We start from the raw sequence: 56,285 nt of genomic DNA, 5'->3' as shown, positions 1-56,285 counted from the left end.
ACTATTTTTCCAAGGCAAATAAGAAGGCCGACATAAAAATTAAACATAATGGAAAAGAGATTGAATTTGATGCATCCCCATACATTGAAAATGGGAGAACGATGGTTCCTCTCAGAGGGATTGCCTTCTTATTCGGTGCAACCTCTTCATGGGATGAACGGTCTAAGAAGGCAACCATTCAAAAGGACGGCGTTGTCATTTCCAGTACCGTGGGAGAAAAAAAGGCAAACGTGAACGGAAAGCCGGTAACCATTGATGCTCCTGTAAAAATCGTGAATGGAAGAGTTGTGATTCCGTAGCGCTTTATAGCGGAAAGTTTATCGATTAAAACTGATTGGGACAGCTCATCTAAGACGATTACTCTGAAGGGAAAATAGGAATATTCCTAGTGTTATAGTGTTTGAAAATTGTGTAGAGTTTTTTTATTTCAGGTTTTCGCGTGGGGGCGCGAGTAAGTGAATTGAAAAAAGATAGAAACTATTAAAAAAAGCGGGCATGTACTGAGCTTCCATCCCAGTCATGCCCGCTTTTTCTGTTCTTTTTCATTGCTTGAGAGATAAATAACGAAAATGAACTGCAATAGCAGTTGACGGACATTTTTAATGTATGATAGTATTAAAGAACTTTCAAAATACTTTAGTGTGGTAGAGTGATAATGTAATAAAGCAAAAAGAATGGAGAGAGCGAAAATGCGTACTGCAGCAAATCAGCGGGAAACCGCGGAAACAAAGATTGAACTGGAGTGCCGGCTTGATGATCCGGCAGTGGTGGAGATTGAGACGGGAGTCGGCTTTTTCGACCATATGCTGACCGCCTTTGCCCGTCATGGGCGAATCGGGCTTTCGGTCAAAACGGAGGGCGATCTTCATATCGACAGCCATCATACGGTTGAGGATACAGGAATTGTGCTTGGGAAAGCGTTGAAAGAAGCGCTTGGTGATAAGGCGGGGATTGTCCGCTATGGTTCTTCCTATGTGCCGATGGACGAAGCATTGGCGTTGGTGGCGGTTGATATTAGCGGCCGTCCTTTCCTCCATTTTGAAGGGGAGTTCAGCAATCCGTCACTCGGGAACTTCGACACCGAGCTTGTGAAAGAATTTTTCCGGGCTTTTGCCTTCCAGGCGGGATTGACACTGCATGCCCGGGTCTTGTACGGAGAAAACACCCATCATATGATTGAAGCGCTTTTCAAAGCGCTCGGCCGTGCGATGGCGGAAGCAGTCCGAATTGACCCTACAATCAAGGGTGTCATTTCCACGAAGGGGATGCTGGAGTAACGTTACATAAACGCATAAGGAGAGGATGAGGGCTGTGAGGATTTTGCCGGCAATGGATTTGATTGATGGGAAATGTGTCAGATTGTATCAAGGGGATTTTGCCCAAACAGAACGGGTAGGAGAAGACCCGGAGACGCAGCTGCACAGGTTTATCCGCGACGGAGCGGAAATTGTGCATATTGTCGACTTGGACGGAGCCCGCTCGGGAAAACCCGAACAGATCGAGCTGATTTCCAAGCTTAGCGGCCTGTCAACCGTACCAATCCAGGTGGGAGGCGGCATCCGCACGCTTGAGACGATCCGTGCTTATGTGGAAGCGGGAGTCGCAAGGGTGGTACTTGGTACGGCTGCCTTGGATGATGAAGAGATGCTGAAAGAGGCGCTTGACCAATACGCCGATCATATCGTCATTGGAATTGATGCGAAGAACGGAAAAGTGGCGACACAGGGATGGCTGACTGAAACAGAGGTGGACTATATCGAGTTCGCCAAGAAGATGGAAAGCCTGGGCGTAAAACGAATCGTATTCACCGACATTTCAAAAGACGGGACGATGCAAGGACCGAATCTGGAACAACTGCAGAAAATCCATGAAGCGGTCGGCTGCTCGATCGTTGCTTCAGGCGGTATCCGCAATCATGAAGATCTCGGTAAGATTGCCGAGCTTGGTATTGAAGAGGCGATTGTGGGTAAAGCGATGTATGAAGGAAAAATACAACTGGGAGTGGGTTCACGATGACAGCAAAGAAAATTATTCCATGCCTTGATATTAAAGACGGAAAAGTAGTGAAAGGCGTTCATTTTGAAGGCATCCGTGAAATGGGAGACCCAATCGAGCTTGCAAAGGAATATTCGGAAGGCGGAGCAGATGAACTTGTCTTGCTCGACATCACGGCAACAACCGAAGGTCGCAAAACATTCACAGATCTGATTAAAAATGTAAAAAAAGTGATTTCAGTTCCGCTGACGGTGGGAGGCGGAATCGGTTCAATTGAGGATATCTACCGTGTTCTTGAGGCAGGCGCGGATAAAGTCGGCATCAATTCGGCTGCTGTCAAAGAACCGCTGCTGATCAAAGAGGCAGCTGAGGAATTCGGCTCAGGAAAAATTGTTGCGGCCATCGATGCCAAGAAAGTCGGGGATGAATGGCATGTCATGGTCCGTGGCGGCCTGCAGGATGCCAATATCGAAGCAATATCATGGGCAAAGCAAACAGAGACGCTTGGTGCCGGCTCGATTTTGCTGACAAGTGTGGACAAAGACGGAGTGCGTGACGGCTATGATCTGGAATTGACAAAAGCGGTCGCAGATGCGGTCCATATTCCGGTCATCGCTTCAGGCGGATGCGGGAATGCGGAGCATATCGCTGAGGTCCTGAATGAAACAGGTGCAGCTTCTGCATTGGCGGCTTCGATTTTCCACAATAAAATGTTTACGGTCGGAGAAGTAAAGGAAGTCTGTAAAAACCGGGGAGTGAGTTTTCTTGAAGCCTGATTTCAGCAAGGGTCTCATCCCGGCGACTGTAACGGATGCAAGCACAGGCGAAGTCCTCATGCTTGCCTACATGGACGAGACCGCATTAGAAAAAACAATCGAAACAGGAGAAACATGGTTCTATTCCCGTTCGCGTGAAGAGTATTGGAACAAGGGGGCAACGTCCGGAAATAAGCAGAAGATCGTAAGCATCCGCCTCGACTGCGATGGGGATGCGTTGTTGATCGAAGTCGACCCGCTCGGTCCCGCATGCCACACGGGGGAGCGTTCCTGTTTTTACAACAACCTGCACGGCGAACCTTCCGGCGGCTCCATCTACCGGAGCCTGATGGAAGAAATCAGCGAACGGAAAACAGCACCCGCCGAAGGTTCATACACCCATTACTTATTTGAAAAAGGCACAGACAAAATCGCAAAAAAACTGATCGAGGAAGCGGGCGAAGTCGTCATCGCCGCCAAAAACAAAGACGAGAATGAAATCATCAATGAATGTGCCGATCTCTTCTACCATGCCTTCGTCCTCCTTGCCGACCAAGGAGTTCCGCTTGAAAAGGTTGAAGAGGAACTGAAGCGCCGCTCTGCAAAAAAATGCAATCAGAAGGAAGAGCGGAAGGAAATTAAAAACTGGTAAAATGCGCAGCGGGAGGACATTTGTACATGTCCTCCCGCTGCGTGTTTTATTTCGTTTTTGCAATCGTCCATCCCGTATACCCATACAAAATATTAAATAATGGCACAAGGAAGGCGAAGAATGCATAAGGAATAAATTCATGTGCGCTGACGCCGAGGACGCCTGCGGCAAACACGGCATTGATGCTCCAAGGCACAAGATTGATGCCGACGGTCCCGGCTGCTTCTACCGCACGGGACAGGTTTTTCGTATCGATTCCCATCCGCTGATAAGTGCTCACAAAAGTCCGGGCGGGGAGGATGATCGATAGGAACTGCTCGCCGCTCGCAAACGCCACGACGAATGTGGATGCAATCGTAGTCGTAATCAGGGAACCGGTTGAACGGACACGGTCGATGATTTTTTGGAGAAGGACCTTGAAAGCGCCCGTTTCTTCTAAAATTCCCCCTAGTGCAGTGGCGATCATCAGGATTGTGATCGTGCTTAACATCGACAGAATGCCACCGCGGTTCAGAAGCGAATCGACCGCTTCAACGCCTGAATTGCTCACATACCCATTCGTCATCGTCTGTACCATGGCGGTGATCGACTCACCCTGCACAAATACGGCGAGCAGGCCGCCAAGCAAAGCGACACCCAGCAATGTCGGCAGAGCGGGGAGCCGCTTGGCCATCATGACAATTGTTAATATCGGCATAAGCAGCAGGAGCGGGTGGATCAGGAAGGAATGTTGAAGCCCGTTCATGATTGTTTCAATCGCTTCTGTATCCGTTGCTCCTGCTCCTGAGGTGCTGCCAAAATAGGCATACAAACCGATCGCGAGCAAAAAGGCGGGAATCGTATCCCAGAGCATATGCTTTACATGGCTGAATAAATCCGTCTCCGCCATCGCGGCCGCAATATTTGTTGTATCGGAAAGCGGAGACAGCTTGTCCCCGAAATAAGCTCCCGAGATGACTGCCCCAGCGATAAGGCCGGGCGGAAAACCAAGCCCTTCGCCGATGACCATGAAGGCAAGGCCGACAGTCGCAATCGACGTAAAGGACGTTCCGAGTGTAATCGAAACAATACCGGTAATGATGGCAACAGCCGGAACAAAAAACGATGGCCGCATAATCGAAAAGCCGTAATAAATCATGGAAGGAATGACCCCGCTCGCAATCCATGTGCCGATGATGATGCCGATCACAAGCAGAATGAAAATTGCCGGCAATGCCCGAGAAACTCCGCTGACCATCATTTTTTGCACTTCTTCCCAAGACCATCCTGAGATGATCGCCGTGATGGAAGCGATACTTACACCAATCAGAAGCGGGATGTGCATTCCTGCATCCCAGATAAAGATGGAACTTGCAGCTGAGGCGATCAAGGCAACAATCGGGATGATCGCCAAAAAAGGTGAAATTTGTTTTTTCATTGTTGTACCCCCAGGTTGCAAATGTATTAAGCGCGAGAGAAACACAAAAAAGCCCCCATCCCAAAAGGGACGGAAGCTCCGCGGTACCACCCTCGTTAGCAGCCTAAAGCTGCCCACTCGATTTGAATAACGGCCAATAGCCGGACCTTGTCAGCTCACTGCCTGTAATTCACCGTTCACCCAGTCTGATTTTCACCAACCATCAGCTCTCTAGTATTCTCTGATAATGAACAAGCTACTTTAGCAGATCAACGCTTTTATGCTTTTACGCGTTAAAATATGTACTGCTATTGTAAACAGACAATGGCAAGATGTCAATGAAAGAAAAATCAGCTGAGCCAAAAGGCTGCAGCTGAGGGAGATAGATTATGGTTTCAAAACGACCTTGATGCAGTCATCTTCGTGCTCATTAAAAACGTCATAGCCATGAGCAGCTTCAGAGAGAGGGAGTTTATGCGTGATGATTTCAGTTGGATCAAATTCTTTGTTGACGATTTTTTGGTACAGCTCCGGCATATAGTGGACTACAGGTGCCTGGCCCATTTTCAAGGTGACATTGCGGGAGAAGAAGTCGCCGAGCGGGAATAAATTGTAATTCAGACCATACACACCGGTGAGTTGGAGAGTACCGAATTTGCGAACAGCCTTTGTTGCCATTTGGATCGCGCTTAATGTTCCGCCCTGCAATTTCAGCTTCTGTTCGATCTTTTCAATCACCGATTTTTTTCCGTCCATCCCGACGCAGTCGATGACGACATCTGCGCCGCCTTTTGTGATTTCTTTCAAGTAGTCGCCCATATCGTTATGCTCGGTGAAGTCATATACTTCCACTTTGTTGATTGCTTTTGCCCGTTTAAGACGGTATGGCAAATAATCGACCGCAATCACGCGCTTAGCGCCTTTCATCCAGGCGAATTTCTGCGTCATCAGGCCGACTGGACCACAGCCGAGCACAACGACGGTATCGCCTTTTTTTACGCCGGAATTTTCTACGCTCCAATAGGCAGTTGGGAGTACATCGGATAAGAAGAGCAGCGATTCATCCTCCAATTCACAGCTTTCCGGGACAACGAAGGGCAAATAATTGGCGAAAGGTACTTTTAAAAACTCTGCTTGTCCGCCTGGATGGTCCCCATAAAGTTCAGTATAGCCGAAATAGCCGCCCGTATCGGCAAACTCATTGGCATTGTCGCACTGGCTCTCCATATCATGCTGGCAGTAGAAGCAAGACCCGCACGCAACGTTAAAAGGGATGACAACCCTGTCGCCTTTTTTCACCCTTGTCACTTCAGGCCCGACCTCTTCCACAATTCCCATCGGTTCATGGCCGATAATATAGCCTTCCCGGAGCTTCATGTTCCCCTGATAAAGGTGAAGGTCCGATCCGCAAATTGCTGTTGAGGTAATGCGGACAATGATGTCATCTTTCTTCTGGAGCTTTGGATCATCAACGTTTTTCACTTCCACTTTCTTCGGTCCTTGATACGTCACCGCTTTCATCATTCACACTCCCTTGGTCAATAATATTCTCCCATATCATGCCCTGTTTCTTACGGCAGAAAACCGGCTGTGCGATTCATCTGCGCTTTTCCTATAAGAAAACAAATAAAATAGTACAGATGACTCGGGTTTGGAAAAAAGACGGGGTCGCTTGCTGCCCGTGATATAATTACCGGGTAGAGGAGGAAATGAAGTGAAGAAAAAAGTCTTATTTCTATTTGTCATTTTACAAAGTTTATTTATGATCCAAGCAGCGGCAGCTGAGCCGTTCACGGACTTGAAAGGCGTACCGTGGGCGAAAGAAAGCATTTATTTTCTCCATGACCGCGGGTCGATTGCAGGGACGAGCAAGACCGCATTCAGCCCGAATACAAATATCAGCAGGGCACAGGCAGTTGCCATTCTAGTACGCGAGCTATATGGAGAGCAGAAGCCTATGCATCCTCCTCAGTTTAAAGATGTGACGAAGAAACATTATTTTTATAAAGAGATTTCCATCGCAACAGAGCAAGGCCTGATCGCAGGCTTTCCGGATGGCACCTTCAGGCCCGACGCCAATCTGACCCGCGCCGAAACGGTTTCCATTTTGGAGCGCGCCTATGGGATCAAAAAGGGCACATCGGCTTATTCATTCCGGGATTTGGACAAGGCGAAATGGGCGCTGCCGTCTATCGATGCGCTCGCGTCTAATCAGTTGATCGGCGGATATGAAGATAAAACCTTCCGGCCGAACAACAAGGTGACCCGGGCGGAATTCGCCGTATTCCTCACAAGGGTCATCCGGTTTGATCCGAAGACCGTCGAAGCGACCGTCTCCAGCTTTGAAAAGAAGGACGGAGGTGAACTGTTTGTTTCCTTGAATGGGGGAAAGGAGCGCCTATCCCTTGCTGGAGTGAAGAGCAATGCTGGATCCAGCGTATTGCTGGACAAGTTAGTAGGGAAAAAAGTGCTGGTTGAGCCGGAAGCTGCGGCAGGGGAGAATGCTGCCTATCTGTGGTATGGCGGTGAACTGGTCAACGAAGAGCTGATCAGGCACGGCTGTGCCGAGTTTGACGGAGCATCCAGCATGAAATATGCCGGCAAACTGGAAGCGGCAGCGGCCAGGGGTGGCAACTGTTCAGGAAAGGGACTTTCAGTAGAGGCTTTGCTGAAGAAGATGACGCTCGAGGAAAAAGTCGGCCAGCTGCTCTTACCGATGCTCTACAATTCAAATGGCGTCTCCTCGACAATCATCAATGATAAAACGATCCAAATGATCAAGAAAAACCATGTCGGCGGCGTCATTCTTTTTGAAAAAGATATGGTCTCCGCCGAACAAATAACGAAATTGACGAACGAGATGCAAAAAGAGTCTGGAAAAATCCCGCTTCTGATTGGGACAGACCAGGAAGGCGGTTCGGTCAAGCGAATACCAGGCGGTGCCAACATGCCCGGGAATATGGCGCTCGGTGCGACAAAGAAACCGGCACTTGCCTATGATGCCGGCAAGGCGATGGGGGAGGAGCTGGATTCCCTTGGCATCAACGTCAACTTTGCCCCTTCACTCGACATCAATGTCAATCCGGACAATCCGATTATCGGCATCCGGTCATTCAGCGAAGATCCGCAAGTGGTGAGTGACTTTGGCGCGGAATTAATTCGCGGTCTGCAGGCAGCCGATGTAATGGCATCAGCCAAGCATTTCCCGGGCCACGGCGATACGGTCATAGATACCCATCTCGGTTTGCCGGAGCTTCCCTACGGATTAGAGCGTCTGGAAGCTGTTGAATTAAAACCATTCCGGAAGGCGATCGATCAGGGAGTCGACATGGTCATGACCGCCCATATCACCTTCCCGGCGATCGACCCGGCAACCGTCCGCTCAAAAAAAGACGGCACACAGATTCACCTGCCAGCCACGCTATCGAAAAAAGTGCTGACCGGCCTTTTGCGTGAAAAAATGGGCTTCAATGGCGTCTTTGTCACGGATGCCTTCACGATGAAAGCCATTACCGACAACTTCGGCGAACAGGAAGCAGCCATCTTGGCCCTGCAGGCGGGAGCGGATATTATTTTGATGCCGCAGGAAGTCGATAAAACAGCAGCCGCTATTCTGGCCGCTGTGGATAACGGCCAGCTGACTAAAGAGCGAATTGATGAATCAGTCAGCAGAATTCTACAATTGAAACTGAAATACGGCTTATTCGATCGGCGCGATTGGCTGAAAAACGAGCTTGAAACGATGAAGCAAACTGTTGGAAACGAAGATCACAGGAGGATTGAGCAGACAATCGCAGAACAGGCTGTCACCGTTACAAAAGGCGGCAATGCGAAGTCGATAAAGGGCGCGAAACAAATCGCCGTCACTGCTCCGCTGCCTGAGCAAATCAGCCTGCTTGCAGCCGAAGCAAAAAAAGCATTCCCCGGGGCAACGGTGAAAACATACTCGTACCCCGAACTGCAGCATTCGAAAAATATGGCAGCCAGTGACTACTTGATCCTCGGAAGCTATTTCCACCGTAACAAAGTCGCTGCAACGAAGCTGGGCGAACTGCAAAACCTTGTCAATGCGGCGAATGCAGGAGGAAAAGGCTATGCAGTCCTGTCAATGGGCGACCCTTATGAACTTAGAAGCTTGAAAAATGTTCAGATGTACATGGCGGTTTACGGAGACAACGAACCGAATGTGACAGCTGGGATTGAACGATTGAAGACGGAGTGACAGGACAAAGGGTTTCTACTTATACAGACAAACAGAAAGAGCCTTCCGATTAGGAGGCTCTTTCATTTACTCAGGTATAGCTGTTTCCTTTGGTATCAGATGACTTCGCCGATACACGCTGAGGACGAGCCCGATAACAATCGCGCTGATCATGGTTGGGGTTGTGCCATACGACAGGAACGGAAGGTAGAAGCCGCTGAGGGGCAGCAAGCCGAATACCATGGCAATGTTGTACACAAATGGTACGGCGAACAGGGTGGTTCCTCCAATGATCAAAAGCTGGCCAAACGGATCATAGGTCTCTTTTGCAATCCAAACCATCCGGACAGCAAGGTAGGCAAGGAGCAAGAACAGAACAACCGCTGCAATCCAGCCATAGGTTGATAAAATATTGACGAAAGCATAGTCTGTATGTGCTTCTGGGAGATGGGGAAGCTGTGTGTCGCCATTTGAACCGATGAAAGAAGCATTGGCAATGTATTTTCGGATAAGCAAAGGGATATATCCTGATCCTTGGGCATGGGCTTCCGGATTAAGAAAGCCGAGCAGTCTCTCCTTTTGATAGACAGCTCCTGTTTTGAGTAATAGAGTGATGAAGCTGGCAATCCCAGCAACAACTGTGAAAATGGACCCTACAAGCAATTTTTTCTTCCTGCGGATACTCCATAGATACATCGAAAATACAAGGAAACAATAGATAAATAATATGGATAGATCGCCATAGTTGCTGTATATAAAGAATGTCACGATAAACACTCCGAGAAGTATCAGCAGGCGATGTGAGTATTTACGGAATAATACTGCCCATGCGAGATACAACAACGGGATGAGCAGGATCGTTCGCAGTGTAAAAGGTCCTATTCGAAAAACAAGACTCCCGTTGATAGAACCGTTTCCCATTAGATAAAAAAACAGAAGCCCTGCGCCGGCCAGGGAAGGGAAGAGCCATGCAGACCGTTCCAGCTTCCTGTAATCGAATAGCATCAATGCTGTGATGATGACTGTTGCCACTCCTATATCGATGGTCTTCCTTAGGATCAGATGCGAGACGGAAAAGCTTTCGACCAGATGGAAAAGTGGCAGAACCCCCGCAATCAGCAGTAAAATCGCTGCACCCCACAAACTCCAGTCAACCCGCGGCCTGTGTAGCTTGCCCATTTTCACACCGAGCGTTTCCGCGCTGCCCATTTTTTCGGTCGCAATCCGTTCAGCCTCATCGCGCTCCATTCCTGAAGAGCACAGTGACTGGATGGACGCTTCCAAATGATTGTCCAGCTCCTGTTTGACGAATTCACGCGCTTCCTTCGATTTGATTTGTTGGCTAACACGTTCCAAGTATTGGTTCTTATTCATATTGAAGCTCTCCTTTGATCAAAGATCTTACCGGCTGCTTCTCCTTCGAAGAAAGCACCTTTCGCCCTTTATCGGCAAGGATGTAAAACTTTTGCTGCTTTCCATCCCACTCTGAGACGATCCATTTTTTCCGTTCCAATTGGTGAAGCAGGATGTATAACGCACCTTCCTGCTGGCAGAATTTGCGGATTCCCCGGTTTTCGAGCGACAACATCAGTTCATAGCCGGTTTTCTTTGTTTCCAAAAGCTTCAAAATGATAAAGGAAAGCTCTTCATCCGGCATGCTTTGTTCCTGCAGCGCCTTGTAGATTTTCGTGCGGTTTTTTTCGGTAAATTGCAGTGTCGGAGAAAGCTGTTTGTTTTTCAGTTTCCGTAATCTCTCTTCCACGATTTTCACCCTTTCAGTTGGTCTTTCAGCAATTCCTTCGCCCGGCGCAGCCGCGTTTTTAATGTGCCTTGCTTCACGCCTGTGAGGGTTTCAATCTCTTTTACTGTCAAGTCTTGAAAATAATGCAGGTACACGGGCTCGCGGTATTTAAGAGGCAGCGCCATTACAGCTTTGATCAGTTCAGCATCTTCTTCATGCCGAATGACGGTCTGCTCTACCTGGTCACTGACAGAGTTTAGATAAGGCTCTATTTCGGCAATCCTTACGTTCCGGTGATGCCAGCTTTTAAGATAATCTTTGCAATGATTGATGGCAATCCGCCATAGCCATGTTTTTGCATTCGCCCGCCGTTCAAAAGCAGGAAGCGCCTGATAGCACTTCACAAAAATCTCCTGGGTTAAATCCTCTGCAATTGCATGATTCCGAACGTATGAGTATGTAAGCTGCAGGATATCCTGCCCGTAATCCGTCATGATTTGATCAAAAAATTCCTCGGCCGTTGCCGCTTGTACCGGATTGGCAACCAATTCATCCACTGGGCAATCCCCCTTTCCTACAATATTAGACGAAGCATAAGATGAATGGGATTTATTTTTTTACAGTTAAAAGAGGAGTTCGCATTGGTGTAGAAGAAACAGGAGACGAGGGGGGAGTGTATGATCTTCATCGGAGTAAGTATTATTGCGTTTTGCTGCTCTACTTTCATAGCAGTTTGGCTGATACAAAGGGGGCGTCGGCTAGCCGCGGTTTCGGCATTTTTGGTCAATTTGATCATTATGGGTGCCACTGGTGCTTTTTTGTATGTTTACAATCCGGTCACGCACCATAAGGAATCAAGCAGCATGGGGATCGTCTCCTATCTCGCTATGATCCCAATTATCACATGGCTCAATCTTCTATTTCTTGAAATTAGAACAAAGAAATAGGGCAGGGATCTGATTCCCCGCCCTTCTGTTTACATGTCGATTGTAATTGGCCCCTGTCCCTTTTTGTTCATCAATCTTATTTCCTCCGGCTCTACTTTCAAGATGATCATCTCCGGGTCTTCCGGTCCGTCGAAATACATCGCAAGCTGTTCATTCCAAATTTTTTCCTTCAACCCTTCGCTGTCATCCTCGCTCACTTTGCCCGCAACTTCGACATATTCATCTCCAAAACCTTCTCCTTCATAGCCAAGCAAGATATGGGTATATGGATTTTTCTGCAGTTCTTCGGTTTTATGCGTCTTTTTGCTCGTAGCCGAGTAGAGCGTGAATCCGTCGTTGAAAAATGTCATATAACGAGAATTCGGTTTCCCGTTTTCAACGGTAGCCATCGTTCCGATATGGCTTTCCTGCAAAATCTTCTCAACTGTTTCTTTTGCTTTCTGCTTGTCCACAATTACCAGCTCCCTTTTGTAGTTTTTCCTCTTCATTACTATTCCTTTCTTGGATGAAAATAAACGAATCCAGCGGAAGTGCGTCTTCAAATTGCCGCACTGTTCTCTCTATGGGTAAAATAGATATGAATAAACCGTTTTCGACAGATGAGGGGGAGAAGACCATATGGAAAATCCGAAACTAACAAGACTACAAGAACAATGGCTCATCGAAGCGACAATTGATGAGATGCAGGAAAAACTGTCAGCAGGGGAACTGACTTCCGTCGATCTCGTCCTTATGTATATGGACCGCATTGCAAAATACGATCCGCATATCAAGTCCATTCTTGAAATCAACCCGGATGCCTTGCAGATTGCGGCGACACTTGATTCAGAAAGGCAGGGCGGCGGTTCAAGGGGGCCGCTGCATGGCATTCCGGTTTTGCTTAAGGATAATCTGGATACAGGAGATAAAATGCACACCTCTGCCGGGTCGCTTGCACTTGCATCCCACAAAGCAGAAAAAGATTCGTTCGTGGCGCAAAAACTCCGCGAGGCGGGAGCCATTCTGCTTGGTAAGACGAATATGACGGAATGGGCCAATTTCATGACATTCGGAATGCCTTCGGGATACAGTTCCCGTGGCGGGCAGACGCTGAATCCGTACGGGTGGGAGGATGTCGGCGGCTCCAGTTCAGGCTCTGGTGCAGCTATTGCAGCAAATTTTGCTGCTGCTGCGATCGGGACGGAGACATCGGGCTCGATTTTGAATCCGTCACGAGAAAATGCGCTTGTCGGCATCAAGCCGACTGTCGGCCTTGTAAGCCGTAGCGGGGTCATACCGATTGCCCACACCCAGGACACTCCGGGACCGATGGCAAGGACAGTAAAGGACGCTGCTTATCTATTGAGCGCAATCGCTGGAAGGGATGACAATGACCCTGCTACCGGCCAAATGCCCGGACAAGTCAAAATCAATTACGCTTCAACACTCCAGGATACCGATCTGAAGGGAATCAAAATTGGAATTGCCGGCGGCTATTACCTAAACCGGCTCCATAAAGAAAAAATCTCCATCGTAAATGGAGCGGTAGCGGCTTTAAAAGAGATTGGTGCAGAGGTTGTTGAAAATGTGGCCATCCCTTCAGCCGAGACTGATTGGGGATTCGATATTTTGACATATGAATTCAAGCCCGATCTCAATGCCTATCTGCAAGGAACACCTCCAACAAACGCAATCCGTTCGCTGTCCGATGTGATTGCTTTTAACAATCGCAATCCTGAGAAGATGCTCAAATACGGACAGACCTTGCTGGCGGAGTCGGAAAAAACGAGCGGAACGCTAAAGGAGGCAGAGTATGTCCGTGCCCTTGAACGGGATCATTATCTATCCCGGGAACAGGGGATTGATCATGCTCTCAAGGAGAATGGACTTGATGCCATCCTTTTCCCGGGAGACAGGGGTTCAGTCATCGCTGCAAAAGCAGGATATCCATCTGTGATTGTACCGGCAGGATTTCTTTCAAACGGCCGGGCATACGGTGTCATGTTCACAGGCACTGCATTCAGCGAGGATCGATTGATCAAGATCGCTTATGCATTCGAACAGGCGACGTTAAAACGAGTGCCGCCTAATTTGGAAAAAATGGGAAAATGAGTGTGGAGGGCAGGGGGAATCCCTGCCTTTTTTATTGCCGCCATGTCTCCCCAAGTGCCAAAATCCGCAGCCGTTCTTCCGTTAGGTTCTCTTTCTTCCAGGCGGCTTGCAGCCTGTCCAGCGCTTCTTTTGGTGTATCATCGGCAAGGCGGAAAGCTCCATAATGCATTGGAATCATTGTTTTAGCTTTCGTGTCAAGAAACGCTTTGACTGCCTCTTCCGGAGATACATGCTGTGTGGCCATGAACCATTCTGGCTCATAGGCGCCAATCGGCATGAGGCAGTAATCAATCGAAAAGCGGCTGCCGATTTCCTTGAACGCCGTGCAATAACCGCTGTCACCGGCAAAATAGACGGTCGGAGAATCAACAGCTCGTAAAACCCAGCCGCCCCAATGAGAGCGGTTTGTATCCGTCAGTGTCCGTTTCGTCCAATGCTGGGCGGGTACGAAGGTGATATTTATGCCATCCAGCTTCGTCTCATCCCACCAATTGCATTCGATCACTTTGTTAAAGCCCCGCCTTTTAAACCAGCGTCCAAGTCCAACAGGAACAAAAAATGTCGGATTGCCCGGCAAGCGCTTAATCGACCCGCTGTGCAAGTGATCGTAATGGCTATGCGAAATCAGGACGATATCAATCGATGGCAGTGAGTGAATCGGCAGTCCCGGATCGGTCAGCCTTCTGTCCGTTCCCATCTGCCTGGCCCAAACCGGATCTGTCACGATGTTCTTCCCATTCAATTGCAGGAGAAATGTCGAATGACCAATCCATGTGATCGTGGGTGTATCTCGGTTTTCGGCCAAGAAATCAATTTCTTTGTTTTTTGCCTGCGGGACCTTAAATGAGAGATCCTTCTTTTTCGCGCGTCTCTCCTTCCGCCATTGAAGCAGCTCCTGAAACGTATTTGTCGCGGCTGCTTTGTCCATGTTTTCATAGCGAATCTGCTTCATTGTATTGACTCCTCGTTTTCTTTTTAATCAGATGTTCTTAGTATATCCTCAGTCGGTTATTTTTTCATTTTATAGAAAAAATAATTGGAAAATACAATGAAAACACCGTAAATGTAAGTTGAAGGCAAGCGATAAATGTCATTTTATGCCGATATACCCAGCGCGTTTTGAAGATAGGGAAATCTGTAGTATGATGAGAGGAACATTTCCTTTTTAGGACAGTGAGGAGAAAAGAATGAGCGATCAATCAAACATAATAGAAAATTTGCAGCCCGCTGTGCAAAAGATTTGGCGTGAATCGGGCTTTGACCAACCAACATCCATTCAAGAAAAAGCGATTCCGCTTATCCTGGAGGGCAAGGATGTAATAGCCCAGTCGCCGACAGGCACGGGCAAAACCGTGGCCTATTTGTTGCCGATCCTGGAAAAAATCGATCCAGCCGTAAGAAACGCCCAAGCAATCATACTTGCGCCTTCCAGGGAACTGGTCATGCAGATATTCCAAGAGGTCCAAAAATGGTCTGCAGGAACAGAAGTGAAAGCAGCTTCGCTCGTCGGCGGCGCGAATATTAAACGCCAGCTTGACAAACTGAAAGAAAAACCGCAAATTATCGTCGGTACGCCGGGTAGAATCATGGAAATTCTGGCATTGAAAAAGCTGAAAATGCATGAAGTGAAAAGCATCGTCCTCGACGAAGGGGATCAGCTGCTTGCAGAGGAGCATTTGAAGGATGTGCGCTCGATCGTCAAGTCATCATTGAACGATCGCCAGCTTTTGCTGTTTTCGGCAACGAGACTGAAGGATACCGACCAGATTAAGGCAATAACCGGACGTGATCCTGAATTCCTAACGATTGACACAAACGCTGAAGGAAAAGAATCTGCTGTCAATCACTTTTACTTATTGGCGGAGCCGCGCGACAGAGCAAAGCTCGTGCAAAAAATTGCCGCCATGCCAGGTGTCAAGGCGCTTGTCTTTGTCCGTGACATCGGCAACATGACCGTGCTTTCTGAAAAGCTTGCCTATGAAAAGGTGCCACTTGAGTCCTTGCACGGCGAGATGAAAAAACAGGAAAGAGAAAAAGCAATCAAGAAACTGAAGGACGGGAAGGTCAAGCTTCTGCTGGCAACGGATATCGCCGCCCGCGGACTGGACATCGATGGGCTGACACATGTCATCCATTATGATTTCCCCTCAGAAATCGATCAATATGTCCATCGCTCTGGCCGGACAGGGAGGATGGGAGCGTCCGGCACGGTCGTCTCCTTCGTCAACCAAAGGGAACAGCGGGAAATCCGCAAATATGGCCGCACACTCGGCGTGCCTGTTCAAGAGCGGCGGATTTTCAAAGGTCAATTTACGGAGCCAAAACCGAAAAAATAATCAGCTTGCACCATGGCCTGCCATTGTACAAAAGAGGCCATGGTGCTTTTCTATGTCACCTTCAGAAGTGCATAATTTCTTAGATTCAGATAAAATGTAGAAAACGATACTTGTGGAGGGTGCTTCAATGACTTCGCTTGAAATTATGAAAAACGTAAAAAGTGCCTCTTTTTCCTGGGATATGGATCGGGGAATAATGAAATTTGAACAGGAGCCGGTTGTCCTTTTTTGGGTGGATACGGCGTTGAAAACCTTTTTGGATACAGTTGAGGAAGTGGCCGGACCTGAAAGCGTCAAGGTTGTCCTTGAAGCGGCGGGCTACCGAACCGGGCTGACGGTAAGTGAATTTTATGCGAGCCGAACTGAATCCCTATGTGAAATGATTGAACTGCTGCCGGATATTTACCGGGCTGCCGGCTGGGGATCTATGAATATTATTAACTTTGACTTTGATAAAAAAGAAGCAAGGATACAAGTGAAAGATGATTGGGAAGACCGAATTAACCTGTTAAACAAAAAAGAAGAGCCTGGAACGTTTCTTGCGGCACACTGGGCTGGCGTTCTGACAGGGCTGCTTTCCGAAAACATCTGGTTTGACATCATCAAACACCCAACATTTGGCGATGAATATTCCGAGTTTGTTTATGCTCCCTCCAAAATCACGCCTGCGGAGAACATCCGGTCGCTATTGAATGAACAGGAGAAAATGGAAATTGCCCGCCTGGAGGCACAAGTAGAAGACAGGACTAGGGAACTGCAGAGTCTGATCAAAGATCTGTCCTCACCGATCATCCCTGTCCTGGAAAATATCGTCGTCATTCCGATGATGGGCCAATTTGATGAAACACGAGCAAATGAACTAATGGAAAAAACTCTGAACGGGGTCGCCTCCTCCCAGTCAAATATCATCATTTTTGATGTTACCGGAATGAACGAACTGGAGGGCTATACGATCACAATGCTTGAGAACATTACTCAGGCGGTTACTCTGATCGGTGCAATCCCAGTCGTCGCCGGAATGTCCCCGGATTTGAGCATGAAGCTTGTATCAAACGGAGTATACTTACACAATTTGAAATGCTTCCAAACTCTTAAACATGCGATCCACTACGCGCTCGCTTTGGAAGGCATGGAACTTGTGCAGAAAAAATGAAAGGACTGGCCCGAGTGGGGGCCAGTCCTTTTGCTGATATGCAGGTACTCATAGGTTCTAGAGCCTGCTTAGAGGGAGTTACATGTTCTTCCGGAGTCAAAAAGTTTCTTAGATACCGGAAGAAACGTAGTTTGGAATTTTTCCGGTGTCAAAAGGATACTTAGATACCGGAAGAAAAGAGATTACGATTTTTCCGGTATCAAAAGGTCACATTGACACTTGAAGAAAAGAAGTTTGCAATTCTTCCGGTATCAAACTCCCCCTAGACACCTTACCTGTTCTACCTATACATCGATACCGGAAACAAAGTGATTGCTCTAACCTTGTTTCCGGTATCTTTTGGGTCAAAGCACCTTTGTCGTCCAAGATTCACAGTTCCAAATGTCAGTTGCAATGCTTTGGTAGAAATCTGGCTCGTGGCTGATAAGCAGGATGGAGCCTTTATAGTCTGCAAGCGCACGTTTTAATTCTTCTTTCGCATCTACATCCAGATGGTTTGTCGGCTCGTCGAGCACAAGCAGGTTCGTTTCGTTATTGATCAGCTTGCAGAGGCGGACCTTTGCTTTCTCGCCGCCGCTCAACACCTCGACCTTGCTTTCGATATGCTTCGTCGTCAGGCCGCATTTGGCAAGGGCTGCCCGGACTTCGTATTGAGTGAAGGAAGGGAATTCATTCCATACTTCCTCAATGCACGTATTGGAATTTTTGTTTTTCATTTCTTGTTCAAAATAGCCGATATGCAAATAGTCCCCGAGCTGTGCTTCACCGGATACTGGCTTGATTTCGCCGAGGATACTGCGGAGCAGCGTCGTTTTTCCGATTCCGTTTGCACCGGTCAGCGCGATCTTCTGGCCTCTTTCCATTTTCAAATTGAGCGGCCTGGACAGCGGTTCGTCGTAGCCGATGACTAGATCCTTCGTTTCAAATACCATTTTTCCGGAAGTTCTAGCTTCACGAAAACGAAATTCGGGCTTCGGTTTTTCTCCGGCCAATTCGATAATGTCCATTTTCTCCAGCTTCTTTTGCCTGGACATTGCCATATTACGGGTAGAGACCCGGGCTTTGTTTCGGGCAACAAAGTCCTTCAGCTCGGAAATCTCCTGTTGCTGCCGCTTATAAGCCGATTCAAGCTGCTGCTTTTTCATTTCGTATACTTTTTGGAAGTCATCATAATCTCCGGAATACCGGTTCAGCTCTTGGTTTTCCATATGATAGATCAAGTTGATGACGCTATTTAAAAAGGGAATGTCATGTGAAATGAGAATGAACGCATTTTCATATTCCTGCAAATACCGCTGAAGCCAGGTGATGTGCACCTCATCCAAGTAGTTCGTCGGCTCGTCAAGAAGCATAATATCCGGCTTTTCAAGCAACAATTTGGCCAAAAGAACCTTGGTACGCTGGCCACCGGAAAGATCATGCACGTCACGTTCGAGGCCAATCTCATCCAGTCCAAGACCGTGGGCGATTTCATCGACTTTCGCATCGATCAGGTAAAAGTCATTGTTTGTCAGGATGTCCTGGATGCGGCCGGTCTCTTCAAGATACTTCTCCATTTCCTCAGGAGTGGCTTCACCCAGAATGGCATAAATGTCATTCATCTCTTGCTCAAGATCAAACATATATTGAAAGGCAGTCTTCAGCACATCTCGAATCGTCATGCCGGGCTGGAGGGCCGCATGCTGGTCAAGATACCCGACCCTCACTTTTTTCGCCCATTCTACTTTTCCTTCATCCGGCTGCAGTTTGCCAGTGATAATGTTCATGAATGTCGACTTGCCTTCGCCATTTGCGCCGATCAAGCCGATGTGCTCGCCTTTCAAGAGCCGGAACGAGACATCATTAAAAATCGCCCGGTCTCCAAAACCGTGGCTTAAGTGACTGACTGATAAAATACTCATTTATTCTCCACCTATTTTCCTTCTGCTTTTTCGATTTATATAATTGCTGATTGTACCAAGCTCGCGGTTCAACAGCATTTCCATTTCTTCAAGATGAGTCCGTCCGACGACGGCGTCCTCCTTGGACCAGAACACCGTATAGATAAAATAGTATTGACCGATTTGACGAAAAATCACATCACAATGGGGAAATTCATCAAAGCGGGCCTTGATATTATACTTTTTTGTATAAGACCATTTCGTCAGCTGCATCCTTCACCCGTCCTCTCTCTTCTATTATAAAACGATTCTCCTTTCTTGGAAACAGCTTCCGGAGTTGATAAAACAAATTTTCGGAGGGTATGATAGGGAGGATAATATATAAAAAAACAGAGGTGGACTATGGGGAAATTTAAGATTGGCATTATCGGACTAGGGGCAGTCGGTGAACGCCTTCTGAAACAGTTTATCGAGCATCCGCAAACAGATGTGGCCCATATCAGTGACGTAAATGAAAGCCGGCTGCAAGAAATGAAGAACAAACTTCCAGAGGTGGAAGCGACAGTAGATTATAAACAACTATTGGATAAACAGGAGCTTGATCTTGTTTATGTTGCCGTTCCGCCGAAGTTTCACCATCAAATCGTTCTTGATGTGATCCGTGCAGGCAAACCGGTTTTTTGTGAAAAGCCACTCGCCAATTCGCTTGCAGAGGCAAAAGAAATGATGGAAGCGGCAAATGAAGCAGGGGTCATCAACGCCATCAACTTTCCACTGCCGTACAGCCAGCCGGTTCAGGTGCTCGGCGAGAAGTTGAAAGAGGGGTACATCGGCAAGCTGCAGCGAATTGAGTTGAAGATGCATTTTCCCAAATGGCCGCGTGCATGGCAGCAAAATCCTTGGATCGGCGGCCGGGAGCAGGGAGGGTTCATCCGCGAAATCACTCCTCACTATATTCAGGTTCTGCTCGATTTGTTTGGCGGAGTGAAAAAGGTAAATACATACATTGATTATCCTGAAGATACCGCATTGTGTGAAAAGGGTGTAATCGCGAGAATGGAACTGGAGAATGGAGTTCCCATTCTTATAAACGGATTGAGCGATATTGGACAGACTGAAGAAATCTCATTCCGTGTATATGGGGATGAAGGTGTATTGGCATTAAACAATTGGAGCGTTCTGACAGGGACAAACAGGCTTCTGTCGGATACGGTGGAGCTTGAGCGGGAGAGCAGCGGACCGGGACTGATTGATGAACTCGTAAAGGCATTAAATGGAGAGCCGGCCCATCTGGTAACGTTCACAGAGGGCTTTGCTGTCCAGGAAGTGCTGGAACAACTGCTTGGACAAGTAGACTGAGCATGAGTGCCGGGTTCCGTCCGGTTGTTTGATATACTATAGGAAATAAAGAATGCGGGGTGAAGAGATGAAATTCGGGTATTATCTTGATGGGAAATATGCAGAAGCAAAAAACAGTTATGAAGTTGTCAACCCTTACAATAATGAAAAAATCGCCATCGTCGCCGATTGTTCCGAAGAAGAGATGGAAAAAGCGATCGCTTCCGCCGACAAGGCTTTTGGCACAATCAAAAAGCTGACTGCCGCTGAACGAGCTGAGATTTTGTATAAAGCGGCTTCTTTGCTGAAGGAGAAGCGCGAAGAATTTGCCAGGCTGATCGCAGCAGAAGCAGGCAAGCCGATAACAGCGGCAAGGGGAGAGGTGGACCGTTCGATCGGCACCTTGCAATTTGCCGGCGAAGAAGCAAAGCAGATCAGCGGTGAATACATTCCGCTTGGGGCAGCACCGGGCGGAGGAGGCAGAGATGCATACACGGTTTATGAACCGCTCGGAATTGTCGGTGCAGTAACGCCATTCAATTTTCCGCTTAATTTGACGGTCCATAAAGTGGGACCGGCAATTGCTGCCGGAAATACGATTATCGTGAAACCGGCGGAAAAAACACCGCTCACAGCTTTAAAACTGGCGGAACTGCTGACAAAAGCCGGACTGCCTGATGGCGTTCTGAATGTCATGCCAGGCGAAGGGCCAAAGCTTGTTCCCGTATTACTCGAAGACGAGCGTGTGAAAAAAATCTCCTTCACAGGAAGCCCCGCGGTCGGAAAAGAAATTAAAAACAAGGCGGGCCTGAAACGGGTGACGCTCGAACTCGGAAGCAATTCGGCCCTTTATGTAGACCGGTCGGTGTCGGAAAACCTTGACGCGGCCGTAGAGAAAGCGGTCGGCGGGGCATTTGCCTACAATGGCCAAGTATGTATCCATACCCAGCGTATATATGTGCGTGAAGAGATTGCCGACGATTTCCTCGAGAAATTTGTCGCGAAAACAAAGGAGCTCCCTTTTGGAGACCCTCTCGATGACAAGACGGTTGTCACTGGCATGATCAACAAAAAAGCGCAAGAACGGGTTCTCGCCTGGATTGAAGAAGCAGTCAAAGGCGGAGCCAAGCTGCTCGCCGGCGGTACAGTCAAAGAAAACGGAATCGAACCAGCTGTATTGGCACAAGCGAAGGCGACAGACAAGGTTGTCTGCGAAGAAATCTTCGGACCGGTCGTAGTGATCAACCGTGTTTCTTCCGCAAAAGAAGCTTTGGATGCTATGAACGACAGCCAGTATGGTCTTAATGCCGGGGTATTTACAAATAACCTGAAGCAGGCGCTTCAGTTTGCCCATCAGTTAGAAGTCGGCCAGGTGCTGATCAATGATGTGCCGACGTTGCGTTTCGACAATATGCCTTATGGTGGTGTGAAATCGTCAGGATATGGACATGAAGGGGTTAAATACGCCATCAAAGAAATGACCAGAATGAAAATGATCAGCTTGAACTATGAATTTTAACCAAACAAAGCCGCCAGCAGGACCTATACCTGCTGGCGGCTTTTACTATAGATTTTCAGTTTTCGATGAATCGTTCTGCCGAGGAAGTTCATCCACGACCGAGGCGTCATCGAAATTCAGCGCGCTCCTGATAAAATAAACGAGAATCAAAGCAATGGCGGCAACGACTACAACCAATCCTAAAAGAATCGATAAATCCATCCATTGTACCTCCTTATCGCTAAAATAAGCCGTGGCGTACTTGGAGTATCTTCGTTTGTCCAATTCCCTTTCATATGAAAAGTTAAACGGAAATCTGCTTGCTCCAGTATATGATCTGGAGGAGAAGGAAAGTACCGGATACATAGGCGGGACCTATCGCTTTTTTTTCTTTGCTTGTTTCAGTAAAATGATAGGATATACAGAAAGGAAGGGTGAAGAAAATGTCCCGTTTAAAGGAGATCATGGAATTCAACAAGAACTTTATCGAGGAAAAAAAATACGAAGAATACGTAACAACCAAGTTTCCCGATAAGAAAATGGTTATTCTGACATGCATGGATACAAGGCTTGTCGAGCTTTTGCATAAGGCGATGAACTTGAAAAACGGCGATGCGAAAATCATTAAAAATGCTGGAGCAATGGTTTCACATCCATTTGGAAGCATCATGCGGAGCCTGCTGATCGCAGTATATGAACTGCAAGCGGATGAAGTGTTTGTAATCGGGCATCATGACTGCGGCATGAGCGTCATTGACAGCGGAAAGTTGCTCAACACGATGAAGGAGCGGGGCATTTCTCAAGAAACAATCGACGTAGTCACCCATTCTGGCATCGACCTTGACAAGTGGCTTGAAGGGTTTGACAGCGTGGAAGAGAGCGTCGCCCACAGCGTTGAAATGATTCGCAGCCATCCTCTAATGTCAAAGAACATCCCAGTCTACGGTCTCGTCATAGATCCGGATACAGGCAAGCTTGATCTTGTGGTGGACAGCGAAATAAAGGCCTAATAAAAATTAAGAATCAGCCCTTTCGAGATAAACGGATTGCGTTTTTCACGAAAGGGCTGATTTGCATAAGCAGCAAAAAAGGACTGTCTCTTATGTTAGACAGTCCTTCGGCTTATTGCTGCAAATGATTTTCCGGTACTTCATCAATACGTTCTGTATCTTCACCATTCAAAGCCGAGCCAACAAAGTGCATCAGGAAAACGGCGATCACTCCCACAACACCTACGAATCCCAAGGTTACCCATAACTGCATGCGGTCCACCCCCCTCTGAAACCACCCGTTTTGCCTGCAGGAAAAACTTTTTCCTGTCCAATTTCAAGTATAGCGAACTTTATGCTTTTATTCAAAGGAAGTATGTATTATAATAATAAAGGTGATTTTAATCTGGCTCCATAGCTCAGAGGATAGAGCGTCGGTTTCCTAAACCGTGCGTCGCAGGTTCGATTCCTGCTGGGGCCGCTATAGTAGGAATAGTAATAGCAAGGGTTGCAGCGTTTTGCATCCTTGCTATTTTTATTGCGAAAAACCGGATTGGTCACCTTTAGTGCGCTAAAATGATATTTTGCTGTCCATATCCAGCAAAATATCATCCGATTTTTGAGCTGCTGCCTCCTGCATATTCGAGAACATATGTGAGTATGTGTCGAGTGTCATCTGGACTGTGGAATGGCCTAATCGCTCCTGGACAATTTTTGGATGCACGTTTTGTTTGAAAAGCAGGGAGGCATGTGTATGTCTAAGATCATGAAAGCGTATCTTCTTAATCTCCATATTTTTAATGAGCAAACAAAACGCACGACCAATATTAGTAGGAAGGACAAATATGCCCGATCCAGTTGTTACACAAATCCTTGGTAGCTTGAATCGTTTTTTAAATCTTTTAATTCATAACCTCCGTCTATTCGCTTGATAGCTCGATGGACATGGATTGTCTTGGTATCGAAATCAACTGCATCCCATTTAAGCCCCAGTATTTCCCCTTGTCGCATACCGGTGAAGATTCCCAGATAGTAATGCTTAGGTTTATTTTATCGGTGTTAGCGAATTAATGGTGACCTTGACCTGCTTAAAATTTGTTAAATCCCCTTTTCCGGCAGTTTCAAATTTGGTTATGATCATACCATTTTCAGGTTTTTTTCCATTTAATTTTGATACCAGTTCAGTTGTACCAAGCTCTTTACCATTACCATCAAGATAAGTTAAAGTAATGTTCCCTTCATAGTATCCATCAACTTCCAAACTAATATAACCTTTCACGACCGAAAAGCCATTATCTTTACGAACTTGTATTCCTCCTATACCGACTTGACCTGTTGGATCATAATTTTCAAAATCAGGCGGTGTAGGCAAAGTTCTTGGTTGAGGAAATTCATGTGCTAGCATAACATATTCATAATTCGATAGATTATCATTTGATTTTACTTCAAAACCAATAATCTGTTCACCGCCAGCTACTGCTTCTTCGCTAACAAATGCTTCTCCTAAATAATGTCCTTCCCCATCAAAAAATAGTAAATTGCCACCTACATCTAGTTTAACTCCGGGATTTACATCCCCACCTGGATTAGAAGGGCCTTTTACAAATTTATCCCATAAATCATTCCCAACATACAGCTTTCCTTTAACAGTTGAACCCGTTTTATTAGGCTCTACATGTAAATGTCCAACTTTAATTCCATTCTTATTAAGGTCAAATTTATTTTCTATACCGATTAGTTTTGTTTTACTATCATATGTAACAAAAGAATCTAAGCTCTCAGCAATGAATCTGATTGGAACGTAAGTGCGACCATCTACATTAAGTGTATGATATCCCTTTGGTAACTCAACTTTTTCACCGTTAATTTCATACTTTGCCGGGAATAACAAAGCCTTAATGCTTTCACTCGCATAAACTGCGGAACCACTAGCTATGATTACACCACTTACTAAACCTAAAACGAATTTTTTCAATCTTACTCACTCCTTGTCTAAGATTAACTAATATTCGATTTAAATGCCTACCAGTATATGAATAACATTAACATAATTTACCTAAAAACATTAATTATAACACTATAAGGTTGATATATGTTTGTTTAGTAATTTATAGGAAATCCGATTTTTTTTTAAACTCTTCTGCTATGTAAATGTATGTGCATTTGTTCATAACCTTTATTTTAACGGATATTAGGGGATATTTTACATTAGACCTCGTAGAATACATCTTATTATTTTTGGTTTGATGGCTTTGTTGAAGAATTACTATGGGGATGTGCTGCTGATCGATTATGGCAGCGTGGTGGAAGTGGAGTTTGAAAGTTAGGATTAAGCAGTGAAAAATAAGGCCCGGCACATAGCCGAGTCTTATTTTTTTTGTAAATTGGTCACACGGTCACGTATTTGGTCACGAATGTGACCAACAGAGTCATGTCGCAATAAAAAAGGGTTGCTTCAAAAGCCTGATTTAAAAGGGTTTCGGACGGAGTGAAACAATACAATGTGTAAAAAGCCATTAGTGGGGCTCCTAAACCGTGCGTCGCAGGTTCGATTCCTGCTAGGGCCGCTATTATAGATCTAAGAAGGACGCGGGTTACAGTAATTTGTAACCCGCGTCCTATTTCTGTTTTTCATTCAACTGGCACGAAATTGGCACGAATGTTTTTTACTTGTTCTGCAGTGCATTATATTCAAGAAAACCAGCTAATTAGTAGTTTTCCTATCCATATAGCTATAGCGATCCAAACAATGATAAAAAGCGCGCCTACAAACCAGTTTTTCGGTTTCCCGTTCTTTTTCATTTCTTCAGCTCTAACCCTGTTTTCTTCGATAATTTGTGAGGGTATCAATCGAAGTGCTATTGAGATTCCGAGAGGGACGATAATAAGGTCGTCTAGATATCCCAAAACAGGTATAAAGTCAGGGATTAAATCTATTGGACTGAAAGCGTAGGCTACAACACATATTGCGAATATCTTGGCGAATACAGGAGTTCGCGAATCCTTGTAGGATAGATATAGAACAACTAAATCATTTTTTAGTTTCCGGGCAATCTTTTTAAGGTTATTTACTATGTCCATTGTTATCCTCCATATTCAATTATATTAAATCAGGAACATTGAGGTAAACAAATGAATTTTCTGCGTAGCGCGAAGGTAAAGGCATACGTTTAGTCAGCTGCAGCCAATCACGTCAGGAATAAGTTTTAATGGATGAAATGGTTCTTATAAGGTACCGAAGAGTATTTTCGGTAACATCTACAGAACAAGGGGTACGGGGATTTAGGAGGGGCAAAGACAGTGTGACCTGTCAGTAGGTAAATTTTACAGCATGCGCTCCATGATAAAAAAGGTTGCCTTTGCGTTGTATTTTGTCAAGGTGTCCAATATGTCAGTCGTGTAGACAGGATGGGGACCATCATAGAAAGTGATGGCCATGATCTTCTCGTCTGTATTTACCTCCCAGATGACATTGCCGTATTTTTTCTAGTGTCTCCTTGTTTTTGTCTCTTTATTTGCATATTGTCCGCCTGCTGCCAGGCAGCACAAAATATAATTAGCAGCTTTTTCATCTGTTTGCTCTCCCATCTGCGGCGTTTCTACTGGATAGTCTTTTACCTCTAGTGCCAGGTGATTTCCAAAGAAAACGGCAGTAAGCAAGGAAATGTTTTATTTCATCAGATAGTTTATCCAAGCAGACATGCGGTTTTTTTATATATTAAAGTAAGTCGGCCGGCTTAAACAATTGCAAAAGGGGAGAAGATCATGAGCTTTTTTTTCGAAGATGATTTTTTTGTTGGCGGCGAGGAAGACGAAAGAAGAAACAGGCGGCGCAGGAGATTGATCTGTGAGTGTCGTGAAGTGAGAGGCGAGAGGGACGACGACCACGATTGTGACCGCGATCGTGACCGCGACCGTGAGCGAAATCGATTCGTCTGCCGTTGCAGGGAGAGAGAGCGGGATCGGTATTAATCCCGGTCGGCCGATAAGGGAGGTTTAGCCACTTGCAATAGTAGCCCAAGCCCGGCTTGATCTCTGATTGGCAAAAGGAGCTGTCCGGAAAGTCAGTGCAAACTGATTTTTCTTGGCAGCTCCATCTTTGTTTTATTATATACAAATGCAATATGGTCAATCGCCAAGTTGTTAGGATCGGATGATTTGTAACCGCATTTGTTTCATTACGAATTGTAAAGCATTTTTAAAGTCTAGGAAACAGTCCAGTTCTTTAGTGAAAGGAAGGCTTGCAGACACTAGCTCCTGTGTTAGCTGTGGTCCAAGACCCACTGCGAGAACCTTTGCCCCCATCAATTGGAGAGCTGAAGTGACATTCTCTATATATTGGGCCATTGTATTCAGACTGATCGTTTCCCGAAGAGATATGGCGGTAAAATCAAGAATGACCCACTCGGATTCGTTTTCCGCGACATGGGAGAGAATTCGCGGAATGATCATATTAAAGCGTTCAGGATATAAATCTCCGACAATAGGAATGAGAACTGTATTCGGCATAATGGATGGGATGACCGGAACCGAGATGCTTTGAATTTGTTCTTCCAACTCCTCAACTTTTGAGGACAATTCCTGTATTTGCTGTTGCATCAATTCTCTTTCTGATTTATTGGTGTCCATGGCAACCTCACAGTTTTATTGTATTTAATTTGACCACAATCTATTCTACATGAAAATCGTCAGAGGGGGTACTTCTATCCCTCCAATAACTAATATTCTATTGACTGGCCAGAACATTTACAGTACGATTGAGTTATATTACATAACCCGCTTGGGAGAGGTTCATAGCGATAAACCCTCTATAAAAAACTATGGATGATGCATGAAAAGCCATATCCGATCGCGATATGGCTTTTTTCATTTTTTTATTCATGGGCCTCCCCTGGTTATTGTAAAAAAACAAAATAGACTGGGAGGTTTTTTTCCATGGCAGGAAGAAAAGAAGAATCACTTGAAGATCTGACACTATTAGGTAATCAACATACTGTGTATAAGGACAACTATGACCCCGCGTTGTTGGAGGCAATCGAGAATTTGCATCCTGACCGGGACTATTTCGTAAAATTCAATTGTCCTGAATTCACATCGCTTTGCCCGCAAACAGGTCAGCCCGACTTTGCCACCATGTACATCAGCTACATACCTGACAAAAAAATTGTTGAAAGCAAATCACTCAAGCTATATTTGTTTAGCTTTCGCAATCATGGGGATTTCCACGAGGACTGTGTTAACATCATCATGGATGATCTTGTTAAGCTGCTGCAGCCTCGCTATGCAGAAGTATGGGGAAAGTTCACTCCCCGCGGCGGATTGTCGATTGATCCCTATTGCAACTATGGAAAACCAGGGACGAAATATGAAGAGATGGCGTCTTATCGGATGATGAATCACGATCTGTATCCTGAAAAGGTCGACAACCGATGAGGAGGGCGGGCTCATGCTACTTTATTTAAATGGAGCTTTTACAGGCCTCCTTATCCTCTCCAATGTCCTGGCGGTAAAATTGTTCGGTATCGGCAACTGGGTCGTACTTCCGGCTGCCGTTATCGTTTATGTGTTCACCTATCCAATCCTCGACACAATTACGGAAGTGTATGGGAAAGAAATGGCGAGAAAAACTGTCATTGCCGGTTTGGTGACTCAGCTGGCTGCAGTCGTGTTCATTTATACGACAATCAAGTTGCCGCCCGCGCCTTTCTTTAGTATACAGAGCGAGTATGAAGTAATTTTCACTGCAGGTTTTAGGGTAACGGTTGCAAGCTTTGTCTCGTTTATAATCAGCCAGAATTTGGACGTGTACGTCTTCGATCGCCTAAAGAAAAGGCATGGGGACAAAAAGCTCTGGATCCGGAATAATGCTTCGACTATGCTCTCCCAGCTTGTCGACACAACGATCTTCATCTCGATCGCTTTTCTAGGGACGATGCCGTTCACAGCGCTTTTACTGATGATTGGTTCTCAGTATGCTGTGAAATTCCTGATTGCTATTCTAGATACGCCTTTTGTCTATTTGCTCGTTCGCATTTGCAGGCGGGCAGATCGGAAAACGATTCAACATCATGCCGCCTGATTAAGGCGGCTATTTGTCTGAAACGGGTAGTTTGAGGTACAGAGATACGATATAATGATGGAAGATTCCGTAAAGTTTTTTCAAAAAGAACCCAAAATCGTGAATCTTTTTCCATTTTCCAATCGTATATAAGACAAAGAGATACAGAGGGAGGGGTGCCAATCTTGAGCAAGCAATCCAAAACATAGTAAGGGAATGATGGAGATGACATTGTTTGGCTATCCGATAGAGACAATTTATCTCGGGCTGCTCATCGTATCCGGTTTGGGAACACTGCTTTATGTGTTTTTCGGCGATGTAATGGAAGGAATAGGCGAAGCTGCCGATTTTCTGAGCCCTGTGCTCATCCTGGCCTTTATCACTTTTTTTTCGGCGGGCGGCTATATTCTTGAGAAAGTTACTTCGTTCAATGTTTTTTTGATCATGGGGATAGCTGCAATCGCTGCAGCCTTGCTGGATCTTCTCCTTAATGTGTTCGTTCTTATACCGATGAAGTCCGCCGAGCAGTCGCTCAGCTATACGGAAAAATCACTTGAGGGCAGAATGGGAAAAGTGATCATTCCGATTCCAAAACAAGGTTTTGGCGAAGTTGTCATCGAGAGCTACAGCGGCATGATTTCAAAGCCGGCTTCAAGCCATGATGATGAGCCGATTGCGGAAGGCGAGGAAATTCTCGTGATAGATGTTAAGGATGGCATTCTTCATGTAATGCCTTATGAGAAACAATTTCAGTAAAAGGGAGGAATAGAGAATATGGGCAATGAAACGATTGGTTTGTTAGTAGTTATTGGAATTGTCGCATTTATCCTGATTGCGCTGATTAGCGTTTTTATCACAAAATACCGTACGGCTGGACCTGATGAGGCTCTAATCGTGACGGGAAGCTATCTAGGCGGAAAGAACGTCCACGTCGATGAGGCAGGCAATAAAATTAAGATCATCCGCGGCGGAGGTACCTTCGTTCTGCCGGTCTTCCAGCAAGCAGAGCCGCTCAGCCTCCTGTCGAGTAAGCTTGAGGTAACGACTCCTGAAGTTTATACGGAACAAGGTGTTCCGGTGATGGCGGACGGAACAGCCATCATTAAAATTGGCGGTTCGATTGGCGAGATTGCGACGGCAGCCGAGCAATTTCTAGGCAAAACAAAGGGAGACCGAGAAATCGAAGCGAAAGAAGTACTCGAAGGACATCTTCGTTCCATCCTTGGATCAATGACGGTTGAAGAAATCTACAAAAACCGTGATAAGTTTTCTCAGGAAGTGCAGCGTGTCGCTTCTCAGGACTTGGCGAAAATGGGACTTGTGATTGTTTCATTCACGATCAAGGAAGTCCGCGATAAAAATGGCTACCTTGATTCTCTCGGTAAACCACGGATCGCCCAGGTAAAACGTGATGCCGATATCGCAACGGCTGAAGCTGATAAAGAAACGCGGATCAAGCGTGCCGAGGCAGCGAAGGAAGCGAAGAAAGCAGAACTGGAAAGAGCAACTGAGATTGCGGAGGCCGAAAAGGTCAACCAGCTGAAGATGGCGGAATACCGACGCGAGCAGGACATCGCTCGTGCGAATGCCGACCAAGCGTATGATCTGGAAACAGCCCGCGCCAAACAGGATGTTACAGAGCACGAAATGCAGATCAAGATCATCGAGCGTCAAAAGCAGATTGAATTGGAAGAAAAAGAGATTCTCCGTCGTGAGCGTCAGTATGATTCAGAAGTGAAGAAGAAAGCTGATGCCGACCGCTACTCGGTGGAGCAGGCGGCTACAGCTGAAAAGATGAAACAAATGGCCGAAGCGGACGCCCATCAGTATCGGGTGGAGGCAATGGCGAAAGCCGAAGCGGAAAGAGTCCGTCTCGATGGTGTCGCAAAAGCCGATGCACAGCGGGCACAAGGGGAAACAGAAGCCGAGGTCATCCGTCTGAAAGGGATTGCGGAAGCGGAAGCGAAACGGAAAGTGGCAGAGGCATTCGAACAGTTCGGTCAAGCCGCTATTCTCGACATGGTTCTCAAAATGTTGCCTGAATATGCGAAGCAAGTGGCTGCTCCGCTTGGCAATATTGATAAAATTACTGTTGTCGATACTGGCGGTTCAGGCGAAGGCGGCGCCAACAAAGTATCCGGCTACGCCACAAACCTGATGGCAACAATGCAGGAAACACTTAAAGCTTCTTCAGGCATTGATGTTAAAGAAATGCTCGAAAACCTCTCAGGCAAACATAACATCCGAGGAAGCATCGATGCACTCGCATACGAAATGCGCGAATCGAACAAAACAGAATCGGGAGAAAAGCAAGCGGAAGAAGAATTGGTATAAATGGAAAGGGACAATCCGCCAAAACGGATTGTCCCTTTCTTATGTTCGATTGAGTGGAGAAAACGGTAAAGAAGGTCGAGGGGGAGACAGAGATGATATTTGAATTAAAGGAGTCTGAATTTTTTAAGTGTAGGGGGTTGCTGAGTGAACGAGGGCAATTAGAGGCCATGGCCATTGTCGAAAATATCAATCCAGGCCGTATCTTTGTAGATGATATTCGTACTCCTAGCTGTGGGCTTATTTGGTTAGGGAATAATGATGGGTTTATATTTTTTGGAAGTGAACAAAACGAGGATTTCAACAATGAGTTAAACGGTTTTATTGACGATGTCATCATGCCGGAAGCAAAAAAAGTCCAACTTGAATGGTTTGAAGGAGTTGGCAATCATGAAAAATGGAACAGCGTTATTGAAAGGGTTTTTGAGCATCGTCAAGTAAAGAGCTGGAATCAAAAGGTGTATACGTTACAGAAGTTTGATTATCAAAGCAAGTATATACCTGAAATTGAAAAGGGGTATCAGGTGGTAAAAATTAATCATGCGCTCTTTGAGAATAGGGACAACTCAATAACAAACATAGACTTTTTACAATCGAAAATAGCAGAGTTCTGGTCCACACCTGAGCAGTTCTTTGCGAATGGGCTCGGGTATTGTGTTGTTCATAAAAATGAAATTGTCAGTGCTTGTTTTTCAGGATTTGTCGTTGGGGAAGTACACTGCATTGATATTGAAACAATAGAGTCCCATCAGGGTAAACAATTGGCTCAAATGGTCGCCCACAGTTTTGTGAAAGAGTGTTTGGAGAATGATCAGGTTCCGTATTGGGATTGCATGGAGATGAATAAGCCCTCTGTTGCAGTTGCAGAGAAGATTGGATTCAAGAATGTATTTAATTACGCAGGCTATTATTTTTCACTACATAACGATTCAGTTAATGGTTGAAAAACATAATTACGCCCGTTTGTTTATATGCAAAGGAAAGAGGGTGGCGATCCCGCCACCCTCTTTCCTTTTTTTAGCTAAGTGTTTTATCTTATTGTTACTTTGCTGCTTTCTGCAAATGGTTGATAAATTTGAGCGAGCGGCCGGTACCGATGGCAACAGCTTCCAATGGACTTGGCGCAAGATGAACAGGCACGATGATTTCTTTCGACAGCCATTCCTGCATGCCGTTCAGCAGTGAACCGCCGCCTGTCAGTACAACACCCCGGTCGACAATGTCGCCGCTCAGTTCTGCAGGAGAGTTTTCCAGTGTCGCACGAATCGCTTCGAGGATATGAAGGAGCGATTCTCTGAGGGCATCTTGAATCTCATGCGAGCTGAGAGTGACGGTCCTTGGCAAACCTGTGACCAAATCACGGCCTCTCACGTCTAATGTTTTTTTCGGGTGATCGATCAGTGCGTACCCGATTTCGATTTTAATTTGTTCGGCAGTCCGCTCACCAATCAGCAGATTATAATGTTTGCGGACATGCTGGATGATGTTCTCATCAAAAAGATCGCCGCCGATTCGCACGGTATTGCAAGTAACAACCCCGCCATAGGAAATGATTGCCACCTCGGTTGTACCGCCGCCGATATCCACAATTACATTCGCTACAGGTTCTTCAACCGGCAGATCAGCACCGATGGCAGCTGCGACCGGTTCCTCAATCAAATGGACATTCTTCGCTCCGCAAGATTTGACCGCATCCTGGATCGCTCTCCGTTCGACAGATGTGGCGCCTGAAGGGGTACAGACAACGACATCCGGCTTGCGGAGTGCAAAGCCTAGTGTTTTTCCGGCTTTTTTCATGATTTCTTTCAGCATTTGGCTTGTGATGTCAAAATCCGCAATCACGCCATCCTTCAATGGCCGCACCGCCACAATATTGCCCGGTGTTTTGCCGATCATATTTTTCGCTTCCATTCCGACGGCAAGCACGTTGCCAGTCACCGTGTTCAAAGCGACTACTGAAGGCTCATTCAGTATGATCCCTTTTGTTTTTGTATAGACGAGGACATTGGCTGTCCCTAAATCAATACCAATTTCCGTATTTGAAAACATACGACTCACCTAGCCTTTTATAATAATATGTACAAGTCTATCAATCTCACAATTTCATCTTTATACCGTTCGATCGACAAGCGCCCTTCATGGGGGTCGCCGCGGCATTAGCCGGACACACTTTGTCTACCTAGTATAGTCAAACTTTCAGCTTTTTTCCCGTTACAAAATATGACAAATGAGAAGTGTTACAAATAGTAAAATAGCAAAATGCCTTGAACCTTCGCAGTCAAAGGGATTGGAATAAAGAGGAATCCTGCGCTGTTAACAAATTTTAATCTTGCTGTAAAAAAGCAAAAAAATAAAAACAGCCGGCAATGAACCTGCAATCCCAATTGGATGATAGTTCCTAACAATTGGGTGCAGTTCACTTTTCGACTGTTTTTCATCAATTATTGTCCATGTAATTTGTAAAAAAATTGGCAAGATCCTTGCTTTCCTGCTTCCGTAATTTCCTGTGCGAAGCCCGCTTTGCAGCTGTCTGGTTCAGCCAAATTTCCTCTTCCGATTCAGGGATCACCTCTGGAACAGGAGAAGGCCTACCATCATCATCAAGTGCGACAAAGGTCAGGAAGGAAAGAGCGGCTACGGTCTGCTTGCCGGACATCAGATTTTCCGATGTGATTTTTACGAATACCTCCATGGAACTTCTGCCTGTCCATGTAACCATCGCACTCAGGGTTACGGCATCCCCAACTTTGATCGGAGCGATAAAGTCTACAGAATCAGTAGAAGCCGTGACGACACTTTTGCGGGCGCAGCGGATGGCAGCTATTGAAGCTACATCATCTATGTACGACATCAGCTTTCCGCCAAACAGTGTACCCAAGTGGTTCGTATCGGGGGGAAGAACGATGCTCGTTTTGATTGTCAGTGTATCTCTCATGCGCTTTTTCTCTGGCATACATTTACCTCCAAGCATGTACTCATTCTTGGTTATTATAGCATTAATGGAAGGATTATGACCAAGCCCTGTTCAATTGCCGATGGGAGAAAATGTTCATAAATCATGTTTGCTTTTGTGTAGAACGGGTAAAGGAAGTCAAAAGGGGCGGCGTTCAGCCTATGGGTGATTTCTACATTCTTTTATGGGGGGATGGCACTTATGGACAAGCTGACGAAGAGAATCCGCTGCAATCCAGATGGTTCCATGCTCATTAAGCGCTGGGATGACGTTGTTGTTCAGTCGAATATGCAGGCGGCCTTTACACAGACAGAAGAGGAAAGCAGCTTGCTGAAACCGCCGGGAAGCATGACAATGGCTGATTTGGAGGAATACAGTGCTGGCTGGGAGACGGAAATAGAATATTAATGCATAATGCCCGGCATCTCGGCCGGGTTTTCTTCGTCAAAGCAGTTCTTTCCAAAAAAACAATGCTATTCATTAGATTGTGCTGTTCTACGTTAAAAACAACTGCTTTCTTTGAGATTGATCATAAAAACAACCCGCCAAAAATCTTGGCGGGTTGTTTTCTTAAAATGCCCAGTCGCCGTTTCTGAAGACCGGTTCTGCTTTTCCATCTTTTGTAATGCCGTCGATGTTCATTTCAGCGGAGCCGACCATGAAATCGACATGAGTCAGGCTCGAGTTCAGGCCATGTTCGGCAAGCTCTTCCTGAGTCATCGTCTTCCCGCCCTCCAGACAGAAAGCATAGGCGCTGCCGATTGCAAGGTGGTTGGAGGCATTTTCATCGAATAATGTATTATAGAAGAGAATGTTCGATTGTGAAATCGGCGAGTTGAACGGCACAAGTGCCACTTCGCCCAAATAATGCGAGCCTTCATCCGTTTCAACGAGGTGTTTTAAAATATCCTCGCCTTGCTTCGCTTTAACATCGATTATCCGGCCTTTTTCGAATGTGATCGTAAATTCATCGATGATGTTTCCGCCATAGCTTAAAGGCTTCGTGCTGGAAACGATCCCGTCCACCCCATATTTATGTGGGACAGTAAACACTTCTTCTGTCGGCATGTTGGCCATGAACGTATGTCCTTTTTCATTGATGCTGCCGGCTCCTGCCCATAGATGGCCTTCCGGAAGTTCAATCGTTAAGTCTGTACCGGGCGCAGTGTAGTGGAGTTTATGATATTTCTTTTCATTTAAGTAGGCCACTTTTTCATGCAGCGTCGCGTCATGTTCTTTCCACAGCTGAACTGGATCTTCGAGATCGCTCCTGGTTGCTTTGAAAATCGCATCCCATAACAGCATGACTTGCTCATCAGGTGATGCATCCGGGAATACTTTTGCAGCCCACTCTTTTGAAGGCGCAGCGATAACCGTCCAGCTCACTTTGTCAGCTTGCATGTATTGGCGATACTTGGAAAGTGCAGTTCCTGCGGCTTTCTGGTAATTGGCGATCCTTTCGGAAGGAATCCCTTTCAAAAGATCGGGGCTGGAGGAGACGATCGACATAAAGGCTGCTCCTTCTTCCGCCAATTCCTCGACTTCCTTTGCTCGCCATTTCGGATATTCAGTGAATGCTTCATCTGGCGCCAGCTCATATTTCAGGCGGGATACCGCATCGTCCGCCCAGTTAACGATCACATTTTTAGCTCCTGCATCGTATGCATTTTTCACAACGAGACGGACAAATTCAGGATTGTCGGTGCTCGTGTTGATGACAAGCGTTTGCCCCGGCTGAATATTGACGCCGACCTTTACGACGAGGGACGCGTATTTTTCAAGCTTTGCATGTAAAGAGTTCATGGTCATTCTCCTTTGTTTTTCAGAATCTTCCTCTTTATTTTACCAATGAGCGGCAGCAATGCCAATCTTGAATGTTTGAGCTAAGAAAAGCGCAAGGCGCCCGCCTAACGGCGACAAGCATAAGACAAGAGCTGACAGAAGGCGCTGTTTGCCTTCAGAAGCGATTGACTTATGACTCGAGCCGATGGCGCCTGGAGCTAGACACCGAAAAAAAGACCGCTGAACATGCGGTCTTTGCCAGTTATACGTGGACCGGCTCGGTATCCATTCCAAAAAGGGTCCGATATGCTTCTGGGTTTCTGACAATGTCGGCGATTGTATATTGGTCGAGTACGGCCAGGTACGCCTCTAACGCTTGGCGAAGAACATGCTTTAATCCGCACACCGGGGAAATGGTGCATGCACCCCCATCCTCGCCGAAGCAAGGAACAAGCTTGAAGTCATCCTCTGTTTCGCGGACGATGCTGCCAATATTGATCTCATTTGGAGGAAGTGCAAGGCGGATGCCGCCGCCCCTGCCTCGGATTGTCTGAAGGATGCCCATTTTGCCGAGATCGTGGATTACTTTCATCAGATGGTTCTTAGAAATGCCGTAAGCTTCGGCAATTTCACTTATATTGGAAAGTTCATCTTGTCTTTTTGCGGCAAGATAAATAAGTACGCGCAAAGAATAATCGGTATAGATGGTCAGTTTCATTTTCATCACCTATATGACATTATACTGCAAGTAGTACCGTCATAACAGAGGGATGGCCGGAATTGAATAAGGTGTGAAGGGAAATGTGTCTGTTTTTTTAAACATGTATTTTAAATATTGCTTAAGCGGACGGGCAGGAATAAGATAAACATGTATTTAAAATAGATCTTTTAAAAGGAGTCATATATATGCTCTCACAAAAAACAATCGATATCGTAAAATCAACTGTACCTGTGTTGGAACAGCACGGAGTCGCAATCACTACTACTTTTTATCGAAACATGTTTGCGGCACATCCGGAATTGCTGAATATTTTTAACCACGTAAATCAATCCCAAGGACGTCAACAGACAGCACTGGCGAATATGGTACTGGCTGCTGCCAAGCATATTGACGAGCTTGACGTGATTGTTCCTGCTGTTGTTCAAGTGGCGCACAAACACCGCGGTCTGCAGGTGCAGCCTGAACACTATCCGATCGTCGGCAAGTTCTTGCTTGAAGCGATCAAAGAAGTGCTTGGCGATGCGGCAACCGATGATATCATCAATGCATGGGCGGAAGCATACGGTGTAATTGCACAAGCCTTCATTGATGTGGAACAGAACATGTATAATGAAGCTGAAAAAGAAGCTGGCTGGAAGGACTTCAAAGATTTTGAAGTTGTCCGGAAAGAACAGGAAAGCGACGTTATTACTTCTTTTTATCTTAAAGCGAAAGACGGCATGAAAACACCGAAGCATCTGCCAGGCCAGTATATCACTGTAAGAATTAACATCCCTGGAGAGGAATATGCATTGAACCGCCAGTACAGCTTGTCGGCAGCTCCTGGCAAAGAAACATTTCGTATTTCTGTTAAGAAAGAAAATGATAATGATCCGAACGGCAAAGTGTCCAATTATCTTCACGAGCATATCCAAGTAGGGGATTCGATCGAAGTGAGCGCTCCTGCAGGGGTATTCACGTTGAATATGGAAGAAACCGCACCGGTTGCCCTGATCAGTGGAGGGGTCGGTCTGACACCGATGATGAGTATGTTCGAGGCGCTTGCAGATACAGATACAGATCGGAAAGTAACATTCATCCATTCTGCGCGCAATGAAAACGTACATGCATTCAAAAAAGAAGTGCAGGAACTGGCAGCACGGATGAAAAACGCCAACGTCTATTTTGGCTATAGTGAAGCTTCTTCAGCAGGTGATGAGCACTTTACAGGCTATATTACTGAAGAGTTCCTGAAAAACAAATTGACTGCAGATACCATCTGCTATGTATGCGGCCCTGTGCCATTTTTGAACAGCGTCGTTACGATGCTCGGAAAACTTGGAATTGCGAAAGACAAAATCCGTTTTGAATTCTTTGGCCCGGCGATGGCCATTCAAGACGCTGAAAAAGTAACAAAATAACAACAAAATAACAACAAAATAACAACAAAATAACAAACAAACAGCATGCGTGCCCCGAAAGTCTCGGGAACCGCATGCTTTTCGTCTGTTCGAAGGTTATAATGGAGGTAACTATTCCGAGGAGGGCGAATCGTGAATAAATTTAGCGGGATTACCGAAGACAGGATCAAGAGGGCAATGGAAGAAGGAGAGTTCGACAATCTGCCAGGGTATGGTAAGCCCCTGCCAAAGGATGATCTGGCGGATGTGCCGGACGATCTGAAAATGGCATACAGGCTTATGAAGAATGCCGGATTTTCTCCAGACGAAATAAGTATAAAAAAAGAACTCGCCACCATCGAGGACCTGATCAGAAAAGCGGAGGATGAGCTTGAAAAAGAAGGGCTTCGCAAAAAGTTGAATGAAAAGATGCTCCAATACAACAGCTTGCTTTCCAAGAAAAGAATCAAGACCAATTCATCCGCTTTTAAGAGGTATGAAAAAAAAATCGAAGATAAATTCTTTTGAATCACTCAACGTTTAACCCCTGATCTCACTTCGCCTCCAGGGAATGTCTATTCCTTCAGGCATTGTAAGTGGGGGTTTTTTGCCTGAAATAGATAAAAGTATCACAGATTTGAAGAATGATGTTGAAAGTCTGCGAGATCTGTCGATATAAAAGGTAAGACATATATTAGTTTAGGGTGAATGAATATGGACAAAACATCACTGATAGGTTTAATTCTTGGTTTAATAGCTGTCGGAGTGGGGATGGTGCTGAAAGGAGTCTCGCTCAGCGCACTTGTCAATCCGGCTGCGTTCCTGATCATTTTGGCAGGTACAGCAGCGAGTGTTATTACGGGATTTCCAATGTCGGAAATCAAAAAAGTACCGAAATTGTTCGGCATCATTTTCAAAGAAAAGAAAACGATCGAACCGAAGAACCTAGTTTTCCAGTTTTCGGAACTGGCGCAGTTGGCGAGAAAAGAAGGATTGCTGGCGCTTGAAACGAAAATCAGCGATATCGAAGATCCTTTCATGCGGCATGGACTGAGCCTTGCCGTAGATGGGCAGAGTGCTGACTATATCCGCGATGTATTGAATGAAGAGATTGAAGCGATGGAAGAAAGACATGCAACAGGTGCCTCAATTTTCTCCCAGGCGGGAACCTATGCGCCGACACTCGGCGTACTCGGTGCGGTAATCGGCCTTATCGCCGCACTAGGCCATATGGATAACACCGAAGAGCTTGGCCATGCGATTTCCGCAGCGTTTATCGCGACACTGCTTGGAATCTTTACTGGGTATGTATGGTGGCATCCGTTCGCGAACAAACTCCGCCGCAAGTCGAAAGAAGAGGTCCGCCTGAAAGAAATGATGGTGGAAGGGATTCTTTCTGTACTTGAAGGTGAAGCACCAAGGGTGATTGAACAGAAGCTGGCATCTTACTTACCGGCCTCCGCAAGACGGGAATTGGCCGCAGAAAGCGAAGTGGCACAGAATGGCGAAGCGTAAAAAGAAGAAAGATGAAGGCCATATCGATGAGTCCTGGCTATTGCCATACTCAGATTTAATGACCCTGCTTTTGGCGCTTTTCATCGTGCTTTTTGCCGCAAGTTCAGTTGATGCCCAGAGGTTCCAGCAGATTTCCCAAGTGTTCAACGGTATTTTTGTTGGCGGTACGGGACCAATGGAATATCAGCAGCCGGTAGAAAGTGATGATCATAGCAATGATTTCCCAAAGAATACGGATGTTGAGGATACCCCGCCAAACCAGGTCGAAGGCTCTCTTCCTGAGATTGATGAGGAAGACATGAAAGAGCTGCAAGCCATTCAATCGAAAGTGAATGCCTACGTGCAAAAAAATGACTTAAGCAATAAATTCGACATGAAGCTGACAACAGAAGGCCTGCTTATTTCCATCCGGGATAATGTCCTTTTCCAATCAGGGAAAGCGGAGGTTCGGGAAGAGGACAAACGGACAGCGAAAGAACTGGCAGAGTTGCTTGTCATGGATCCGCCAAGGAATATCATCATCAGCGGCCATACGGATAATGTTCCAATCCGGACAGCGAACTACCATTCGAACTGGGAACTAAGTGTCATGCGGGCGATTAACTTCATGAAGGTTTTATTGGAAGACGGCAATCTTGATCCACGTTGGTTCAGCGCCAAAGGATACGGTGAATTCCAGCCTGTAGGCGACAATGCTACAGATGAAGGAAGGGCAAAGAACCGCCGTGTTGAGGTATTGATATTGCCGAAGATGAAAGACCAATAAGAGATGCCCTGCGCTTTTTGAGCGCAGGGCATTTCTATTTCCTGAGAAATAAGTCATAGTGCTTTCAAGAAGCTCTGAGCGAATGTCCTGCATTGCTCCAGCTCTTCATCGGTGGGTTCTAAATCGCACAGCAGCCGCTCAGAAACGATTTCCGCCCCTTGCCGTTCAAGCCTGCGATTGAATTTATCGAGAGCCATGCCAAAGGTTCTCGTATAAAAAGAATCACCGGAACCGAAAACCGCGGCTTTTTTTCCATGCAGATCCACTGTATCAAGATCGTCATAAAAAACGAAGAATTCATCCGGTATTTCTCCGCCTTCCCATGTATGGGTACCGATCAGGATGGCATCATATTTTAACAGATCATCCGCATCCGCATCAAATGCTTCCCTTACCGTCAAATCAGCCCCGGCGTCGATAAGGGCATCACGGATGGAGAACGCCATCAATTCGGTGTTGCCGGTCATGCTTGTATATACCATTAAAATCTTTGTCATCCTTGGACACTTCTTTCCTTTTCGCTTCTACAGTCATTTTACCAGATGTTTGTCTCATTGTGAAAAGGGAAAAGGAAGGGGTGAAAATGATTTGAAGGAGTGATGATAATGGCAAAGAAAGTTGCTGTACTTGTGACCAATCTATTTGAGGACTCCGAATATACGGAACCGGTGAAAGCCTATCAAGAGGCTGGGCATGAAATTACGGCGATTGAAAAAGAAGCTGGAAAAACGGTGAAAGGCAAGCAAGGAGAAGCTGAGGTAAAAATTGATCTTGGCATTGACGATGCGAAGCCTGAAGATTTTGATGCGCTGTTCATTCCGGGCGGTTTTTCTCCGGATCAATTGCGGGCGGATGACCGGTTTGTCCAGTTCACAAAGGCATTCATGGATGCCAAAAAGCCGGTATTTGCCATTTGCCATGGGCCGCAGCTGCTGATCACAGCGAAAACATTGGAAGGCAGAGATGCGACAGGCTATAAGTCCATTCGTGTCGATATGGAATATGCCGGTACAAATTATCACGACAAGGAAGTCGTTGTCTGCCAGAACCAGCTGGTGACAAGCCGGACACCGGACGATATTCCTGCCTTTAACCGCGAATCATTGAAACTGCTCTGACGCAAAAAAGCTGTTCCCGGCAAGCATTCACGCCGGGAACAGCTTTTTTCATGGGCCGAAAAGACCGAGCTTTGAAATTCTGTCCGCAGCTTCCCTTAGTCTCTCCTCTGATGTGAGCAAACCTGCCCTTACATACCCTTCTCCATACTTTCCGAAACCGATACCCGGTGCAACCGCAACATGGGCCTTTTCCAGCAAAAGGTCTGTAAACTGTGCAGAAGTGAAGCCGTCTGGCACTTTCAGCCAAGTGAAGAATGATCCCTCCGGTGCCTGCACATTCCAGCCGATGTCACGGAGGCTCGAGATGAATGTATTCCTCCTCGCTTCATATAAGGCGTTCAGTTCTCGCGACGGCTGCTGGGAGGAAAGAAGTGCTTCTGCTGCAGCGTCCTGGACAGCACCGAAAAGACTGACATAAAGATGATCCTGCAGAAGATTGACTGCTTCGATGACAGACTCGTTCCCTGCGGCAAAAGCCACTCTCCAGCCCGCCATATTATACGTTTTGGAAAAAGTGAAGATTTCCACCCCAACATCGATGGCCCCGTCTGAGGATAAAAAGCTGATCGGCTTATGGCTGTCAAAGCCGATGCCGCCATATGCAAAGTCGTGAATGACGCAAAGATTCCGTTCCTTGGCAAAATCGATGGTCTCTGCAAAAAAATTGTCATCAGCAACAGCGCCTGTCGGGTTGTTCGGGTAATTCAGGATCATCATTTTCGCTTTCGCGGCTATCTCTTCCGGGATGAGTTGATAATCGGGCAAGAAGCGGTTTTCCTCAATCAGCGGCATCATTTCCATGTTCACGCCGGCAAGGGCCGCTCCGGACCAGTAATCAGGATAACCGGGATCAGGTACAAGAATCGTATCTCCCGGGTTCAGCAGGCATTGCGGCAGCTCAACGAGGCCTGCTTTCCCGCCGAAAAGGATGGCAATCTCTTTCTTAGGGTCCAGCTTGACCCCGTATTCCCTCATGTAAAATTGCGCTGCCGCTTCTTTCAGCCTGCTTTTCCCGCGGAAAGGGGGATATTGGTGATTTACTGGCTGTTCAACCGCTTTTTGCATCGCTTCGACTATATGTATAGGTGTCGGCTGATCCGGATTTCCTTGGCCAAGATTGATCACGTCATGCCCCTGGCTGATTTGTTCCTGCACCTTGCGGACGAGCGAAGCAAAGAATTGTTCCGGTAACCTCTGGAGAAGGTCGGAAGTTTCAAATGTACCCAAGCAAGCTCCACCTTTCTTGACTATTCATATTTTTCTTTCATATTCTAGTGTAGAATGTATAACGAATAGGGCTGTTTGTAAAGCTCATCTTTAAAAAGGGGCGATTACGTGATGGATTGGAAAATAGGCTGTATCCAAATGGATATCGCTTTGGGAGATCCACAATCAAATCGGGAGGCTGCAGAACGGTGGTTCCGTAAAGCGAAGGAAGAAGGCTGCGAAGTGGTTGTGCTGCCTGAGCTGTGGACAACCGGGTACGATTTGGCGAGACTTGACGAGATTGCAGACCCGGACGGCGGGGAAACGGTTCAGTTTCTGAAAGAACAGGCACAGAAACACCAATTTCATATTATCGGCGGATCCGTCGCAAATAGAACCGCAAACGGTGTAAAGAACACGATGTATATCATTGACAGGGGAGGCAGGCTTGTCCATGAGTACAGCAAGCTGCATCTGTTCAGGCTGATGAATGAGCATCAATATCTGGCACCAGGAGAAGACGAAACGGTCTTTGAACTGGACGGTGTGAATGCGGCTGGTTTCATCTGCTATGATATCCGCTTTCCCGAGTGGCAGAGAAAGGCGGTGCTGTCGGGAGCCCATATTCTATTCGTAGTAGCAGAATGGCCGGCTCCGCGAAAAGAACACTGGCGCACACTCCTGCAGGCAAGGGCAATCGAGAATCAGAGCTTCGTCATCGCTTGCAACAGGGTAGGGAATGACCCGGACAATGAATTTGCCGGCCATTCAATGATCATTGATCCGTGGGGGGAGATTCTTGCAGAAGGCGGGAAGGAAGAAGATCTTGTTGCTGCGACCGTCGATGCAGCGAAAATAGAAGAAATCCGGGAGCGGATTCCTGTATTCTCCGACCGGCGTCCGCTTCGGTACTGATTAAGGATTTTTCCTGACTAAATAAAGCAGCAAGCCCGCCAGGCTCAAGATGTTTAGGATGATGCCGACAAAAAGCAGGATCAGCGCAGGCACATCCGGAAGATCGACGGATATGGCGACCGCAGTTGAGATGCATCCGGCTACAAGCATGATCAGCAGCAGGGGAAAGTTTTTCAGCAATGTAATTCCTCCTCAATAATCGAACATGAAAAAGGTATCCGGCCATTGCCGGATACCTTACTATTATGCCTTGCGCAGACGGCCCAATTCTTCGGCAAGCGCCTGCATCTCATTCGGGCTGAAGTTGTCCTTTTTCATGACCATTTCATAAATCTCATGCAGTTCCTCATACATTTCTTCATCCATTTGGTCCGATTTGACGGCACTGATATTGACCATTCTCATTTTGGCCACAATCTGGCTCACCATATATTCAATGTTTTCTGGTGTGTTTTTTGTTAAATCCAAGTGTTTCATCCTCCCCGGGCTTTTCTCTCTCTTATCCTTTCATGCCGCATACGGAAAGTCAATCCTGATTTTCGCATGTTTCATCAATAGGCGGAAAGGTAAAAGATAAGGAAGCAGTCCACTCGGACAGAAACAGCTGAAGTATCGATGCCAGGTGAGGTGGTTTTATGGGGAAATTCAGACTAAGGTTCAGAAAGAACAAGAAGAAAGTGATGAAGGCGGGCAAACCCCTCATAGAGCGCATATCGGAAAATGATGTAACAGGGATGGCGGCTCAGTTAGCCTATTTTTTCCTGCTTTCACTCTTCCCTTTGCTGATCTTTATGGTGACGCTGCTGCCATACACACCAATTACTCAACAGGATATTTTCAATTTGATCAAGGAGTTTGCCCCGCCTGATACATTGCAGCTTATACAGGACAATATCAATCAGGTGATGAGCAGCCGCAGCGGAGGTCTGTTGTCCGTCGGTTTGCTCGGTACGATCTGGTCCGCCTCGAAAGGGATGGTGGCATTGATCAAAGCTTTAAACAGGGCGTACAACGTATCCGAAAAGCGATCCTTCGTTGTAACGCGGGGGCTGGCGCTGCTTATGATGTTCGGTATGATTTTCGTCTTGCTCGTCGCTTTGCTTTTGCCTGTGTTCGGAAAGCAGATCGGATTGCTCTTATTTTCTACTCTTGGTTTGTCTGACGTGTTCCTGCAAATTTGGAGCGTAGTCAGATGGGGATTGAGCCCGCTTATTCTATTCGTGGTCTTCCTTGTTATTTATTATATCGCCCCCAATATCAAAATCAAATGTATGACAGCCGTGCCGGGAGCGATTTTTGCGAGTGTCGGTTGGATTGTAGTTTCTTACATCTTCTCGTTTTACGTTTCTCATTTCGGCAACTATACATCGACGTATGGAAGTATCGGGGCAGTGATTGTGCTGATGCTTTGGTTCTACATTTCCGCCATCATCATTTTAATAGGCGGGGAAATCAATTCCCTTTGGAGTGACAGGAAAAAAAGCTGCGATGTTTGATGCATCGGCAAAGACCCCTTGGAGCGTGCCAAGGGGTTTCTTCATGGGCAATCGTTCCAGCTATCTAAGCAGCCTCAATCCGTTCAAGATGACGAGGATCGTGCTGCCTTCATGACCAATGACGCCAAAAGGAAGGTCGATTAATGTCATGAAATTAGAAGCAATCAGCAAGAGAATTACAGAAATGGAGAAGATAATATTCTGTTTGACAATCCGGTTCATCCGCTTGGAAAGCTTGATTGCATTAGAAATTTTTGTTAACTCATTTTTCATTAAGACAACATCGGCGGTCTCAAGGGCGATATCCGACCCTTGCCCCATAGCGATCCCGAGATCTGCAGTGGCAAGAGCAGGGGCATCATTGATCCCGTCTCCGATCATTGCCGTTTTTCCATATTTCCGCTTCAGTTCCTTTAATTCATTTACCTTCGTTTCGGGGAGGCAGCGGGCTGTATACGTATCAACATCTGCCTCATCAGCGATGGCTGCGGCTGTCGTTTCACTGTCCCCAGTCAGCATGACCGTTTTGACTCCCATCTTTCGGAGCGATTCCAAAGCAATCTTCGACTCGGGGCGGACGATATCCTTCAAGGCAATCACTGCGGCAATGCCATTCCCGCTCCTCGCATAAATGACCGTTTTCCCAAGCTCCTCATACAGTATGCCCTGGCCTGCTGCAAAGTCTTCGGCCTCATCTTTGCCGACAAAGTCCGCTTTCCCGACTGTCCACTCTTCGCCAGCGATGGATGCTTTCACTCCCCAGCCGGCAACATCTTCGACCGTTTCAATCTCAACCGGGATCAGATTGAATTTTTCTTGTGCATAGCGGACAATTGCTTGGGCGAGCGGATGATTTGATTCTTTCTCAATGCAAGCGATCTTCGAGATAATTTCTACTGTCCTTTCATCGTCAACCGTAATCAGGTCTGTGACTTCTGGCTGTCCTTTCGTCAATGTCCCGGTTTTGTCGAATGCCATTGCCTTCAAATTGCTGAGCATTTCAAGATGGGCTGTTCCTTTAAATAGGATGCCGTTTCTTGCACCATTGGAAATTGCGGAAAGCGAAGCTGGGGTAATGGAAGCAACCAAAGCGCAGGGAGAGGCAACGACGAGCAGGATCATCGCCCGGTAAAATGTTTCTGTCCATGACCAGCCAAAGGCGAAATGGGGAACAAACATCATCAGAAAAACAACTGCGAGGACAATTTTCACGTATGTGCCTTCAAAACGCTCGATGAATAGCTGGGAAGGGGATTTTTCGCTCTGTGCCGATTGGACAAGCTCAATAATCTTATGAAAAAGCGTCTCTGTACTCGGCTTCGTCACTTTGGCTGTAAAGGAACCTGTCATATTCACGGTGCCTGCGAAGATCTCGTCTCCGATGGTTTTTCCGGCGGGGATGGATTCACCGTTGATTGCCGATTCATCAATCGTTGTTTCTCCCCGGATCATAATCCCGTCTGCGGGAATGCTTTCGCCTGCTTTGACAAGTATATGATCGCCGACGGAAAGCATCGTAATCGGAACGAGTTTTTCGCCATCCGGAGTGATGCGGAGCGCCTCTTCAGGCTGGATTTCAAGCAAGGCAGAGATCTCCTTATGGCTTTTATTCATTGTGTAGGTTTCAAGTGCGCCGCTTAGCGAGAAGATGAAAATGAGGATGGCGCCTTCCGCCCAGTAGCCGATAATGGCGGAACCAATTGCGGCAAAAATCATCAGCATTTCGACATTCAATTGTTTTTCCTCAATCGTTTCGGTAATTCCTTCCTTCGCCTTCGCATAACCGCCAATCAAAAATGCGGACAAATAGAACAGGATTGACATATGACCTTGGTCTGATTTTCCCGCAAGCCAGCCGCAGATAATTAGAATTCCACTGACAATAGCGGCGATCAATTCCCAATGAGGCCTGAGCTTTTCCATATAGGCAGGAATTCCGGACTGAGACTGCTCTTTCATGGCAACCGTTCTAGTTTCCATCAAACTTCCCTCCATTTATTTGATGTAATTGAGAAAAAGAATCATAATCAATACCCTTATAAAATGACGAAAGCTGCCGCAAGAAGCGGCAGCAATTCTTTTATTTGCTTTTTATATATCCTAATTGTATGTTCATTAACCCAATATTGTGAGAAATATCAGCAATCCTTCCCGCTTCTGCAAAATCAAAGAAACCGAACTAGGCTCTTTTTCTTTCATTCAGTAAAAATTCGAGCGAATGGATTAAAAAAAGGAGCCGGGGGAAAAGTTGATATAGGAAATAGAGGGGATTGTCACCCGACGGGAGGTCTTTATATGGATAAATTGTTTATCATCATGCTGGTACTCGGCCTGCCAGCTTCTATTATTGGTTCACTCATGCACTGGCCGACCGTTCTTATGTTTGTCATCTACTGTTTGACGATCATCGCTTTGGCAAGCTTCATGGGCAGGGCGACAGAGAGCCTGACGATTGTAGCCGGCCCAAGGATCGGCGGTCTGCTCAATGCAACATTCGGGAATGCGGTGGAGCTGATTATTTCCATCTTCTCGCTTAAGGCGGGTTTAGTCGGTGTTGTTCTTGCCTCTTTGACAGGTTCGGTTGTCGGAAACCTGCTGCTCGTCCTAGGAGCTTCATTCCTTTTCGGCGGGTTTAAATTTAAAAGACAAAAATTCAATGTTTTTGATGCAAGGCACAATTCCGGCTTGCTGATGTTTGCTGTCATCGTCGCTTTCATTATTCCGGAAATGTTCACGCAAAGGATGAGCGATGCCCATACAATCAGTTTAAGTGTAGGGGTTTCGATTATTATGATCATCCTCTATCTTCTTGCACTGTTTTTTAAGCTTGTCACTCACCGAGGAGTATATCAGACCGGCGAGAACACCGCTGCTGAAGAGGAAACACCAGAGTGGGGGAAAGGAAAGGCGATTACCATCCTTGCCCTCGCTACGCTTGCTGTTGCATACGTATCAGAAAGGCTCGTTCATACGTTTGAGGCGGTTGGTGAATCCTTCGGCTGGAGTGAACTGTTCATTGGGGTTATCATCGTGGCCATTGTCGGCAATGCGGCGGAGCATGCTTCCGCTATCCTGATGGCGATGAAGAACAAAATGGATGTGGCCGTCGAAATTGCAGTCGGATCGACCTTACAGGTGGCGATGTTTGTCGCTCCTCTCCTTGTCATCATCTCACTGTTTTTCCCGACGTCAATGCCGCTCGTCTTCTCCATCCCGGAGATCGTATCGATGGCAACTGCCGTGCTGCTGACAATCGTGCTGATGAACGATGGAGAATCGAACTGGTTTGAGGGGGCGGTACTACTCGCTGCCTACCTGATCATGGGCATCGGCTTTTATTTGCTGTAGTACGGATAAATCGGAGCGCTTCGGAAAAAATAAGGACACAAAAGACGGGCAGATCCGTCACTGAAGAAGGGAGTCACAACTATGAAACGGCATCTTCGTGTCCTGTATGTTTTCCTGGCGCTCGTTATTGCCGCCGGCATAGCGCCTGCTGCTTTGGCCAAAGAAAAGCCGGCAGGCATCCCATTGCCGGCATCTGTTATTTCCATCGGAAAAGAAAATACGTATACCCAGTCAGATTCGGATATATCGTTCCTGCAGCCAAGCGAATTCACAAAGGAATTGCTTGAGTCCGCCTCTGAAAAAATTGATAATCCCCGTTTAATCAAAATGCTCAATGAATCGGCAGTCAACCAATCTCCGCTTTCAATCGGCGTTCGGGCCACGATTTATCTTGGCGAATGGCCGCTTCATTATACGTCTCGGGAAACAGTCCCGAATTGGCAATACCAGAAAATCAATACGAACTTTTTTGACAACAGAGGCGGCGATCGCCATCATCAAATTCACTACGTGCAAGAAGCCCAAAAGACCGTTAAAGGTGCACTGACAGCCGATGTCGGGCAGTCTGAAGATGTCGCAAAAATGATGCTACTGTCGGCAATGGAGAAAACAAAACTTCCGCTCACCTTCAAAACAACGATTGGCGGGGGAACGAAACATCATCAAGTTTACAACATTCCGCCAAAACAACTCGGCTATTTATATGCCTATGCACCGGCAGTCCGGGAAAACGGTGAGGTCACCTATGGAGAAGTCTTTTTGGTCATGAAAGGCATGAAGCGCCAGCTTGCGGTCAAAAATGTGGTCACCAAACCGATCGGCGCCTGGATACCCATCCACAATCATTTGAACTTCTCCTTTAAAGGAGCGAAGTGAGATGAAGAAAACCTTCATGGCAACAATCGTTGCATTGCTTATGCTGGCCATGCCGATCGCCGGTTATGCCGTCTCAAATACACCGGTACATTGGGGGTTCAAAAAAGGAAGCAACGGCGAACAGGGGGATGCCGGTGCAGCATATGAAGCGCTGCTTGATAAATACGATGCTTTTTATAAAGGCAGCGCCGATCAGAAGATTTTGTATCTGACCTTCGACAATGGATATGAGAATGGCTATACGGGAAAATTTTTGGACATCCTCAAACAGGAAAAAGTTCCCGCAGCTTTCTTCGTCACCGGCCATTATTTGAAAAGCGAACCCGAGTTGACAAAGCGGATGGCAGCAGAAGGGCATCTTATCGGAAACCACTCGTGGAGCCATCCGGATATGACAAGAATAAGCGACGAACAGATCCGGAAAGAGCTTGCCCAAGTGAAAGAGCTGGCAGAATCTCTTACTGGCCAGAGAGGCATGCAGTTTTTACGCCCGCCAAGAGGAATCCTGAGCGAGCGGTCGATGAAAATTGCCCGGGAGGAGGGCTACTACCATGTCCTTTGGTCCCTTGCCTTCAAGGACTGGCAAACCGACAAGCAAAAGGGCTGGAAATACGCCTATGACAACATCATGGCTCAAGCTCACCCCGGAGCGATCATGCTTCTGCATACCGTTTCAAAGGACAATGCGGATGCTCTCGAAACGGTCATCAAGGATTTGAAAAAACAAGGGTATGTATTTAAAAGCCTTGACGATTATTTGCTGAAGGAAAAAGCGGACAGTCCGCTCCTATCATTGTAGAGAATGGACCAGGTTCAATAAGCCTGGTCTTTTTTATTGAAAAACAGCGGAACCCCGTGAGGATATGGTATAATGAGCGTGATTTTTTAACGGGGGAGAGATGCATGTGTGGCAAGAACGAATCATGGTAGACGGCCCGTATAATTTTGATCTGGCCTTAAGCCGAATGGCTATCGATCCATTAAACATCCTTGATGCAGCGGTACGCTCCGTCAAGATACCGATTTACGGGGAAAGGCCGGAAGTGGCAACGGTGCAGGCTATCGGCACTACGGCAGAGCCCGCTTTTTTCGTCAGCGGCCAGAGCGAGGCTACAAAGGACAAGGTCATTCGGGAAGTCAGCCGGATTTTTCAGTGGGACATGCCTCTCTCCTCGATCGACGAACATTTTCGCCAAACTGCATTGCAAGCCATCTTTGAACAGCATCGGGGCACCCCAATAGTGCTCGACTTTTCGCCCTATTGTACGCTGATCAAGTCGATTATCCACCAGCAGGTCAACATGAAATTTGCCATCGCCTTAACCGAAACATTTGTCCGCAAATTCGGTTTTGAAGTCGATGGTGTACCATTTTATCCGCTGCCTGAGACCGTTGCTGCGCTGGAGCCGGAACAGCTCCGGGAAATGAAATTCAGCCAGCGCAAGGCGGAATACCTGATCGGACTCGGCAAGCTGTTGTCGAGCGGCGATTTAAATCTTGAGGAATTGGCAAAGCTTGAAGATCAGGATGTGATCAAAAGGCTTGTCAAAATACGCGGGATCGGACCGTGGACGGCACAGAGCTTTTTGCTCTTTGGACTTGGCCGCCAGAACCTTTTTCCTGCGGCAGATATCGGCATTCAAAATGCACTGAAAAAGCTGTTCAATCTGGACCGAAAACCCACGATAGAAGAGATGGAACAATACAGTGCTGAATGGCAGCCCTATTTAAGCTATGCCTCCCTTTATTTGTGGAGAAGCATAGAACCTACGGAGTGATAGCAATGAACAAACCTATAGATGAAATCATTAAGCCGAAACAGCGTTTTCCGTTGACAATCAAGCGACTTGGAATCAACGGGGAAGGCGTCGGCTATTTTAAGAAGAAGGTCGTATTCGTGCCGGGCGCGCTTCCAGGCGAGGAAGTAGTCGTCGAGGCGGTGAAAGTTCAGCCAAAATTCACCGAAGCGGTCGTCAAAAAGATTCGCAAGAAGTCCCCTCACCGCGTCCAGCCTCTCTGCCCGGTCTATGACCAGTGCGGTGGCTGCCAGCTGCAGCATCTGCGCTATGACCAGCAGCTGAAGGAGAAAAGGGACATACTCATTCAATCCCTGGAGCGACACACGAAATTCGATATTGGAAAAATGGACATCCGCGACACGATTGGAATGGACAACCCATGGAACTACCGCAATAAAAGCCAGTTCCAATTGCGCGAGGTGAACGGCAAGCAGGTGGCAGGGCTCTTCAGCATGAATTCGCACCGCCTGATCGATGTGCCAGACTGCATTGTCCAGCAACCTGAGACAAACCGTGTTAACCAGGAGGTAAGAAAAATCCTCCAAGACCTAAACGTACCGGCCTATAATGAAAAAACAAAACGGGGCCTTGTGAAGAATATCGTCACGAGGGTCGGCGTCCAGTCCGGAGAAGTTCAGGTCGTTCTTGTCACGACAGCAAAGAAACTTCCGAAGAAGGAACTGATCGCTTCCGAAATTCAAAAACGAATCCCGGAAGTCGCATCAGTCATGCAAAATGTGAACCCGAAACAGACGTCTCTTATTTTCGGGGACGAGACAATTCATATTGCCGGAAAAGAGTTCATTGACGAAGAGCTCGACGGCTTTCAATACGAACTGTCAGCACGCGCCTTTTTCCAGCTGAACCCGGAGCAGACGGTAAAATTGTACAACGAAGTGAAAAAAGCGGCAGCCCTGACGGGCAAGGAAAAAATCGCTGACGCGTACTGCGGCGTTGGCACGATCGGACTGTGGCTAGCAGACGGCGCCGCCGAAATCCGCGGCATGGACATCATCCCGGAAGCAATCGCCGATGCAAAAAAGAATGCGAAAAAGCACGGCTATCCGAATGCCGTCTACGTGACCGGAAAAGCAGAAACAATCCTGCCGAAATGGGAAAAAGAAGGCTGGCACCCCGACATCATCATCGTCGACCCGCCAAGAACCGGCTGCGACCCGCAATTCCTGCAAACCGTCATGAAAATCAAACCGAAAAAATTCATCTACGTCTCCTGCAACCCATCCACGCTTGCCAAAGACCTGCAGGCAATCAGCCGGCTGTACAAAGTCGAGTACATCCAGCCGGTGGACATGTTCCCGCAGACCGCCCATGTTGAGAGTGTGGCGCAGATAGTTTTAAAAAATGATTGAGGGGGATTACAACCCCCTCAACTTACAGTAAGTCTTAACCTCTTTGCAATTTAGTTATATCGACGAAACAAAGCAACATCTCGGATGTTACCTTATTTTAAATGTAATAACTCTTTAAGTTGTTCATAGATGGCAGAGAATCTGGTTGTTTCGGACCTTTCTGCCATCTTCTTTTTTATGGCTGTTCTTTCTAGCTTTAATAGCTGCAGCTTTTAGTACAAAGTCATCATTATGGTGTCTAATCCAGTTTTATAAAGTATCTGATCTCTTCATTATCTATATAGAATCCAACAGATTTGTATAGAGATAAGGCTGATTTGTTTGTGGTTTTTACCATAAGTTTAGCGTTTTGCAGCTGATTTGATTTGAGATAGCGTAAAGCCTCCGTAAGCAAGTACTTTGCAATGCCGCGTTTCCGCCATTTTTCTCGAACAAAGACATCCTCTATAACACCATGGTATTCTTCTTTCCATGCCATTAGCCCGCCGGCAATTGCGTCTGTATGGCGGACAACGATGGACGTCCATAGCTTGTTATTCATGTACTCAGTTAACCGATTAAGTCCTAATGGTTCGTCAGGCCAAATTTCATTTTCAACTTCCAGGTACTCTTCTTGCTCCCGCGCAGACTCCATCTTCCAATAAGAAAGTTGAAACTCCTCTTGCAGCTTTATTTTAGGAATCGGTTCATTTAAGTCCCGGTCCATGGAATATAAACTATGCAAATGGCGGTATCCTTTTTGGATGAAGAATTGATTATTTGCTGTTTCATCCGAATCGTTACCAACACAAAGTATGGTTCCAAATTCTTTCGGTAAAGTTTCCTTTAATTGTTTTGCTCTTATGAAAAGATAACGATAGACGCTGTCGAGCAATGCAATGTCATTTTCTCTTTCAGGAACGGTTTTCAGGTTGATGTATATGGAGTGATTGTTCTCTTTTGGTCGCCCGGGAGGCACAACATTAACAATGCTGACTTGCCCCTTAGCGATCATTTTCCCATCATCAAATGCGCAATATACGTTACACCAATTTTCTTCGTCCCCAACCCACCAAAATACGGCATTTTCTTTTGCGGTTACGGATCGATACAGCTCCCCAAGCAAAGGCATGTCTTCATTTTCAAAATTCCGTATGAAAATATTGGTTGATGATTGATTCAAAATATTACCCCTCTCAATGATAGGAAAGTACGCGGTTTGGAGTGCTTTGCGAAGTCCCCATAATAAATTTCCTCTCAGGAGAATGACTATTCAGACAGTAGCGCAACTTATGGCTTCAATGATCATTTGCTACGAAATAACTTTCCCTCCGCAATATCAAGTATAGTAGTATTGAAAAGAGAACAATCTGGAATACACAACAAAGACTGCAAGGATGGAAAGACTTAGATAACTGAAAAAGGAATAAAAATGCACGACTTTTTTGAAGAAATGTATCCAAGAGAATAATGCATTTTGAAATACACCGCATGTATACACGGCATCTATGATAACCCGCTCCATTTTATTATATGGGATAATAGTGGATGGATGGACATCTGAATTTCACTCATTTAATGTAATGGAAGTGAACGGCATGTGTATAGGTAGTTAGGTATCCACTAATTTGTCAAAGGAAGTGAACCTGTGTCAAAAATCATTATCATAGAAGATACTGAAAAGATAAGAGAGGAACTTAAAACCTTTTTAATCAGATATGGGTATGAGGCTGTTGCGCCAATAAATTTCGAAAATATTATTAAAGATACTCTTAGGGAAGAACCTGATCTAATACTTTTAGACATTAACCTGCCGATATATGATGGATACTATATTTGCAGGGAAATAAGGAAAAACTCCGATGTACCGATAATCGTAGTTACGAGCAGGGATAATGAGATGGATGAACTGATGAGTATTAATTTAGGTGCGGATGACTTTATTACAAAACCATATAATACTCAAATTCTATTGGCACGGATAGAAACCATACTACGGAGAGTTCAAGGACCCGGCATGCGGGATATACTTGTTTATAATGATTTAACGCTTAATTTATCCAATGGTTCTGTAACCTATAAAGGAAAAACGGCAGAGCTGACGAAAAATGAAATCAAAATACTTTCTTGCTTATATAAAAACAAAGGAAAAATCGTGTCAAGGGACGATCTAATGGACTTTATGTGGAACTCCGATATCTTTGTGGATGATAATAACTTATCTGTTAATGTGACAAGATTAAGAAAAAAACTTGAGGGTTTAGGGATGAAGAAAAACATCGAAACAAGACGCGGATTAGGATATATACTTCCATGAATATAAAAGAGTATGTAAAAGACAGAACAGTATTCCTGTTGATCAATTTTGTCTTTTTCATCATCCTTTGCGCTATCCTGTTACTCATAAACGTGAACAGCAAAATCATTCTCCTGATTTTCTGTATTTGGTTTTTCCCCATCCTTACTTATATGATGATAGAATTTGTCAAACAGAAAATATTATATGGCGAGTTAAACAGCATCATGGACAATTTGGATAAAAAGTATCTGTTAACCGAAATTATGAAAGAGCCTGACAATCTAGAAGGTAAGCATTTATATGATGTATTGCGACAGACAAATAAGGACATGCATGAGCATGTAAAAAGTTATAGAGATCGGGAAAATGAGTATAGAGAATATATAGAGACGTGGGTGCATGAGATAAAGACTCCGATTGCATCGACTCGATTAATAATAGAAAATAATCAAAATGACATTACTCGGAATATTAAAGATGAAATAAAGAAAATTGAAGAATATATAGAGCAGGTCCTATATTATTCAAGAAGTAATAATGTCAGCAAGGATTATCTTATTAAAGAGGTCTTTTTAGTTGACCTTGTCAGAAGTGTTATTAAGAGAAATTCGAGAGACTTTATTAGCAAAGGGATCACTATCGATATTGAAGCGGTAGAAGGCACGGTGTATAGTGATGCGAAATGGCTGGAATTTATAATGAATCAACTGATTGGAAATGCGATTAAATATAACAGGGAACGTGATGGAAGGGTAATCATCAGCACGATTAGAAATGAAAACAATATCGTACTCTCCATAGAAGATAATGGTATCGGTATTATAGATAAGGATCTAAATAGGGTTTTTGAAAAAGGCTTTACTGGAGAAAATGGCCGAAAGTTTGGAGGATCTACCGGCATAGGACTTTACTTATGCAAAAAACTTGCGGAGCAGCTTGGTTTAGGACTTACGTTATTATCAGAAACTGGAGAAGGGACAACGGTTAGTATAATTTTCCCATTAGGTAGTGTTAACTTCATGCACGAATAATAATGGATTTATGGCTATTGTACTCTGCAGTAGCTGTAAATCCATTTTTTATTTGTTATCTTGCAAAAATGTAACTTTAATAACAGCGAAACAAATATGTGATCTATGGACCCACTGATAAAATAATCACAAATAATACATTTGGGAGGAATCAAAATTGAAAAAATTGGAGTCGAAAAAGGTATTAACCTCAATGCTGGTAGTCATTCTTTTATTAGTGGGAGCTTACTTTTGTGACTGCTAAACTAAAGTTAACAGTTCTTGCTAAACAGGAATAAACACTCTTCTATCAAATATCACTCCTGTTAAGTTATGCTTGTGCTTCAAGATAACTTAGCTGGGGGCTTGGAGAGATGGAGAAGATATTATTG

The 56,285-nt window shown here is 45.9% G+C and carries 60 protein-coding genes, 1 tRNA gene, 1 riboswitch and 1 other annotated feature (1 of these 63 running past the window's edge); of the genes, 35 read left to right on the top strand and 26 right to left on the bottom strand.

Going from position 1 to position 56,285, the window contains the following annotated elements; genetic code table 11:
* From AC0TWI_RS15850 to hisIE, 5 genes are all read left to right on the top strand, one after another.
* Positions 1–299, top strand: partial view of a copper amine oxidase N-terminal domain-containing protein gene (locus AC0TWI_RS15850; RefSeq protein WP_488127308.1) — the 3' end only. 724 nt of this gene lie to the left of the window's left edge; only the last 299 of its 1,023 coding nucleotides appear in the window; its start codon lies beyond the left edge, outside the window; the stop codon is at positions 297–299.
* 390 nt (positions 300–689) lie between these two features.
* Complete coding sequence (gene hisB, locus AC0TWI_RS15845; protein ID WP_488127307.1) at positions 690–1,277, top strand: imidazoleglycerol-phosphate dehydratase HisB; 588 nt, start codon at positions 690–692, stop codon at positions 1,275–1,277.
* A 34-nt stretch (positions 1,278–1,311) separates the two neighbouring features.
* Entirely contained in the window at positions 1,312–2,016 is a 705-nt protein-coding gene (gene hisA / locus AC0TWI_RS15840; protein ID WP_488127306.1) for a 1-(5-phosphoribosyl)-5-[(5-phosphoribosylamino)methylideneamino]imidazole-4-carboxamide isomerase, read from the top strand.
* The gene (gene hisF / locus AC0TWI_RS15835) at positions 2,013–2,771 is read left to right on the top strand and encodes an imidazole glycerol phosphate synthase subunit HisF (RefSeq protein ID WP_488127305.1); all 759 of its coding nucleotides are present in this window, start codon (positions 2,013–2,015) and stop codon (positions 2,769–2,771) included. The genes hisA and hisF overlap by 4 nt, the downstream gene beginning before the upstream one ends.
* On the top strand, positions 2,761–3,402 hold the full coding sequence (gene hisIE / locus AC0TWI_RS15830; RefSeq protein WP_488127304.1) for a bifunctional phosphoribosyl-AMP cyclohydrolase/phosphoribosyl-ATP diphosphatase HisIE: 642 nt from the start codon (positions 2,761–2,763) through the stop codon (positions 3,400–3,402). The genes hisF and hisIE overlap by 11 nt, the downstream gene beginning before the upstream one ends.
* Positions 3,403–3,448: 46 nt before the next feature.
* Here the strand turns inward: hisIE and nhaC are convergent, their stop codons facing one another.
* Positions 3,449–4,819, bottom strand: a complete 1,371-nt coding sequence (gene nhaC, locus AC0TWI_RS15825; protein WP_488127303.1) for a Na+/H+ antiporter NhaC — start codon at positions 4,817–4,819, stop codon at positions 3,449–3,451.
* Positions 4,820–4,881: 62 nt separating this feature from the next.
* Positions 4,882–5,080, bottom strand: a binding site (T-box leader).
* 105 nt (positions 5,081–5,185) lie between these two features.
* Positions 5,186–6,319: a zinc-dependent alcohol dehydrogenase gene (locus tag AC0TWI_RS15820; protein WP_488127302.1), complete on the bottom strand. Its 1,134-nt coding sequence runs from the start codon at positions 6,317–6,319 to the stop codon at positions 5,186–5,188.
* A 193-nt stretch (positions 6,320–6,512) separates the two neighbouring features.
* Between AC0TWI_RS15820 and AC0TWI_RS15815 the strand changes: the two genes are divergently transcribed.
* Entirely contained in the window at positions 6,513–9,020 is a 2,508-nt protein-coding gene (locus AC0TWI_RS15815) for a glycoside hydrolase family 3 N-terminal domain-containing protein (protein ID WP_488127301.1), read from the top strand.
* A gap of 66 nt (positions 9,021–9,086) precedes the next feature.
* On the opposite strand, the gene AC0TWI_RS15810 is transcribed toward AC0TWI_RS15815, so the two are convergent.
* The 3 genes from AC0TWI_RS15810 to AC0TWI_RS15800 are packed head-to-tail and all read right to left on the bottom strand — an operon-like array spanning position 9,087 to position 11,297.
* Positions 9,087–10,373 (bottom strand): FtsW/RodA/SpoVE family cell cycle protein, encoded by a 1,287-nt coding sequence (locus AC0TWI_RS15810; protein ID WP_488127300.1) that lies wholly within the window; start codon positions 10,371–10,373, stop codon positions 9,087–9,089.
* The gene (locus tag AC0TWI_RS15805) at positions 10,366–10,761 is read right to left on the bottom strand and encodes a helix-turn-helix transcriptional regulator (protein ID WP_488127299.1); all 396 of its coding nucleotides are present in this window, start codon (positions 10,759–10,761) and stop codon (positions 10,366–10,368) included. Before AC0TWI_RS15805 ends, AC0TWI_RS15810 begins: the two co-directional genes overlap by 8 nt.
* A gap of 5 nt (positions 10,762–10,766) precedes the next feature.
* The gene (locus AC0TWI_RS15800) at positions 10,767–11,297 is read right to left on the bottom strand and encodes a sigma-70 family RNA polymerase sigma factor (protein WP_488127298.1); all 531 of its coding nucleotides are present in this window, start codon (positions 11,295–11,297) and stop codon (positions 10,767–10,769) included.
* A gap of 120 nt (positions 11,298–11,417) precedes the next feature.
* Between AC0TWI_RS15800 and AC0TWI_RS15795 the strand changes: the two genes are divergently transcribed.
* Complete coding sequence (locus tag AC0TWI_RS15795; protein WP_488127297.1) at positions 11,418–11,687, top strand: hypothetical protein; 270 nt, start codon at positions 11,418–11,420, stop codon at positions 11,685–11,687.
* A gap of 29 nt (positions 11,688–11,716) precedes the next feature.
* Here AC0TWI_RS15795 and AC0TWI_RS15790 read toward each other — a convergent pair whose 3' ends face one another.
* Positions 11,717–12,175, bottom strand: coding sequence for a pyridoxamine 5'-phosphate oxidase family protein (locus AC0TWI_RS15790; protein WP_488127296.1), 459 nt, complete (start codon positions 12,173–12,175; stop codon positions 11,717–11,719).
* A 130-nt stretch (positions 12,176–12,305) separates the two neighbouring features.
* Here AC0TWI_RS15790 and AC0TWI_RS15785 point away from each other — a divergent pair, with 130 nt between their 5' ends.
* A complete protein-coding gene (locus AC0TWI_RS15785; protein ID WP_488127295.1) occupies positions 12,306–13,778 on the top strand; it encodes an amidase family protein in 1,473 nt (490 codons plus the stop codon).
* A 31-nt stretch (positions 13,779–13,809) separates the two neighbouring features.
* Here the strand turns inward: AC0TWI_RS15785 and AC0TWI_RS15780 are convergent, their stop codons facing one another.
* The gene (locus AC0TWI_RS15780; RefSeq protein ID WP_488127294.1) at positions 13,810–14,730 is read right to left on the bottom strand and encodes an MBL fold metallo-hydrolase; all 921 of its coding nucleotides are present in this window, start codon (positions 14,728–14,730) and stop codon (positions 13,810–13,812) included.
* Positions 14,731–14,965: 235 nt separating this feature from the next.
* Here AC0TWI_RS15780 and AC0TWI_RS15775 point away from each other — a divergent pair, with 235 nt between their 5' ends.
* Both AC0TWI_RS15775 and AC0TWI_RS15770 read left to right on the top strand, forming a co-directional pair.
* Positions 14,966–16,114 (top strand): DEAD/DEAH box helicase, encoded by a 1,149-nt coding sequence (locus tag AC0TWI_RS15775; RefSeq protein WP_488127293.1) that lies wholly within the window; start codon positions 14,966–14,968, stop codon positions 16,112–16,114.
* Positions 16,115–16,241: 127 nt separating this feature from the next.
* Complete coding sequence (locus AC0TWI_RS15770) at positions 16,242–17,267, top strand: STAS domain-containing protein (protein WP_488127292.1); 1,026 nt, start codon at positions 16,242–16,244, stop codon at positions 17,265–17,267.
* A gap of 344 nt (positions 17,268–17,611) precedes the next feature.
* On the opposite strand, the gene AC0TWI_RS15765 is transcribed toward AC0TWI_RS15770, so the two are convergent.
* Complete coding sequence (locus AC0TWI_RS15765; RefSeq protein ID WP_488127291.1) at positions 17,612–19,168, bottom strand: ABC-F family ATP-binding cassette domain-containing protein; 1,557 nt, start codon at positions 19,166–19,168, stop codon at positions 17,612–17,614.
* A complete protein-coding gene (locus AC0TWI_RS15760; protein WP_488127290.1) occupies positions 19,169–19,420 on the bottom strand; it encodes a hypothetical protein in 252 nt (83 codons plus the stop codon).
* A 129-nt stretch (positions 19,421–19,549) separates the two neighbouring features.
* On the opposite strand from AC0TWI_RS15760, the gene AC0TWI_RS15755 reads away from it, so the two are divergent.
* Positions 19,550–20,506: a Gfo/Idh/MocA family protein gene (locus AC0TWI_RS15755; protein ID WP_488127289.1), complete on the top strand. Its 957-nt coding sequence runs from the start codon at positions 19,550–19,552 to the stop codon at positions 20,504–20,506.
* A gap of 67 nt (positions 20,507–20,573) precedes the next feature.
* Entirely contained in the window at positions 20,574–22,004 is a 1,431-nt protein-coding gene (locus AC0TWI_RS15750) for an aldehyde dehydrogenase family protein (RefSeq protein WP_488127288.1), read from the top strand.
* A gap of 45 nt (positions 22,005–22,049) precedes the next feature.
* Here AC0TWI_RS15750 and AC0TWI_RS15745 read toward each other — a convergent pair whose 3' ends face one another.
* Positions 22,050–22,205 carry a hypothetical protein gene (locus AC0TWI_RS15745; protein ID WP_488127287.1) on the bottom strand — a complete coding sequence of 52 codons (156 nt, stop codon included), beginning with the start codon at positions 22,203–22,205 and terminating at the stop codon, positions 22,050–22,052.
* A 221-nt stretch (positions 22,206–22,426) separates the two neighbouring features.
* Here AC0TWI_RS15745 and AC0TWI_RS15740 point away from each other — a divergent pair, with 221 nt between their 5' ends.
* Complete coding sequence (locus tag AC0TWI_RS15740) at positions 22,427–22,993, top strand: beta-class carbonic anhydrase (RefSeq protein WP_488127286.1); 567 nt, start codon at positions 22,427–22,429, stop codon at positions 22,991–22,993.
* 112 nt (positions 22,994–23,105) lie between these two features.
* On the opposite strand, the gene AC0TWI_RS15735 is transcribed toward AC0TWI_RS15740, so the two are convergent.
* Complete coding sequence (locus AC0TWI_RS15735; RefSeq protein WP_488127285.1) at positions 23,106–23,246, bottom strand: hypothetical protein; 141 nt, start codon at positions 23,244–23,246, stop codon at positions 23,106–23,108.
* Positions 23,247–23,380: 134 nt separating this feature from the next.
* On the opposite strand from AC0TWI_RS15735, the gene AC0TWI_RS15730 reads away from it, so the two are divergent.
* Positions 23,381–23,453 (top strand) — tRNA-Arg (locus AC0TWI_RS15730).
* Between the two features lie 90 nt (positions 23,454–23,543).
* On the opposite strand, the gene AC0TWI_RS15725 is transcribed toward AC0TWI_RS15730, so the two are convergent.
* The 4 genes from AC0TWI_RS15725 to AC0TWI_RS15710 form a co-directional block, all read right to left on the bottom strand.
* Entirely contained in the window at positions 23,544–23,765 is a 222-nt protein-coding gene (locus AC0TWI_RS15725) for a tyrosine-type recombinase/integrase (protein WP_488127387.1), read from the bottom strand.
* Between the two features lie 252 nt (positions 23,766–24,017).
* Positions 24,018–24,947 (bottom strand): stalk domain-containing protein, encoded by a 930-nt coding sequence (locus tag AC0TWI_RS15720; RefSeq protein WP_488127284.1) that lies wholly within the window; start codon positions 24,945–24,947, stop codon positions 24,018–24,020.
* Positions 24,948–25,663: 716 nt separating this feature from the next.
* A complete protein-coding gene (locus AC0TWI_RS15715) occupies positions 25,664–26,047 on the bottom strand; it encodes a YkvA family protein (RefSeq protein ID WP_488127386.1) in 384 nt (127 codons plus the stop codon).
* A gap of 249 nt (positions 26,048–26,296) precedes the next feature.
* Positions 26,297–26,440, bottom strand: a complete 144-nt coding sequence (locus AC0TWI_RS15710) for a polysaccharide deacetylase family protein (RefSeq protein WP_488127385.1) — start codon at positions 26,438–26,440, stop codon at positions 26,297–26,299.
* 297 nt (positions 26,441–26,737) lie between these two features.
* Between AC0TWI_RS15710 and AC0TWI_RS15705 the strand changes: the two genes are divergently transcribed.
* Positions 26,738–26,944, top strand: a complete 207-nt coding sequence (locus tag AC0TWI_RS15705; protein ID WP_488127283.1) for a hypothetical protein — start codon at positions 26,738–26,740, stop codon at positions 26,942–26,944.
* A gap of 171 nt (positions 26,945–27,115) precedes the next feature.
* On the opposite strand, the gene AC0TWI_RS15700 is transcribed toward AC0TWI_RS15705, so the two are convergent.
* Entirely contained in the window at positions 27,116–27,571 is a 456-nt protein-coding gene (locus tag AC0TWI_RS15700; RefSeq protein WP_488127282.1) for an STAS domain-containing protein, read from the bottom strand.
* A 181-nt stretch (positions 27,572–27,752) separates the two neighbouring features.
* A riboswitch (PreQ1 riboswitch) is annotated at positions 27,753–27,800 on the top strand.
* Positions 27,801–27,907: 107 nt separating this feature from the next.
* Here AC0TWI_RS15700 and queF point away from each other — a divergent pair.
* The 5 genes from queF to AC0TWI_RS15675 all read left to right on the top strand — a co-directional run bounded on the left by queF (position 27,908) and on the right by AC0TWI_RS15675 (position 32,305).
* On the top strand, positions 27,908–28,405 hold the full coding sequence (queF, locus tag AC0TWI_RS15695) for a preQ(1) synthase (RefSeq protein WP_488127281.1): 498 nt from the start codon (positions 27,908–27,910) through the stop codon (positions 28,403–28,405).
* A gap of 13 nt (positions 28,406–28,418) precedes the next feature.
* A complete protein-coding gene (locus tag AC0TWI_RS15690; RefSeq protein WP_488127280.1) occupies positions 28,419–29,051 on the top strand; it encodes a queuosine precursor transporter in 633 nt (210 codons plus the stop codon).
* Between the two features lie 204 nt (positions 29,052–29,255).
* Positions 29,256–29,786: an NfeD family membrane protein gene (locus AC0TWI_RS15685; RefSeq protein ID WP_488127279.1), complete on the top strand. Its 531-nt coding sequence runs from the start codon at positions 29,256–29,258 to the stop codon at positions 29,784–29,786.
* Positions 29,787–29,804: 18 nt separating this feature from the next.
* The gene (gene floT / locus AC0TWI_RS15680; protein WP_488127278.1) at positions 29,805–31,364 is read left to right on the top strand and encodes a flotillin lipid rafts scaffold protein FloT; all 1,560 of its coding nucleotides are present in this window, start codon (positions 29,805–29,807) and stop codon (positions 31,362–31,364) included.
* A 92-nt stretch (positions 31,365–31,456) separates the two neighbouring features.
* Complete coding sequence (locus AC0TWI_RS15675; RefSeq protein WP_488127277.1) at positions 31,457–32,305, top strand: GNAT family N-acetyltransferase; 849 nt, start codon at positions 31,457–31,459, stop codon at positions 32,303–32,305.
* A 97-nt stretch (positions 32,306–32,402) separates the two neighbouring features.
* Here AC0TWI_RS15675 and mreBH read toward each other — a convergent pair whose 3' ends face one another.
* Both mreBH and AC0TWI_RS15665 read right to left on the bottom strand, forming a co-directional pair.
* Entirely contained in the window at positions 32,403–33,410 is a 1,008-nt protein-coding gene (mreBH, locus tag AC0TWI_RS15670; RefSeq protein WP_488127276.1) for a rod-share determining protein MreBH, read from the bottom strand.
* Between the two features lie 388 nt (positions 33,411–33,798).
* Positions 33,799–34,314 (bottom strand): acyl-CoA thioesterase, encoded by a 516-nt coding sequence (locus tag AC0TWI_RS15665; protein WP_488127275.1) that lies wholly within the window; start codon positions 34,312–34,314, stop codon positions 33,799–33,801.
* Between the two features lie 201 nt (positions 34,315–34,515).
* Between AC0TWI_RS15665 and AC0TWI_RS15660 the strand changes: the two genes are divergently transcribed.
* Positions 34,516–34,722: a hypothetical protein gene (locus AC0TWI_RS15660; RefSeq protein ID WP_488127274.1), complete on the top strand. Its 207-nt coding sequence runs from the start codon at positions 34,516–34,518 to the stop codon at positions 34,720–34,722.
* Between the two features lie 162 nt (positions 34,723–34,884).
* Here the strand turns inward: AC0TWI_RS15660 and AC0TWI_RS15655 are convergent, their stop codons facing one another.
* Positions 34,885–36,117 (bottom strand): aminopeptidase, encoded by a 1,233-nt coding sequence (locus AC0TWI_RS15655; protein ID WP_488127273.1) that lies wholly within the window; start codon positions 36,115–36,117, stop codon positions 34,885–34,887.
* 241 nt (positions 36,118–36,358) lie between these two features.
* Positions 36,359–36,814, bottom strand: a complete 456-nt coding sequence (locus AC0TWI_RS15650) for an Rrf2 family transcriptional regulator (protein WP_488127272.1) — start codon at positions 36,812–36,814, stop codon at positions 36,359–36,361.
* A gap of 188 nt (positions 36,815–37,002) precedes the next feature.
* On the opposite strand from AC0TWI_RS15650, the gene hmpA reads away from it, so the two are divergent.
* From hmpA to motB, 4 genes are all read left to right on the top strand, one after another.
* Positions 37,003–38,217: an NO-inducible flavohemoprotein gene (gene hmpA / locus AC0TWI_RS15645; RefSeq protein ID WP_488127271.1), complete on the top strand. Its 1,215-nt coding sequence runs from the start codon at positions 37,003–37,005 to the stop codon at positions 38,215–38,217.
* A gap of 132 nt (positions 38,218–38,349) precedes the next feature.
* Entirely contained in the window at positions 38,350–38,724 is a 375-nt protein-coding gene (locus AC0TWI_RS15640) for a DnaJ family domain-containing protein (RefSeq protein ID WP_488127270.1), read from the top strand.
* 186 nt (positions 38,725–38,910) lie between these two features.
* Positions 38,911–39,711: a flagellar motor stator protein MotA gene (gene motA, locus AC0TWI_RS15635; RefSeq protein WP_488127269.1), complete on the top strand. Its 801-nt coding sequence runs from the start codon at positions 38,911–38,913 to the stop codon at positions 39,709–39,711.
* Positions 39,698–40,477, top strand: a complete 780-nt coding sequence (motB, locus tag AC0TWI_RS15630) for a flagellar motor protein MotB (RefSeq protein ID WP_488127268.1) — start codon at positions 39,698–39,700, stop codon at positions 40,475–40,477. Before motA ends, motB begins: the two co-directional genes overlap by 14 nt.
* A 53-nt stretch (positions 40,478–40,530) precedes the next feature.
* Here motB and AC0TWI_RS15625 read toward each other — a convergent pair whose 3' ends face one another.
* Positions 40,531–40,974: a flavodoxin gene (locus tag AC0TWI_RS15625; RefSeq protein WP_488127267.1), complete on the bottom strand. Its 444-nt coding sequence runs from the start codon at positions 40,972–40,974 to the stop codon at positions 40,531–40,533.
* A 108-nt stretch (positions 40,975–41,082) separates the two neighbouring features.
* Between AC0TWI_RS15625 and AC0TWI_RS15620 the strand changes: the two genes are divergently transcribed.
* On the top strand, positions 41,083–41,595 hold the full coding sequence (locus AC0TWI_RS15620) for a type 1 glutamine amidotransferase domain-containing protein (protein ID WP_488127266.1): 513 nt from the start codon (positions 41,083–41,085) through the stop codon (positions 41,593–41,595).
* Between the two features lie 48 nt (positions 41,596–41,643).
* Here the strand turns inward: AC0TWI_RS15620 and AC0TWI_RS15615 are convergent, their stop codons facing one another.
* Entirely contained in the window at positions 41,644–42,822 is a 1,179-nt protein-coding gene (locus AC0TWI_RS15615) for an aminotransferase class I/II-fold pyridoxal phosphate-dependent enzyme (protein WP_488127265.1), read from the bottom strand.
* 111 nt (positions 42,823–42,933) lie between these two features.
* Between AC0TWI_RS15615 and AC0TWI_RS15610 the strand changes: the two genes are divergently transcribed.
* Entirely contained in the window at positions 42,934–43,716 is a 783-nt protein-coding gene (locus tag AC0TWI_RS15610; protein ID WP_488127264.1) for a carbon-nitrogen family hydrolase, read from the top strand.
* On the opposite strand, the gene AC0TWI_RS15605 is transcribed toward AC0TWI_RS15610, so the two are convergent.
* Together AC0TWI_RS15605 and AC0TWI_RS15600 are read right to left on the bottom strand one after the other, a co-directional pair.
* Complete coding sequence (locus AC0TWI_RS15605; RefSeq protein ID WP_488127263.1) at positions 43,717–43,896, bottom strand: hypothetical protein; 180 nt, start codon at positions 43,894–43,896, stop codon at positions 43,717–43,719. It lies immediately after the preceding gene.
* 63 nt (positions 43,897–43,959) lie between these two features.
* On the bottom strand, positions 43,960–44,184 hold the full coding sequence (locus AC0TWI_RS15600; RefSeq protein WP_488127262.1) for a DUF1128 domain-containing protein: 225 nt from the start codon (positions 44,182–44,184) through the stop codon (positions 43,960–43,962).
* A gap of 167 nt (positions 44,185–44,351) precedes the next feature.
* On the opposite strand from AC0TWI_RS15600, the gene AC0TWI_RS15595 reads away from it, so the two are divergent.
* On the top strand, positions 44,352–45,212 hold the full coding sequence (locus tag AC0TWI_RS15595) for a YihY/virulence factor BrkB family protein (RefSeq protein ID WP_488127261.1): 861 nt from the start codon (positions 44,352–44,354) through the stop codon (positions 45,210–45,212).
* A 60-nt stretch (positions 45,213–45,272) separates the two neighbouring features.
* Here the strand turns inward: AC0TWI_RS15595 and AC0TWI_RS15590 are convergent, their stop codons facing one another.
* Entirely contained in the window at positions 45,273–47,192 is a 1,920-nt protein-coding gene (locus AC0TWI_RS15590) for a heavy metal translocating P-type ATPase (RefSeq protein ID WP_488127260.1), read from the bottom strand.
* 315 nt (positions 47,193–47,507) lie between these two features.
* On the opposite strand from AC0TWI_RS15590, the gene cax reads away from it, so the two are divergent.
* The 5 genes from cax to rlmD all read left to right on the top strand — a co-directional run bounded on the left by cax (position 47,508) and on the right by rlmD (position 52,605).
* Positions 47,508–48,560 carry a calcium/proton exchanger gene (gene cax / locus AC0TWI_RS15585; protein ID WP_488127259.1) on the top strand — a complete coding sequence of 351 codons (1,053 nt, stop codon included), beginning with the start codon at positions 47,508–47,510 and terminating at the stop codon, positions 48,558–48,560.
* 81 nt (positions 48,561–48,641) lie between these two features.
* A complete protein-coding gene (locus tag AC0TWI_RS15580; protein ID WP_488127258.1) occupies positions 48,642–49,436 on the top strand; it encodes a YfkD family protein in 795 nt (264 codons plus the stop codon).
* Position 49,437: 1 nt separating this feature from the next.
* Complete coding sequence (gene pdaA / locus AC0TWI_RS15575) at positions 49,438–50,235, top strand: delta-lactam-biosynthetic de-N-acetylase (protein ID WP_488127257.1); 798 nt, start codon at positions 49,438–49,440, stop codon at positions 50,233–50,235.
* Positions 50,236–50,341: 106 nt separating this feature from the next.
* The gene (locus AC0TWI_RS15570) at positions 50,342–51,214 is read left to right on the top strand and encodes a DNA-3-methyladenine glycosylase family protein (protein ID WP_488127256.1); all 873 of its coding nucleotides are present in this window, start codon (positions 50,342–50,344) and stop codon (positions 51,212–51,214) included.
* A gap of 5 nt (positions 51,215–51,219) precedes the next feature.
* Positions 51,220–52,605 carry a 23S rRNA (uracil(1939)-C(5))-methyltransferase RlmD gene (rlmD, locus tag AC0TWI_RS15565; protein ID WP_488127255.1) on the top strand — a complete coding sequence of 462 codons (1,386 nt, stop codon included), beginning with the start codon at positions 51,220–51,222 and terminating at the stop codon, positions 52,603–52,605.
* Between the two features lie 238 nt (positions 52,606–52,843).
* On the opposite strand, the gene AC0TWI_RS15560 is transcribed toward rlmD, so the two are convergent.
* A complete protein-coding gene (locus AC0TWI_RS15560) occupies positions 52,844–53,767 on the bottom strand; it encodes a GNAT family N-acetyltransferase (RefSeq protein WP_488127254.1) in 924 nt (307 codons plus the stop codon).
* 465 nt (positions 53,768–54,232) lie between these two features.
* Here AC0TWI_RS15560 and AC0TWI_RS15555 point away from each other — a divergent pair, with 465 nt between their 5' ends.
* A complete protein-coding gene (locus tag AC0TWI_RS15555) occupies positions 54,233–54,901 on the top strand; it encodes a response regulator transcription factor (RefSeq protein WP_488127253.1) in 669 nt (222 codons plus the stop codon).
* The gene (locus tag AC0TWI_RS15550) at positions 54,898–55,914 is read left to right on the top strand and encodes a sensor histidine kinase (RefSeq protein WP_488127252.1); all 1,017 of its coding nucleotides are present in this window, start codon (positions 54,898–54,900) and stop codon (positions 55,912–55,914) included. The genes AC0TWI_RS15555 and AC0TWI_RS15550 overlap by 4 nt, the downstream gene beginning before the upstream one ends.
* Positions 55,915–56,285: the final 371 nt, after the last annotated feature.

Source organism: Lederbergia sp. B243.17 (assembly GCF_057657925.1).
This window is presented reverse-complemented; position numbering and strand designations above follow the sequence as displayed.

What these genes read in the sequence shown, in the direction of transcription:
- AC0TWI_RS15765 (WP_488127291.1), bottom strand. Translation starts at nt 19,168, where the DNA reads ATGAGTATTTTATCAGTCAGTCACTTAAGCCACGGTTTTGGAGACCGG.
- AC0TWI_RS15625 (WP_488127267.1), bottom strand. Translation starts at nt 40,974, where the DNA reads ATGACAAAGATTTTAATGGTATATACAAGCATGACCGGCAACACCGAA.
- hisF (WP_488127305.1), top strand. Translation starts at nt 2,013, where the DNA reads ATGACAGCAAAGAAAATTATTCCATGCCTTGATATTAAAGACGGAAAA.
- AC0TWI_RS15795 (WP_488127297.1), top strand. Translation starts at nt 11,418, where the DNA reads ATGATCTTCATCGGAGTAAGTATTATTGCGTTTTGCTGCTCTACTTTC.
- pdaA (WP_488127257.1), top strand. Translation starts at nt 49,438, where the DNA reads ATGAAGAAAACCTTCATGGCAACAATCGTTGCATTGCTTATGCTGGCC.
- AC0TWI_RS15685 (WP_488127279.1), top strand. Translation starts at nt 29,256, where the DNA reads ATGACATTGTTTGGCTATCCGATAGAGACAATTTATCTCGGGCTGCTC.
- AC0TWI_RS15610 (WP_488127264.1), top strand. Translation starts at nt 42,934, where the DNA reads ATGGATTGGAAAATAGGCTGTATCCAAATGGATATCGCTTTGGGAGAT.
- AC0TWI_RS15665 (WP_488127275.1), bottom strand. Translation starts at nt 34,314, where the DNA reads ATGCCAGAGAAAAAGCGCATGAGAGATACACTGACAATCAAAACGAGC.
- motA (WP_488127269.1), top strand. Translation starts at nt 38,911, where the DNA reads ATGGACAAAACATCACTGATAGGTTTAATTCTTGGTTTAATAGCTGTC.
- AC0TWI_RS15775 (WP_488127293.1), top strand. Translation starts at nt 14,966, where the DNA reads ATGAGCGATCAATCAAACATAATAGAAAATTTGCAGCCCGCTGTGCAA.
- AC0TWI_RS15620 (WP_488127266.1), top strand. Translation starts at nt 41,083, where the DNA reads ATGGCAAAGAAAGTTGCTGTACTTGTGACCAATCTATTTGAGGACTCC.
- AC0TWI_RS15700 (WP_488127282.1), bottom strand. Translation starts at nt 27,571, where the DNA reads ATGCAACAGCAAATACAGGAATTGTCCTCAAAAGTTGAGGAGTTGGAA.
- AC0TWI_RS15660 (WP_488127274.1), top strand. Translation starts at nt 34,516, where the DNA reads ATGGACAAGCTGACGAAGAGAATCCGCTGCAATCCAGATGGTTCCATG.
- AC0TWI_RS15770 (WP_488127292.1), top strand. Translation starts at nt 16,242, where the DNA reads ATGACTTCGCTTGAAATTATGAAAAACGTAAAAAGTGCCTCTTTTTCC.
- AC0TWI_RS15705 (WP_488127283.1), top strand. Translation starts at nt 26,738, where the DNA reads ATGAGCTTTTTTTTCGAAGATGATTTTTTTGTTGGCGGCGAGGAAGAC.
- AC0TWI_RS15750 (WP_488127288.1), top strand. Translation starts at nt 20,574, where the DNA reads ATGAAATTCGGGTATTATCTTGATGGGAAATATGCAGAAGCAAAAAAC.
- AC0TWI_RS15785 (WP_488127295.1), top strand. Translation starts at nt 12,306, where the DNA reads ATGGAAAATCCGAAACTAACAAGACTACAAGAACAATGGCTCATCGAA.
- AC0TWI_RS15745 (WP_488127287.1), bottom strand. Translation starts at nt 22,205, where the DNA reads ATGGATTTATCGATTCTTTTAGGATTGGTTGTAGTCGTTGCCGCCATT.
- AC0TWI_RS15580 (WP_488127258.1), top strand. Translation starts at nt 48,642, where the DNA reads ATGAAACGGCATCTTCGTGTCCTGTATGTTTTCCTGGCGCTCGTTATT.
- AC0TWI_RS15780 (WP_488127294.1), bottom strand. Translation starts at nt 14,730, where the DNA reads ATGAAGCAGATTCGCTATGAAAACATGGACAAAGCAGCCGCGACAAAT.
- queF (WP_488127281.1), top strand. Translation starts at nt 27,908, where the DNA reads ATGGCAGGAAGAAAAGAAGAATCACTTGAAGATCTGACACTATTAGGT.
- motB (WP_488127268.1), top strand. Translation starts at nt 39,698, where the DNA reads ATGGCGAAGCGTAAAAAGAAGAAAGATGAAGGCCATATCGATGAGTCC.
- AC0TWI_RS15550 (WP_488127252.1), top strand. Translation starts at nt 54,898, where the DNA reads ATGAATATAAAAGAGTATGTAAAAGACAGAACAGTATTCCTGTTGATC.
- AC0TWI_RS15740 (WP_488127286.1), top strand. Translation starts at nt 22,427, where the DNA reads ATGTCCCGTTTAAAGGAGATCATGGAATTCAACAAGAACTTTATCGAG.
- AC0TWI_RS15675 (WP_488127277.1), top strand. Translation starts at nt 31,457, where the DNA reads ATGATATTTGAATTAAAGGAGTCTGAATTTTTTAAGTGTAGGGGGTTG.
- floT (WP_488127278.1), top strand. Translation starts at nt 29,805, where the DNA reads ATGGGCAATGAAACGATTGGTTTGTTAGTAGTTATTGGAATTGTCGCA.
- AC0TWI_RS15650 (WP_488127272.1), bottom strand. Translation starts at nt 36,814, where the DNA reads ATGAAACTGACCATCTATACCGATTATTCTTTGCGCGTACTTATTTAT.
- rlmD (WP_488127255.1), top strand. Translation starts at nt 51,220, where the DNA reads ATGAACAAACCTATAGATGAAATCATTAAGCCGAAACAGCGTTTTCCG.
- AC0TWI_RS15820 (WP_488127302.1), bottom strand. Translation starts at nt 6,319, where the DNA reads ATGAAAGCGGTGACGTATCAAGGACCGAAGAAAGTGGAAGTGAAAAAC.
- AC0TWI_RS15590 (WP_488127260.1), bottom strand. Translation starts at nt 47,192, where the DNA reads ATGGAAACTAGAACGGTTGCCATGAAAGAGCAGTCTCAGTCCGGAATT.
- AC0TWI_RS15755 (WP_488127289.1), top strand. Translation starts at nt 19,550, where the DNA reads ATGGGGAAATTTAAGATTGGCATTATCGGACTAGGGGCAGTCGGTGAA.
- AC0TWI_RS15595 (WP_488127261.1), top strand. Translation starts at nt 44,352, where the DNA reads ATGGGGAAATTCAGACTAAGGTTCAGAAAGAACAAGAAGAAAGTGATG.
- AC0TWI_RS15810 (WP_488127300.1), bottom strand. Translation starts at nt 10,373, where the DNA reads ATGAATAAGAACCAATACTTGGAACGTGTTAGCCAACAAATCAAATCG.
- AC0TWI_RS15760 (WP_488127290.1), bottom strand. Translation starts at nt 19,420, where the DNA reads ATGCAGCTGACGAAATGGTCTTATACAAAAAAGTATAATATCAAGGCC.
- AC0TWI_RS15735 (WP_488127285.1), bottom strand. Translation starts at nt 23,246, where the DNA reads ATGCAGTTATGGGTAACCTTGGGATTCGTAGGTGTTGTGGGAGTGATC.
- mreBH (WP_488127276.1), bottom strand. Translation starts at nt 33,410, where the DNA reads ATGTTTTCAAATACGGAAATTGGTATTGATTTAGGGACAGCCAATGTC.
- AC0TWI_RS15790 (WP_488127296.1), bottom strand. Translation starts at nt 12,175, where the DNA reads ATGAAGAGGAAAAACTACAAAAGGGAGCTGGTAATTGTGGACAAGCAG.
- cax (WP_488127259.1), top strand. Translation starts at nt 47,508, where the DNA reads ATGGATAAATTGTTTATCATCATGCTGGTACTCGGCCTGCCAGCTTCT.
- hisB (WP_488127307.1), top strand. Translation starts at nt 690, where the DNA reads ATGCGTACTGCAGCAAATCAGCGGGAAACCGCGGAAACAAAGATTGAA.
- AC0TWI_RS15655 (WP_488127273.1), bottom strand. Translation starts at nt 36,117, where the DNA reads ATGAACTCTTTACATGCAAAGCTTGAAAAATACGCGTCCCTCGTCGTA.
- hmpA (WP_488127271.1), top strand. Translation starts at nt 37,003, where the DNA reads ATGCTCTCACAAAAAACAATCGATATCGTAAAATCAACTGTACCTGTG.
- nhaC (WP_488127303.1), bottom strand. Translation starts at nt 4,819, where the DNA reads ATGAAAAAACAAATTTCACCTTTTTTGGCGATCATCCCGATTGTTGCC.
- AC0TWI_RS15690 (WP_488127280.1), top strand. Translation starts at nt 28,419, where the DNA reads ATGCTACTTTATTTAAATGGAGCTTTTACAGGCCTCCTTATCCTCTCC.
- AC0TWI_RS15725 (WP_488127387.1), bottom strand. Translation starts at nt 23,765, where the DNA reads ATGGAGATTAAGAAGATACGCTTTCATGATCTTAGACATACACATGCC.